At 49.4% G+C, this 57,671-nt stretch carries 50 protein-coding genes, 3 tRNA genes and 3 pseudogenes (1 of these 56 running past the window's edge); 18 read left to right on the top strand and 38 right to left on the bottom strand.

Going from position 1 to position 57,671, the window contains the following annotated elements; all coding sequences use genetic code 11:
- Together ACJHYR_RS20060 and mdtM are read right to left on the bottom strand one after the other, a co-directional pair.
- Positions 1–753: the 5' portion of a DUF445 domain-containing protein gene (locus ACJHYR_RS20060; protein WP_001037383.1), read on the bottom strand. Its footprint begins 528 nt before the window's first position; 753 of the gene's 1,281 nt are visible here — the first part of the coding sequence; it begins with the start codon at positions 751–753; the stop codon falls past the left edge of the window.
- A gap of 40 nt (positions 754–793) precedes the next feature.
- A complete protein-coding gene (mdtM, locus tag ACJHYR_RS20055; protein WP_001137017.1) occupies positions 794–2,026 on the bottom strand; it encodes a multidrug efflux MFS transporter MdtM in 1,233 nt (410 codons plus the stop codon).
- Positions 2,027–2,493: 467 nt separating this feature from the next.
- Here mdtM and ACJHYR_RS20050 point away from each other — a divergent pair, with 467 nt between their 5' ends.
- Entirely contained in the window at positions 2,494–3,450 is a 957-nt protein-coding gene (locus ACJHYR_RS20050) for an Rpn family recombination-promoting nuclease/putative transposase (RefSeq protein ID WP_000181184.1), read from the top strand.
- A 242-nt stretch (positions 3,451–3,692) separates the two neighbouring features.
- Here the strand turns inward: ACJHYR_RS20050 and ACJHYR_RS20045 are convergent, their stop codons facing one another.
- Positions 3,693–5,105, bottom strand: coding sequence for a PLP-dependent aminotransferase family protein (locus tag ACJHYR_RS20045; RefSeq protein WP_000199306.1), 1,413 nt, complete (start codon positions 5,103–5,105; stop codon positions 3,693–3,695).
- A gap of 176 nt (positions 5,106–5,281) precedes the next feature.
- Between ACJHYR_RS20045 and ACJHYR_RS20040 the strand changes: the two genes are divergently transcribed.
- Complete coding sequence (locus tag ACJHYR_RS20040) at positions 5,282–5,446, top strand: DUF1127 domain-containing protein (protein ID WP_000394274.1); 165 nt, start codon at positions 5,282–5,284, stop codon at positions 5,444–5,446.
- 75 nt (positions 5,447–5,521) lie between these two features.
- Here the strand turns inward: ACJHYR_RS20040 and ACJHYR_RS20035 are convergent, their stop codons facing one another.
- The 4 genes from ACJHYR_RS20035 to ACJHYR_RS20020 form a co-directional block, all read right to left on the bottom strand.
- Positions 5,522–6,235 carry a hypothetical protein gene (locus tag ACJHYR_RS20035; protein ID WP_000916450.1) on the bottom strand — a complete coding sequence of 238 codons (714 nt, stop codon included), beginning with the start codon at positions 6,233–6,235 and terminating at the stop codon, positions 5,522–5,524.
- Between the two features lie 65 nt (positions 6,236–6,300).
- On the bottom strand, positions 6,301–9,564 hold the full coding sequence (locus ACJHYR_RS20030) for a type I restriction endonuclease subunit R (RefSeq protein ID WP_001587759.1): 3,264 nt from the start codon (positions 9,562–9,564) through the stop codon (positions 6,301–6,303).
- Positions 9,561–10,964 (bottom strand): restriction endonuclease subunit S, encoded by a 1,404-nt coding sequence (locus ACJHYR_RS20025; RefSeq protein ID WP_000907912.1) that lies wholly within the window; start codon positions 10,962–10,964, stop codon positions 9,561–9,563. The genes ACJHYR_RS20030 and ACJHYR_RS20025 overlap by 4 nt, the downstream gene beginning before the upstream one ends.
- Entirely contained in the window at positions 10,964–13,309 is a 2,346-nt protein-coding gene (locus ACJHYR_RS20020) for a class I SAM-dependent DNA methyltransferase (protein ID WP_000099603.1), read from the bottom strand. Before ACJHYR_RS20020 ends, ACJHYR_RS20025 begins: the two co-directional genes overlap by 1 nt.
- Positions 13,310–13,593: 284 nt before the next feature.
- Here ACJHYR_RS20020 and ACJHYR_RS20015 point away from each other — a divergent pair, with 284 nt between their 5' ends.
- From ACJHYR_RS20015 to ACJHYR_RS20005, 3 genes are all read left to right on the top strand, one after another.
- Positions 13,594–15,693, top strand: a complete 2,100-nt coding sequence (locus ACJHYR_RS20015) for a DUF262 domain-containing protein (protein WP_072837554.1) — start codon at positions 13,594–13,596, stop codon at positions 15,691–15,693.
- Positions 15,694–15,736: 43 nt separating this feature from the next.
- A complete protein-coding gene (locus tag ACJHYR_RS20010; protein WP_000208602.1) occupies positions 15,737–16,471 on the top strand; it encodes a Fic family protein in 735 nt (244 codons plus the stop codon).
- A 138-nt stretch (positions 16,472–16,609) separates the two neighbouring features.
- Positions 16,610–16,912, top strand: coding sequence for a BrnA antitoxin family protein (locus ACJHYR_RS20005; protein ID WP_000063148.1), 303 nt, complete (start codon positions 16,610–16,612; stop codon positions 16,910–16,912).
- A gap of 32 nt (positions 16,913–16,944) precedes the next feature.
- Here ACJHYR_RS20005 and yjiA read toward each other — a convergent pair whose 3' ends face one another.
- From yjiA to hpaG, 14 genes are all read right to left on the bottom strand, one after another.
- Positions 16,945–17,901, bottom strand: coding sequence for a GTPase (gene yjiA, locus ACJHYR_RS20000; protein WP_001295525.1), 957 nt, complete (start codon positions 17,899–17,901; stop codon positions 16,945–16,947).
- Between the two features lie 10 nt (positions 17,902–17,911).
- The gene (locus tag ACJHYR_RS19995) at positions 17,912–18,115 is read right to left on the bottom strand and encodes a YbdD/YjiX family protein (protein WP_000467859.1); all 204 of its coding nucleotides are present in this window, start codon (positions 18,113–18,115) and stop codon (positions 17,912–17,914) included.
- A 49-nt stretch (positions 18,116–18,164) separates the two neighbouring features.
- The gene (gene btsT / locus ACJHYR_RS19990; RefSeq protein WP_001298933.1) at positions 18,165–20,315 is read right to left on the bottom strand and encodes a pyruvate/proton symporter BtsT; all 2,151 of its coding nucleotides are present in this window, start codon (positions 20,313–20,315) and stop codon (positions 18,165–18,167) included.
- Positions 20,316–20,707: 392 nt separating this feature from the next.
- Entirely contained in the window at positions 20,708–21,220 is a 513-nt protein-coding gene (locus ACJHYR_RS19985; protein ID WP_001175455.1) for a 4-hydroxyphenylacetate 3-monooxygenase reductase subunit, read from the bottom strand.
- Between the two features lie 17 nt (positions 21,221–21,237).
- Positions 21,238–22,800, bottom strand: coding sequence for a 4-hydroxyphenylacetate 3-monooxygenase, oxygenase component (hpaB, locus tag ACJHYR_RS19980; RefSeq protein ID WP_000801500.1), 1,563 nt, complete (start codon positions 22,798–22,800; stop codon positions 21,238–21,240).
- Positions 22,801–23,026: 226 nt separating this feature from the next.
- Positions 23,027–23,965, bottom strand: a complete 939-nt coding sequence (locus tag ACJHYR_RS19975; protein ID WP_001305623.1) for an MBL fold metallo-hydrolase — start codon at positions 23,963–23,965, stop codon at positions 23,027–23,029.
- Positions 23,966–23,991: 26 nt separating this feature from the next.
- On the bottom strand, positions 23,992–24,882 hold the full coding sequence (gene hpaA, locus ACJHYR_RS19970) for a 4-hydroxyphenylacetate catabolism regulatory protein HpaA (RefSeq protein WP_000093498.1): 891 nt from the start codon (positions 24,880–24,882) through the stop codon (positions 23,992–23,994).
- A gap of 9 nt (positions 24,883–24,891) precedes the next feature.
- Positions 24,892–26,247, bottom strand: a complete 1,356-nt coding sequence (gene hpaX, locus ACJHYR_RS19965; protein WP_000213782.1) for a 4-hydroxyphenylacetate permease — start codon at positions 26,245–26,247, stop codon at positions 24,892–24,894.
- Positions 26,248–26,268: 21 nt separating this feature from the next.
- The gene (gene hpaI / locus ACJHYR_RS19960) at positions 26,269–27,072 is read right to left on the bottom strand and encodes a 4-hydroxy-2-oxoheptanedioate aldolase (protein ID WP_000431693.1); all 804 of its coding nucleotides are present in this window, start codon (positions 27,070–27,072) and stop codon (positions 26,269–26,271) included.
- A 10-nt stretch (positions 27,073–27,082) separates the two neighbouring features.
- A complete protein-coding gene (gene hpaH / locus ACJHYR_RS19955) occupies positions 27,083–27,886 on the bottom strand; it encodes a 2-oxo-hept-4-ene-1,7-dioate hydratase (protein ID WP_000459750.1) in 804 nt (267 codons plus the stop codon).
- Between the two features lie 67 nt (positions 27,887–27,953).
- The gene (locus ACJHYR_RS19950) at positions 27,954–28,334 is read right to left on the bottom strand and encodes a 5-carboxymethyl-2-hydroxymuconate Delta-isomerase (RefSeq protein ID WP_001119872.1); all 381 of its coding nucleotides are present in this window, start codon (positions 28,332–28,334) and stop codon (positions 27,954–27,956) included.
- A gap of 9 nt (positions 28,335–28,343) precedes the next feature.
- Positions 28,344–29,195 (bottom strand): 3,4-dihydroxyphenylacetate 2,3-dioxygenase, encoded by an 852-nt coding sequence (gene hpaD, locus ACJHYR_RS19945; RefSeq protein WP_000516990.1) that lies wholly within the window; start codon positions 29,193–29,195, stop codon positions 28,344–28,346.
- A 1-nt stretch (position 29,196) separates the two neighbouring features.
- Positions 29,197–30,663: a 5-carboxymethyl-2-hydroxymuconate semialdehyde dehydrogenase gene (hpaE, locus tag ACJHYR_RS19940; RefSeq protein WP_072837553.1), complete on the bottom strand. Its 1,467-nt coding sequence runs from the start codon at positions 30,661–30,663 to the stop codon at positions 29,197–29,199.
- Entirely contained in the window at positions 30,660–31,949 is a 1,290-nt protein-coding gene (hpaG, locus tag ACJHYR_RS19935) for a 4-hydroxyphenylacetate degradation bifunctional isomerase/decarboxylase (RefSeq protein ID WP_000679091.1), read from the bottom strand. Before hpaG ends, hpaE begins: the two co-directional genes overlap by 4 nt.
- A 271-nt stretch (positions 31,950–32,220) precedes the next feature.
- Here hpaG and hpaR point away from each other — a divergent pair, with 271 nt between their 5' ends.
- Both hpaR and tsr read left to right on the top strand, forming a co-directional pair.
- Positions 32,221–32,667 carry a homoprotocatechuate degradation operon regulator HpaR gene (gene hpaR, locus ACJHYR_RS19930; RefSeq protein WP_000543916.1) on the top strand — a complete coding sequence of 149 codons (447 nt, stop codon included), beginning with the start codon at positions 32,221–32,223 and terminating at the stop codon, positions 32,665–32,667.
- Between the two features lie 118 nt (positions 32,668–32,785).
- Positions 32,786–34,450, top strand: a complete 1,665-nt coding sequence (gene tsr / locus ACJHYR_RS19925; protein ID WP_000919571.1) for a methyl-accepting chemotaxis protein — start codon at positions 32,786–32,788, stop codon at positions 34,448–34,450.
- Between the two features lie 48 nt (positions 34,451–34,498).
- Here tsr and ACJHYR_RS19920 read toward each other — a convergent pair.
- Together ACJHYR_RS19920 and ACJHYR_RS19915 are read right to left on the bottom strand one after the other, a co-directional pair.
- A pseudogene (locus tag ACJHYR_RS19920) lies at positions 34,499–35,860 on the bottom strand (MFS transporter).
- Positions 35,861–36,074: 214 nt separating this feature from the next.
- On the bottom strand, positions 36,075–36,989 hold the full coding sequence (locus tag ACJHYR_RS19915; RefSeq protein WP_000091572.1) for a GntR family transcriptional regulator: 915 nt from the start codon (positions 36,987–36,989) through the stop codon (positions 36,075–36,077).
- 138 nt (positions 36,990–37,127) lie between these two features.
- Here ACJHYR_RS19915 and lgoD point away from each other — a divergent pair, with 138 nt between their 5' ends.
- A complete protein-coding gene (gene lgoD, locus ACJHYR_RS19910; RefSeq protein ID WP_000106044.1) occupies positions 37,128–38,150 on the top strand; it encodes an L-galactonate oxidoreductase in 1,023 nt (340 codons plus the stop codon).
- Between the two features lie 137 nt (positions 38,151–38,287).
- On the opposite strand, the gene opgB is transcribed toward lgoD, so the two are convergent.
- From opgB to ACJHYR_RS19880, 6 genes are all read right to left on the bottom strand, one after another.
- Positions 38,288–40,579: a phosphatidylglycerol--membrane-oligosaccharide glycerophosphotransferase gene (opgB, locus tag ACJHYR_RS19905; protein ID WP_001292674.1), complete on the bottom strand. Its 2,292-nt coding sequence runs from the start codon at positions 40,577–40,579 to the stop codon at positions 38,288–38,290.
- Between the two features lie 253 nt (positions 40,580–40,832).
- Positions 40,833–41,327, bottom strand: a complete 495-nt coding sequence (gene yjjA / locus ACJHYR_RS19900) for a DUF2501 domain-containing protein YjjA (protein WP_001305619.1) — start codon at positions 41,325–41,327, stop codon at positions 40,833–40,835.
- A 48-nt stretch (positions 41,328–41,375) separates the two neighbouring features.
- The gene (gene dnaC / locus ACJHYR_RS19895) at positions 41,376–42,113 is read right to left on the bottom strand and encodes a DNA replication protein DnaC (protein ID WP_000799911.1); all 738 of its coding nucleotides are present in this window, start codon (positions 42,111–42,113) and stop codon (positions 41,376–41,378) included.
- 2 nt (positions 42,114–42,115) lie between these two features.
- A complete protein-coding gene (gene dnaT, locus ACJHYR_RS19890; RefSeq protein ID WP_000098815.1) occupies positions 42,116–42,655 on the bottom strand; it encodes a primosomal protein DnaT in 540 nt (179 codons plus the stop codon).
- A gap of 106 nt (positions 42,656–42,761) precedes the next feature.
- Positions 42,762–43,235: a threonine/serine exporter gene (locus ACJHYR_RS19885; RefSeq protein WP_000538191.1), complete on the bottom strand. Its 474-nt coding sequence runs from the start codon at positions 43,233–43,235 to the stop codon at positions 42,762–42,764.
- The gene (locus ACJHYR_RS19880; protein ID WP_001376704.1) at positions 43,226–43,996 is read right to left on the bottom strand and encodes a threonine/serine exporter ThrE family protein; all 771 of its coding nucleotides are present in this window, start codon (positions 43,994–43,996) and stop codon (positions 43,226–43,228) included. The genes ACJHYR_RS19885 and ACJHYR_RS19880 overlap by 10 nt, the downstream gene beginning before the upstream one ends.
- A 618-nt stretch (positions 43,997–44,614) precedes the next feature.
- Here ACJHYR_RS19880 and ACJHYR_RS19875 point away from each other — a divergent pair.
- Entirely contained in the window at positions 44,615–45,340 is a 726-nt protein-coding gene (locus tag ACJHYR_RS19875; protein WP_000936635.1) for a helix-turn-helix domain-containing protein, read from the top strand.
- Complete coding sequence (gene bglJ / locus ACJHYR_RS19870) at positions 45,298–45,975, top strand: DNA-binding transcriptional activator BglJ (RefSeq protein ID WP_001309201.1); 678 nt, start codon at positions 45,298–45,300, stop codon at positions 45,973–45,975. The genes ACJHYR_RS19875 and bglJ overlap by 43 nt, the downstream gene beginning before the upstream one ends.
- A gap of 37 nt (positions 45,976–46,012) precedes the next feature.
- Here bglJ and fhuF read toward each other — a convergent pair whose 3' ends face one another.
- Positions 46,013–46,801 carry a siderophore-iron reductase FhuF gene (fhuF, locus tag ACJHYR_RS19865; RefSeq protein WP_000331572.1) on the bottom strand — a complete coding sequence of 263 codons (789 nt, stop codon included), beginning with the start codon at positions 46,799–46,801 and terminating at the stop codon, positions 46,013–46,015.
- A 140-nt stretch (positions 46,802–46,941) separates the two neighbouring features.
- On the opposite strand from fhuF, the gene ACJHYR_RS19860 reads away from it, so the two are divergent.
- The gene (locus ACJHYR_RS19860) at positions 46,942–47,178 is read left to right on the top strand and encodes a DUF1435 domain-containing protein (protein WP_001422893.1); all 237 of its coding nucleotides are present in this window, start codon (positions 46,942–46,944) and stop codon (positions 47,176–47,178) included.
- Positions 47,179–47,216: 38 nt separating this feature from the next.
- Here ACJHYR_RS19860 and ACJHYR_RS19855 read toward each other — a convergent pair.
- The 4 genes from ACJHYR_RS19855 to rsmC all read right to left on the bottom strand — a co-directional run bounded on the left by ACJHYR_RS19855 (position 47,217) and on the right by rsmC (position 48,949).
- A tRNA-Leu gene (locus tag ACJHYR_RS19855) sits at positions 47,217–47,303 on the bottom strand.
- A 34-nt stretch (positions 47,304–47,337) separates the two neighbouring features.
- Positions 47,338–47,424, bottom strand: a tRNA-Leu gene (locus ACJHYR_RS19850).
- 28 nt (positions 47,425–47,452) lie between these two features.
- Positions 47,453–47,539: transfer RNA gene (locus tag ACJHYR_RS19845), tRNA-Leu, on the bottom strand.
- A 378-nt stretch (positions 47,540–47,917) separates the two neighbouring features.
- Complete coding sequence (rsmC, locus tag ACJHYR_RS19840; RefSeq protein ID WP_001272335.1) at positions 47,918–48,949, bottom strand: 16S rRNA (guanine(1207)-N(2))-methyltransferase RsmC; 1,032 nt, start codon at positions 48,947–48,949, stop codon at positions 47,918–47,920.
- Between the two features lie 102 nt (positions 48,950–49,051).
- On the opposite strand from rsmC, the gene holD reads away from it, so the two are divergent.
- The 7 genes and pseudogenes from holD to ACJHYR_RS19805 all read left to right on the top strand — a co-directional run bounded on the left by holD (position 49,052) and on the right by ACJHYR_RS19805 (position 55,044).
- Positions 49,052–49,465 (top strand): DNA polymerase III subunit psi, encoded by a 414-nt coding sequence (gene holD / locus ACJHYR_RS19835; protein ID WP_000204018.1) that lies wholly within the window; start codon positions 49,052–49,054, stop codon positions 49,463–49,465.
- Complete coding sequence (gene rimI, locus ACJHYR_RS19830) at positions 49,434–49,880, top strand: ribosomal protein S18-alanine N-acetyltransferase (protein WP_001092461.1); 447 nt, start codon at positions 49,434–49,436, stop codon at positions 49,878–49,880. The genes holD and rimI overlap by 32 nt, the downstream gene beginning before the upstream one ends.
- Positions 49,881–49,894: 14 nt before the next feature.
- On the top strand, positions 49,895–50,572 hold the full coding sequence (gene yjjG, locus ACJHYR_RS19825; protein WP_000870712.1) for a pyrimidine 5'-nucleotidase: 678 nt from the start codon (positions 49,895–49,897) through the stop codon (positions 50,570–50,572).
- 90 nt (positions 50,573–50,662) lie between these two features.
- Positions 50,663–50,731: pseudogene (locus tag ACJHYR_RS19820) on the top strand (hypothetical protein); the annotation flags it as partial.
- Between the two features lie 226 nt (positions 50,732–50,957).
- Positions 50,958–52,181, top strand: coding sequence for a tyrosine-type recombinase/integrase (locus ACJHYR_RS19815; RefSeq protein ID WP_072837552.1), 1,224 nt, complete (start codon positions 50,958–50,960; stop codon positions 52,179–52,181).
- A 263-nt stretch (positions 52,182–52,444) separates the two neighbouring features.
- Positions 52,445–54,199, top strand: a complete 1,755-nt coding sequence (locus tag ACJHYR_RS19810) for an ATP-binding protein (RefSeq protein WP_072837551.1) — start codon at positions 52,445–52,447, stop codon at positions 54,197–54,199.
- A complete protein-coding gene (locus ACJHYR_RS19805) occupies positions 54,193–55,044 on the top strand; it encodes a hypothetical protein (RefSeq protein WP_213057449.1) in 852 nt (283 codons plus the stop codon). Before ACJHYR_RS19810 ends, ACJHYR_RS19805 begins: the two co-directional genes overlap by 7 nt.
- 343 nt (positions 55,045–55,387) lie before the next feature.
- On the opposite strand, the gene ACJHYR_RS19800 is transcribed toward ACJHYR_RS19805, so the two are convergent.
- From ACJHYR_RS19800 to ACJHYR_RS19785, 4 genes and pseudogenes are all read right to left on the bottom strand, one after another.
- The gene (locus ACJHYR_RS19800; RefSeq protein ID WP_072837550.1) at positions 55,388–56,008 is read right to left on the bottom strand and encodes a DUF551 domain-containing protein; all 621 of its coding nucleotides are present in this window, start codon (positions 56,006–56,008) and stop codon (positions 55,388–55,390) included.
- Positions 56,008–56,370 (bottom strand): phage protein, encoded by a 363-nt coding sequence (locus tag ACJHYR_RS19795; RefSeq protein ID WP_001506963.1) that lies wholly within the window; start codon positions 56,368–56,370, stop codon positions 56,008–56,010. The genes ACJHYR_RS19800 and ACJHYR_RS19795 overlap by 1 nt, the downstream gene beginning before the upstream one ends.
- Positions 56,361–56,897, bottom strand: a pseudogene (gene yfdR, locus ACJHYR_RS19790) (5'-deoxynucleotidase). Before yfdR ends, ACJHYR_RS19795 begins: the two are co-directional and overlap by 10 nt.
- A 128-nt stretch (positions 56,898–57,025) precedes the next feature.
- Positions 57,026–57,671: YfdQ family protein (locus tag ACJHYR_RS19785; RefSeq protein ID WP_033812751.1), on the bottom strand; the 646-nt coding region annotated here is incomplete at its 5' end.

Genomic DNA, 57,671 nt, shown 5'->3' with positions numbered 1-57,671 from the left:
GCGACTAATATCATCAAGCAAAGAATTCACCGCGTCAGAAACTAACTCCGCGCTATGTTCGCCCAGCCATTCAGTGGGCAAAATTTTGGCTTTTAGCGGATGCTCGCTCTCCAGCCAGCGAACAATTTGCTGGGCGATAAACTTGCGCGATTTATCGCGCTGGAGCAGGGCGATCAACTGTGCGATCAGCGTATCGAGCAGCACCTGATGACGATCGTTTTTGGTCATACTCTCCAGCATCAACGCACTGGTGCCAGAAAGATCAACCTTATCAATCGCCCGGTGGACCGCGCGCTTAAGCAGGCGCTGAATACGCGCATCATCGGTCAGTTCAAGAAAACCACTCATGATCTGCAACAGATGCTGACCAACGCGGCGGGCGTTTTCTGGCTGACTAAACCAGTTGCCAATCAACAACGCCGGTTCGTGACGTCGAATCAATGCCACCAGCGATTGGGTATCGAGAAATTTTTCCTGCACGAACTGACCGAGATTTTCGCCAATCCGGTCTTTATTACGCGGGATAATCGCTGTATGACGAGAAATGATCGGAATCGGCACGCGGCGAAACAGCGCCACCACCGCAAACCAGTCCGCCAGCGCGCCGACCATCGCCGCTTCAGCAATCGCCTTCACGCCGCTCACCCAAAAATTGGGCGGCAAAAACAGCGTAACGACAAAGGTAGCAGCGGCGATAAGCAGTAAAGAGAGCGCCAACATTTTGGCGCGTCTGAGTTCAATGAGTTTATTCATAACGTTAAGAATAGAGCCTGACGGTAGGATCGCGCAAAAATCACCGCTCCTCCGCCAGCTCGGCAGCCTGATGTTGGCGCACGCGATTAAGCAATCCGGCCAGGGTGAAAACGACGATAACGCCTGCCACAACGGCTAACAGATGAAACTGCAAGCGACCGCCGTTAAACCACAGCCAGCGGCCGATTTCGACCGAGACAGACATCACCATCAGGATCACCATATTCAGCGATGCGGAGACGGTCCCTTTCGGTAAGTTATTGGAAAACAGCGTAAAGCGGAATAAGGTCGGGAAGATCAAACCAATCCCGAAAGCATACAGACTGGTGCCCAGCACCGACCACAGCCAGACGTGCGGTGACAGCAGATTGCCGATAATCAACAGCGCGAGGCCGACCAGTTGAATGGGTACGGCACGCCAGATAAAGCGCGGTTCGGTCGGATCTTTAACGAAACGCGCCACGATGGCATTCGCGACAATCACCGCGCCGAACACCGGAACCTGTGTCCAGGCGAACTGCGAAGTTGTTAAGCCGCCTGCGTCAATCAGGATCACCGGCGAGACAGCCACCCAACTCATCATTGGGATATAGCTTAAAGAGATGGTTGCTGCGCCAAAGAGGAACAGCCGATTGCAAAAGACATTACGAAAATCGCGCAAGACGCTTTTGGCGCTAAATGGAACCGCGCCGCGCTTCACCGTCTCTGGCATCGCCAGCAGTAAGCCAACAAATGAGATAAAACCCATAACCGCAATGATGGCAAAAAGGACTTTCCAGTGCACAAAGTGCATCAGAGCTGCGCCGGAAAGCGGGCCGATAATCGGCGCAATCAGTACGATGGAGGTGATAATCGCCATCAACTTGATCCCTTTTGTCTGTCCGAACGCCTCCTGCACCGTGACATAACCAACGGTGGCAATAAAACAGATACTGGTGCCCTGAATTGCACGCGCGATAAGAAATTGTGTCATTGACGTGGTGAACATTGTCGCGGCGCAGGCAAGGGTAAAAATTAACGCCCCGGTAATCAGCACCGGCCTGCGGCCAATTCTGTCGGAAAGCGGCCCCAGCAGCCACTGTAACGCCATACCGCCAGCAAGATAGAGACTGACGGCAGCAGGGGCCAGACTGACATCGGCATTAAAATCACGGACCACATTAATGATCCCTGGCTGGATCAGATCCGTCGACAGATACGCAGCAAAGTCATACAAAATCAACGCCATCGGGAAAAACAGCGTGGCGGCATGGCGGGCAAAAAAACGTGGCATAACAAACAACTCCTTGTCCGGAGAACCCCAATGGGGAAAACGAAATTCAATACCGTCGGTAATGACGAAAGGCAGGCGAGAAGGACAAATGTACTGAATTTCATGTAATCAACCACACTGCCTGTGAACACACAGACAGAGAAATACCTTCTGACTCCAGGTCAGAATGTATAACGATTACAAATAGTCATCAGCACATTACACCTCTTGAATTGATGGGTTGCATAGAAAATATACACCTTAAGTGTAATTAAAATTTGCGGTTAATCAAAAGAGCGCGGTGGAAAGGGGGAATATCTGCCGGGTACAGGAAATGTAAAATGCGAGCCTGTTTCCGGAAAAATGTATCGTTTGCAGAAGAATAAAAATAGCCTGGAAAGCACCTCGGGGAATGGGAAATTGCCGGGTGAGAATGGTTTTGTTAGTCGCTAAAGTCGGGCCATCTTATCAACAGGTGACGGATCGCCATGACAAACTTCACGACCAGTACGCCGCATGACGCATTATTTAAATCCTTTCTCACCCACCCTGACACCGCGCGGGATTTTATGGAGATCCATTTACCTAAAGATTTACGTGAACTGTGCGATCTCGACACTTTAAAACTGGAATCCGCCAGCTTCGTCGATGAAAAATTGCGGGCGCTACACTCCGATATTCTGTGGTCGGTAGAGACCCGTGAAGGTGATGGCTATATCTATGTGGTGATTGAACATCAGAGCCGTGAGGATATTCATATGGCCTTTCGCCTGATGCGCTATTCCATGGCGGTGATGCAGCGCCATATCGAGCATGATAAACGCCGGCCGCTACCGCTGGTCATCCCGATGCTGTTTTATCACGGTAGCCGTAGTCCTTATCCCTGGTCCCTGTGCTGGCTGGACGAATTTGCCGACCCGGCTACCGCACGGAAGCTTTATACCGCCGCGTTCCCGCTGGTGGATGTCACTGTCGTGCCAGACGACGAGATTGTGCAGCATCGCAGAGTCGCCCTGTTGGAGTTGATCCAAAAGCATATTCGCCAGCGCGATCTGATGGGGCTTATCGACCAACTGGTATTATTACTGGTTACAGAGTGTGCTAATGACAGCCAGATAACTGCGCTGTTAAATTACATTTTACTGACTGGCGATGAAGCGCGTTTTAAAGAGTTTATCAGCGAACTAACCAGTCGAATGCCACAACAAAGGGAGCGAATAATGACGATTGCAGAGCGAATTCATAATGATGGATGGCTGTTGGGAAGGGAGAGGGGGAGGAAAGAAGGGAAAGTAGAAGGGGAACGGAGCCTCCTCCGATTGTTGTTGCAGAATGGGGCAGATCCTGAATGGATACAAAAGATTACCGGACTCTCGGCAGAGCAAATGCAGGCATTAGATCAGCCCTTGCCTGAAAGCAAGCGCGATCCATGGATCGAGTACTAATCAGAGACTGATGGCAAACGCAAAGCTGCCTGATGCGCTACGCTTATCAGGTCTACATAACCCATTAAATATATTGAACTTTAAAAATTTTGTAGACCTGGTAAGGCGTTCACATGGCATCCGGCATGAACGAAGCGCATTTTGCCTAAGCCATGCTGGAACGTGGAGATGACCCTGCAAAGATAAAACGAGTCACACGCGATTCGTGAGAGGAAATCAGGGGGCTCACCACTATTTCGAATTCATTCCATTGCCCGATACACGGCTTCGCCAATTTGCTTCAGTGCTTCGCGATAGGTTTCGCTGAGCGGCAAAGCGCAGTTGATGCGCAGACAATTACGGTATTTGCCGGAAGCCGAGAAAATCGAGCCTGCCGCCACCTGGATTTTCATGCGGTATAGCTGCCGCGCAACGCAGACCATATCGACCTGTTCAGGCAATTCTATCCACAGTAAAAATCCGCCTTTCGGGCGCGTAATACAGATTTCGCAGGGAAAATATTCCCGTATCCAGCAGGTATAAAGCGCCATATTGCGCTGATAGTTCTGCCGCATCCGCCGGATATGGCGATGATAGTGACCTTCCAGCACAAACGTTGCCGCCGCCATTTGCGTGGACGGTACATTAAAGCTGCTGATGGCATATTTCATATGCAGCAGTTTATCGTGATAGCGCCCCGGTGCGACCCAACCCACGCGCAGGCCAGGTGCAATACTTTTACTGAACGAGCTGCACAGTAGCACTCGCCCGTCGATATCCCAGGAATGAATGGTCCGCGGGCGCGGATACTCCGTCGCCAGTTCGCCGTAGACATCATCTTCAAAAATCACAATATCATGACGCTGAGCGAGAGAGAGAACGGCCCGTTTGCGCGCGTCCGGCATAATAAATCCCAGCGGATTATTACAGTTTGGCACCAGAATGATGCCTTTAATCGGCCACTGTTCCAGCGCCAGTTCCAGCGCTTCAACGCTGATGCCTGTTTCTGGATCGGTTGGGATTTCAATCACTTTCACGCCCATGCCACGCAGCATCTGCATCGAACCGTAATAACAGGGGGATTCGACCGCGACAATATCGCCCGGTTTACACACCGCCATTAACGCCAGCGACATCGAGTTATGGCAGCCGCTGGTGATGATGATGTCATCGGCAGTGACCACCGAGCCGCTGTCGAGCATCAGGCGGGCAATCTGCTCTCGCAACACTCGCTGACCGGCTAACAAGTCATAACCGAGAACGGTTTGCAGATTATGCTGCACCACCCGGCTTAGCTCCCGCCACAGCGGTTTCAGGCTGGGCGTTTCGACATCCGGCGTGCTTTTACTTAACGGAACAATGGAACTGTCGCTATGCGCCTCCAGCATATCCAGCACCTGATCCCACTGGGTAATTTCCACCGGGCGCTGCACCGGACGCGTCATCGGCGGCACTGGCGGCTGGGCTTTACGTTGTGCGACAAAATAACCCGAACGCGGCTGTGGGGTGATGAGCTTCATCGTCTCCAGCGTCTGATACGCCTGCTGCACGGTGCTGATGCTGACGCCGTGCTCCTGACTTAAGCTGCGCACCGACGGCAATTTCTCCCCGTGACGATACAGCCCCTGCTCAATCCGCTCGGCAAGCAGAGTCGCCAGATGTTGATAACGCGTCATGCTGTATTCCTTATGTGGACCATACAGAGAGAAAAACCGGTACAGATGAGGCTAAAAAACCGGATGCAGATGCTGTTTTAACCTGTCTGTATGTTAAATAAAACTAATATTTGCATCTGTATTGTGAACTGCCAGAAGACGGATGATGAAGCCTCTGAAAGATGAGGAGGCAGCAGATGGAATTTCACGAAAACAAAGCCAAAACGCCGTTTATCAGACTTGTGCAACTCTGGCAGGCGGTGAGGCGTTGGCGGCGGCAAATGCAGGCCCGGCGGGTGTTACAGCAGATGAGTGATGAGCGGTTGAGGGATATTGGGTTACGCAGGGAGGATGTGGAGTGATAGAGGATGTTGAGAATAAATCAGGATATTAACTTTTTATATGTACCCAGGAAGAAACCAGGGTACATATAGATATTAGTTGAATTTAATATCAGCAATCAATTTTTTGATATAATCTTCTGGTTTCATCTTTGTTTTTTCTTTTATTTGCTGATAAGTTTCTTTCTTAATGTTGATTTCAATTGTTTTATTTTTATTGATAATGCACGCAATTGGTAATAGTAGCAATAATGTAATGATTATAATTATAAGAATTATTTTTGAATTTCCATGTGAGTCCGATTCCTTTATTTTTTGGAATATTCTTCTCATGACTGGATTAACTGCTGAAGAAAACAAAATCATAATGATAAAAACAGCCAAAAAATCTAATGTATATTTTGCGTAGTAACTTTCAGTATTCATCTCAAAAAACAGCAACCACGCCAGAGCACAAAACAATGTCATGCCAAAACATATAAATGAAATAATAAAGCCAATTTGTTGTGTTCTTTTATCAAGTTCAGAGAGAAATTTCTCACCAATTCTTTGAAATTTATAGGGTGAAATAAACTCATGGACGGCATTGAAAAATATATATGTGCAAATCAAAACAAAGAATATATTGATTGGCATAAATCCTATAAGTGTATCAAAAAAGAAGTCTTGTTGAAGATAGTACGGTAATCGGTCATCAACTTCCATTAACAATGTTAATATAAACCCGAAAGAAACATAAAAAAACAAACCTTCTTCACGTAATTTTTTAATGTATTTTTTGAATTTAAAATCTTTAATCATCTTCAGCATAGCTATTCCTTATTGCAAATAATATGGCCGGGGTAGAAAGTGCGACCCCGGCTATCAACGTATTTTTATGTTGGCAAAGCAATTTTCCCCGTTAGCATATCAAACATCAGATAAGCAAAGCCCTTTGCCCGAACTGGATCTGATAAATATTGCAACATAAATTCTTGTCGAGCGTCATTACTGTCCATTACAGCATTATCAACTGCCTGGAGGAAATCACCAAGAATAGCTTGTTCTGGCGGATTATTTTTAATTTGTGTCATAACATTTTCATTTTCAGTTATTTTGTTATACACCGAAAAAGCATTGCTGATCATATCTTTGTCGGTCAAATGGTCGCTAATGAATAATTCATTCATCCGAGAAAGCACCTGCGATAAAAACTCCTCTTTTTTATCTTTCGCTTTTGCCGTACCAATATCATTACTTGCATCCAGCGTATAGTCAGGCGTTTCTTCCTGTAAGCGTAAATCTTGTTCATGGATTTTCGATAAGCGATAGTGACTCATCTCCACGTTACTGAGATCAACCTCATCCTCTTCCAGACGTTGTTCATGCAGCAGCGGACGCAAATGGCGGGCAAACAGGCTCAGTTTTTCCAGATCTTTGTCATCGTACTCGACGATCTGCGACATAAATTCATAAAAGCGAACAAAGCTGCCGAGATCCTTTTTGAATATTTCCAGGCGATCTTTCTCCTGCTTACAGGCTTTAAAACTGTTTTCCGCATTAGTGATTAACACCGTATCGCCCGTTTTTTTGGTGCGCTCGAACATCTCTTTGGCGGTCAGATAAGCGTCTATCGCCATCAGATAACGCTTTTTCCAGCGTTCTACCGCCGGTTTGCATATATTACTGATCGCTGCATTCGATTTATTTTTGATGAAGAATGCCTCGCAGAACTGCTCGACTTCATGCCACTGAAAGATCTGCGTGGCGCGCAGTTTTTCAAACAGATCGAAAACCTGCTGCGGATCGCTGACATCGGTCAGTTCCGCCGTCTGGAAATAGGGCTGGAATGCGCCGAGGATCTCGTCCGGATCGTTATAAAAATCGAGAACAAAAGTGCCTGATTCCGCTTTGCCCGGATAGGTGCGATTCAGGCGGGAGAGCGTCTGCACGCACTCGACGCCGCCGAGGGCTTTATCCACGTACATCGCGCACAGTTTCGGCTGGTCAAAACCGGTCTGGAATTTATTGGCGACCAACATGACCTGATAATCATCGCTGTCGAAGGCTTTGCGCATATCCCGCCCTTTCAGGCCGGGGTTCATGTTTATTTCAGTAAATTTCTGGTTTAACAATGCCAGGCTGTTATGGTCGCCTTCCTGGAATTCAACTTCCCCGGAAAACGCCACCATCGCGCTGATTTTCTGGTAATTGTTCTCGCTAATGTATTTATCAAACGCCAGCTTGTAGCGTACAGCGGCTTTGCGTGAACTGGTGACCACCATCGCTTTAGCCTGGCCGCCAAGCAGGTGCATCACATGTTTGCGGAAGTGCTCCACAATCACCTTCACCTTCTGCGAGATATTGTGGTCGTGCAGTGTCACCCACTGGTTGAGCTTAATCTTCGCCCGTTTGCTATCGACTTCGCGGTCTTTGTCTTCCAGCTTTTGCAGCAACTGATACGCCACTTTGTAGTTGGTGTAGTTTTTCAGCACGTCGAGGATAAAGCCTTCTTCGATTGCCTGGCGCATGGAGTAGACGTGGAAGGCCTCAGGTTTATTGGTTTTTGACGCCGGTTCATCGGGACGTGGACGGCGACCAAAAAGTTCGAGGGTTTTGGATTTTGGCGTGGCGGTAAAGGCGTAGTAGTTCAGGTTACTGCTGCCTTTCCGGGCGGCAATGGTCGCATCCAGAATATCTTCTGACGACAGCACCACGTCATTATCCATTTCTTCGCTCATCAGCACTTCTTTAAGCTGACGGGCGGTGGAACCGCTCTGCGAGGAGTGCGCTTCATCGGCGATAACCGCGTATTTACGCTGCTTCAGGCTAACGCTGTTTTCGATAGCTTTCAGCACGAACGGGAACGTCTGGATGGTGACGATAATAATTGGCTGCGAGTTTTCCAGCGCGTTGGCCAGCTTTTCCGATTTAGAGCCATCGCCCTCTTTGTTATTGATGCGCCCGACCACGCCGTCGGCGTGTTCGAACTGCCAGATGGTGTCCTGAAGCTGGTCGTCCAGCACCGTGCGGTCCGTCACCACGATAACGGAGTGGAACTGTTTTTCCCCTTTCACGTCGTACAGACGAGAAAGCTGGTGGGCGGTCCAGGCAATAGAGTTCGACTTTCCGGAACCTGCGCTGTGCTGGATCAGGTATTTATAGCCGGTGCCTTCGACCGTCGCGGCCTCCAGCAGTTTGTTGACCACATCCCACTGATGATAACGCGGGAAAATCAGGCTCTCTTTCTTCGCTTTCAGCCCGTTCCACTCCTCTTTTTCTTCAATATGCAAATGGACAAAACTGGCGAGGATTTTTAATAAGTTGTCCGGCAGCAGCACTTCATTCCACAGATAATCTGTGGCGTAGCGGTGGGTATCTTCGGGGATCTCGTTGCCTGCGCCGCCGTCTTTGGTGCCTTTGTTAAACGGCAGGAAGAAGGTGCTGTCACCCGCGAGTTTGGTGGTCATAAAGACGTCATACTGGCTGACGGCAAAATGCACCAGCGCGCCGCGCTTAAAGGTCAGCAGCGGTTCCGGTTTATTGGTGGCGGGATCTTTCGGCAGGCGGGTCTTTTTGTACTGCGCAATGGCGTTCTGCACCGCCTGTTTGAATTCGGATTTCAGCTCCAGCGTGGCAATTGGCAGGCCGTTGATAAACAGCACCAGGTCGATGCGCCATTTTTTGGCTTTCACGCCCGTTTCTGCAAAGACGCTATTTGAGGCATACGGGCTGTAGACCAGTTCCGGCACGATACGGCAGATATTCTGCTGATAGCGCGCCAGCGTTTCCGGGTTGAGATTATGTTCCGGTTTAAACTGACACAGCGAAAAACGGGCATTGCGGATTTTCAGTCCGTGGCGAAGTACGCCGAGCGTACCCCAGGTGCGCGACTGGATGTCGGTGGCGTTGCTGTCGGCTTTTTTTAACTGCGCAACCAGCGCGTCGAGGAAATGGCGCTCGGTGTCGTTGGGGTAGACGCGGGCGAATTTCTCCCACTCCTGCGGTTGGGTGGTCTGAACGAAGTTTAAGGTATCCTGTGCGTATATTGCTCGTTCCCGGTCGTAGCCGTCACTTTTGCCGACAATCCAGCCTTTTTCCAACATCTGAGCGATGATGTCTTTTTGTAAGTTGACCTCTTTGGCGATGTCGTTGCTCATGCGCTGACCTCCGTGGGTGTTTCCGCTTCGGGGATGGGGGCGGTCCAGTTGCGTAGGTCGATTTTGCCGGTGACGGCGGCGGAGATAAGGGCGGTGCGGCGTTCCTGGATTAGCATTATTGCTTGATTGGTTTTAAATATTATGAGATCAATTTGTGCGCATTTTTCATTCAAGGCGTTGACGATTGATTGTGCTTCACCCAATGGGGGAAATATAAACTTGGTTGTTTTAAAGTCACCTAATGAAACTCTTTTTCTTGTTCCCTCAATACTAATGTTATTAATGGTTTGTCGCCCAAAATTTGAGTTCAATAGATATGCTATGAAATGTGCATTGAAGGTTTTTTTATTAACTCTTACTCTCATAACATCTTGCGTTATGACAGCATCTGGTTCATTTTTAGGATAAACGCACGCTTCTCCTGGGGGATCTCCGACTTTTGAAAAAATCACATCATTTGAGGATAATTTACATATTTCAAGCTGTTGGGCTTTTTGATGAGTAACATATACAGTACTTTTTCTGTTATAACCTGTCGCTTTTATATCTCGAATGTATACGACAGGTACCCCTTCTTCTTTCAATTCACTTGCTAGTAAATCACTTCCAAATGGCCCATTTACGAAGCATCCTTTAGTTTCATCACCAGTATTGGCTAATTTACTCTTAAACCAGTGGGAGGGTGCTTCGCCTAATCCTGTTAAACCAGAATCTTTCATCGGCACATCAGGATTTAGCCCTTTGGTCACCGCATGGCTAATCACTGCCTGACGTTTTTCTTTTAGTAGTTCAATGAGTTGTTGTTGTTTCTCGATCAGGTCATCGATTTTTGCTGTTTCATGATCAAGGAAAAGTGCAATCTTAGAAGATTCATCATTACGAGGTTTTGGGCATTGTATATCGCCTAAAAGTTCAAGGTTTAAACCGTCTCGTAAATCACCGCCAGCCATGTTACGTATATTCTGATAATTAGAAATGAGCCACCAAAATATATAGCGAGATTGATTCTTTTTATACAATACAATGGCCGCCATGGATTGGTTACAAGTGGTATTAATACCAAGTTGTGCAACCATACCTTTGGTTTTTCCCTGCCCAGCTAAAGCGACAACAAGTGCCCCTTTTGGTATCCACTTGGCACTACTATTTTCAAGTGCAGCGTTAGATATATATGTGGATGGCTCGACTATATAACCTTGATTTACTGCTCCAGAACTAATCCAGGGAACTGTACCATTCTCCCAATAATCAATAACATTTTTGGAGGGAGTTCCTCCTGCAAAAATATTGGATAGCCACCTCAGCTTAGTTTTTTTCCAGTTTAGTGGTAATTCATTACACCACTCCATCCCAGAATCCCTATACTCCGGATACGCCTGATATTTATTTAACCCCGCCATCAGGAATGTACCTCCTGCAACAGTTTCATAATCTCAGCGCTTACCGCATCCAAATCAGCATCAATCTCCTCCAACGGTCGCGGCGGTGTATAAACATAAAAATGACGATTAAACGGAATTTCATACCCCACAATCCCGATATCCCCATCTTTCGCATCGCGTTTATCGGCATTGATCCACGCATCCGCAACATGCGGCAATACTTCCGCTTTGAAGTAATCCTCGATCAACTCGTTGGTAGATACCGCCGGATTTAACGGCACATTCTCGTTATCACGCAGGTCGCCATCCGATTCAAACTCCACAACCTTTCCGTGGTACTCAAACGCGCCGTACAGCGGTTGGGGCGCTTCTTTCAGAACCTTGCTGATTACCGGCTCGGCGTCCGGGTTTTTGCGGGTGATAGCATCGATAAACTGCTTGTTCTCTTTCGCATCCAGCTTCACGCCTGCGGTTCTGAGCGCCTCTTTCAGCGTCAACTGGAACTGATTAAAGTCATTGCTAACAGTCTCTTTGCCACCCGCCAGCATCCTCATCGCTGCCTGAATACGCCGCGCTTTTTCCATTAACCCGCGCTGGGCCAGCCATAATTTGCTGTCGAGCAGATCTTTAATTTGCTTCTCTTTCAGCTCGCTAAAATCGGCTTTAAGAATGGCGCGGGCTTCACTTTCTACCGCTGTTAAGTCGCCGTAATTACCGTCCTGCCACTGGAAAGCAAAGGCGTCATACAGTTGCGCCATCGGCGCGTTAAACGGCTTCGGCGCAAAGCGCAATGTGGCAATGGCGTCATCACTTATCTGAGCCGACAGGCGTAACGGGCGCTCAACGGTGATGCGACGATAGCCAAACTCGGTGCTGTGAAAGACTTTGCTGGCAAAGGTTTTTGCCGCCTCGGTTTTGGTTGTTGCGGGCTGGCGTCCCCGGCTGGATTTTTGTTCGGGTGCTTTCTCCAGGCCTAACGCCGCAAGCGTAGTGGTGGCAACGGGTTCGAAATCGCCAAACGTGCGGGTGATTAAACCAATATCCTCCTCCCCGAGAATATTACGTTTTGATCCCAGCGATTTACGCATCTTTCCGCACAGGTTGCTGCCGTCGATTAGCTGGACTTTACCTTTGCGTTCTGGCGCTTTTTTGTTAGACAGCACCCAAACATAGGTAGCGATACCGGTGTTGTAAAACATATCGGTGGGCAGGGCGATAATGCCTTCCAGCAAATCCGCTTCCAGAATGTAGCGGCGGATCTCGCTTTCACCGCTGCCTGCGCCGCCGGTGAATAACGGCGAACCATTAAGAATGATGCCGATCCGTCCGCCACCGCTTTTGGCATCGCGCATTTTGCTGATCAGATGCAGCAGAAACAGCAACGAACCGTCGGAGACTCGGGGCAGGCCGGGGCCAAAGCGACCATCAGCACCTTTGAGTTTGTGCTCGTTGTTGATGTCGGTTTCTATCTTTTTCCAGTCCACGCCGAAAGGTGGATTAGAAAGCATGTAATCGAATTTTTCTGCGGGGAGTTGATCGTTGGAAAGGGTGTTGCCGAGTTTAATAAGGCTGACGTCCTGGCCCTTAATCAGCATATCGGCTTTACAGATGGCGTAGGATTCCGGATTTAACTCCTGACCAAACGCGCGCATCACGGCATTGGGGTTTTGTTTATGGACGTACTCCATGCCGGAGGAGAGAAAGCCGCCGGTTCCTGCCGTTGGATCGTAAATGGTGCGGATGATGCCGTCTTTATTGAGCGCATCATCATCATCGAAAAACACCAGCGAGGTGGTCAGATTGACGATATCACGCGGGGTAAAGTGCTCCCCGGCGGTTTCGTTAGAACTCTCGGCAAAACGTCGGATCAGCTCCTCAAATACCAGCCCCATATCGTGGTTGGTGACGTGCTCCGGGTATAAATCTGCTTTAGCGAATATTTGCACCACTTTGAACAGTAAGTTTGCATCCGCCAGCTGTCCGACAAACTCGCTGAACTTGAAGTGTTCGAAAATTTCGCGGGCATCCGAAGAGAACGACTGGATGTAGTTTTCCAGGTTGTCCTGTATGCCATTTTGCCCCATTTTGCTGAGATCCATCGCTGAGGCATTAAAGAACGTGAGGCCATTAGTCGCCCGCAGGATCATTTTCTCCTGGGCTTCCTCTGGCAGTTTCATGGCTTTTACTTTTTGTGCCTCGGCAATGACCGCGTCTTTACTTGTTTCGAGTACACATTCCAGACGACGAAGAAGAGTGAAAGGGAGAATAATTCGTCCATATTGTGATTGTTTAAAATCGCCGCGTAACAGGTCGGCGACAGACCACAGGAAGGCTGCAATCTGGCTGAAATTAGTTGATGACATAAAAAGCATTCCTTGCCCTGAAAAAGAGGGGGATATTCAATGTGAAGTGAATGCTTTGTTATATCAAACTATCGTTGTGATGATCAAAAACATGATCATTTTCAATGCGTTATAAATATTGGTTGGAAGTATTAATTGTTCTAATGAATGCGTTTTGAGGTGTTTCTTAATATATTTTGATTTATCCTGGAATGGTATTTTTGCAGAAACAAAGACGCTAACTTTTATTTTTTATTCGCAGCATAATGACGCCGTTTGCCAGCGCAATTTGACAGGAGTCATTCATGAAAGCCACCGAAGCCCGATTACTCGATTTTCTAAAACGCTCTCAGCAATTCGTTATTCCCATTTATCAGCGTACTTATTCATGGTCAGAGGAACAGTGCCGCCAGCTCTGGGACGATGTAATACGTGCCGGGCAGCGTGATGATGTCCCGGCGCATTTCATCGGCTCGGTGGTGTATATCGAACAGGGCCTATATCAGGTTTCGGGGATCTCGCCATTACTGGTGATTGACGGTCAGCAACGCCTGACAACGGCGATGTTATTGCTGGAAGCGTTGTCCAGACATCTTGGTGATGACGAGGTGATGGATGGTTTCTCCGCCATGAAATTACGAAACTATTATCTGCTCAATCCGTATGAATCGGGCGAGCGTGGTTTTAAGTTACTTCTTACGCAAACGGACAGAGCGAGCCTGCTGGCATTGATTAGACAAAAACCGCTGGCAGAAAATTGCTCTCTACGCGTGAAAGAGAATTTTGAGTTTTTCCATGAGCAAATAGGCAAACTCCACGGCAATTTCACCGCGTTATGTCAGGGCCTTTCCAAACTGCTGATTGTGGATGTCGCCTTGAATCGCGGTCAGGATAATCCGCAACTAATCTTCGAAAGCATGAACTCAACAGGAAAAGCGCTGAGTCAGGCGGATCTAGTACGCAACTATGTTCTGATGGGGCTGGAGCCAGAACATCAAAGCCAACTGTACGACGATTACTGGCGGCCCATGGAGCTGGCGTTTGGTCAGAAGGGATACACTGACTATTTCGACAGTTTTATGCGTAATTACCTTACGGTAAAAACAGGTGAGATTCCGCGAATTGGTGATGTCTATGAAGCCTTTAAACGCTATGCGCGAAAACCTGGCGTAATAGATAGCGGGATGGAGGCGCTGGTTGCGGATATTCGTACGTTTGCTGACTATTTTTGTGCGATGGCGCTGGATAGCGAAAAGGATAAAACCTTAAAGATGGCGTTTCAGGATCTGCGGGAACTGAAAGTTGATGCTGCATGGCCGTTCCTGTTGGTGCTTTATCACGACTATAAACAGGGGATCCTTTCTGCCGCGGATTTTTTAGGTGCCACGCGTTTAATTGAGTCGTATATCTTCCGGCGCGCAGTCTGTGCCATTCCCACCAACTCATTTACTAAAACCTTCGCTACGTTTTACAAAGTGCTGGATAAAGAGCGTTATCTGGAGAGCATTGCGGCGCATTTGCTGGATCTGCCTTCCTACCGTCGTTTCCCGGATGATGATGAATTTCAACGTGAACTGAAAACTCGCGATCTCTACAACTTCCGTAATCGCAGCTATTGGCTACGCAGATTTGAAAACCACGATCGTAAAGAACGGGTCTATGTTGACACTTATACGATTGAACATATCATGCCGCAGAACCCTAATTTATCGGTGAAGTGGCGCGATGACCTTGGTCCGGAATGGAAGCGTATCCATAAAAAATGGCTCCATACGTTGGGTAATTTAACGTTAACTGGCTATAACTCAAGCTACAGCGACCGTCCATTTGCGAAGAAACGAGATATAAAAGGTGGCTTTAAGGAAAGTCCATTACGCCTGAACACGGGGTTAGGGCAATGTGAAATATGGGATCGTGCAGCGATACAAAAGAGAGCGGAACGTCTGTCCGAGCTGGCAATAGACGTCTGGGCGATCCCCAAACTTTCGGAAGACGTGTTGGCTCGTTATCGCACTGTCGTTGAACGAGAAACGGGATATGTCCTTGCTGATTTCCCGCAACTTGAAGAAGGTACGCACATCCGCGTACTTTTTGACAGCCTTTCTTATGCCGTTATGACGCTGGACGCTGGGGTTACGCGAGAAATATTGAAGCTCTATGTTGCCTTCAAAGCGGAGACGAATTTTGTTGATGTGGTGCCGCAAAAAAGTCGCTTACGTTTATCACTAAATATGCCATTCCATGAACTGGTTGACCCAAAATGTATGGCTAAAGATGTCACAGATATAGGCCGTTGGGGCAATGGCGATGTTGAAATAGGTTTCAGCGATCTTTCTGAGCTTCCTTATGTGATGGGATTAATTCGTCAGGCATTTAAAAAGCAGATGGATAACGCGATGGTTTAATATGGAATAATATCCTCTTTACCATGCAATCAAGGATCCTCTAATGACAACCAAACTACTGGACCTGAGCTGGAATGCAAATGCCATCCCGGCGATGCAAATTGTCGGTACGCGCGCGGCCTTGTTTACCTTCAAAACGCATATGGCAGGGTTTGTCTGGGATGCCGCGCAACTGGAAAATAACCCCTATACCTTTGTTGAAGTTAAAACGCTGCTCGATGGCGTCACCGTTGGCGGGCATAAGGTCAGTGATACTGAGCAGGTGTTGAACCTGGCAGATAGCGCAAAAAAACTGATTGAACTTGTGCAATCCGGGCGTTTCGATCTTGATAAGAAAACGTTCACGTTGCTTAACGGCATTATTGCGCGTAATGAGGCGCTGGAGTGGGGCGTTTTTCGCGGCGAAGGTGATGAGTTACATTACAATGCGCGCGTTCACCTCGGCGAGTTGGGCACCCATTTCCCACCAGCCACAGAAGCAGGTGCACCTGAACTGAATCGAATATTCGCCGCAGGTGTGGCACAAATAAAAGAGATGCCACCGTTCGAAGGGGCGCTGGCAATGTTTTTATTTGGTGCTTATTTTCAGTTTTTCTTTGATGGCAACAAGCGTACCAGTCGCCATATGATGAACGGCTGGTTAATGCGCCACGGTTACAATCCCATTAGTGTACCCGCAGCTCGTGCGCTGGAGTTCAACAGCAAAATGGTGCGCTTTTATCACAGCAAAGATGCCAGTGAAATGATGGCATTTTTGGTGGATTGCTATCAGGTTTGAATAAGTGCTGGATGGTGTCCCAATGCTGCCATCCAGCCCCTTCATATCAACTTCCCTATCTTTTCCTAAAACGTGATGCTATTTCCAACATTCGAATCATCAGTGCACGAAAAGCAGATCGTAAAGAGAGGAGTCGCTATGAGCATGGTTAAACATAAACGAGGGACCCCCTCTACACTCGATGTGCAGCATGAGGCCGAACTGAAGGCACTGGCGAATAAATTCGACGAAGATATTGATTACAGTGATATCCCGCCTTCCAGCGATGAGCAATGGTCTAACGCAGAACGCGGTAAGTTTTATCGGCCATTGAAAACCCAGGCTTCGGTGCGTATTGATGCTGATGTGATGGAATGGCTGAAGCGACCTGGTAAAGGCTATCAAACTCGCCTGAACGCAATTTTACGTGAAGCGATGCTGCGCGATCAGAACAAAAAATAATTCAGGCCGCACATGGCGGCCATCATCCAAAATTACTTCCTCAACCCCGCAAACGCCGCCCGAATCTCATCCTCCGGCAGCTGAATCCCGATAAACACCATCGTGCTATGCGGTTTTTCATCGCCCCACGGCCTGTCCCAGTCGGCGCTGTAGAGGCGCTGGACGCCCTGGAACAGCAGGCGGTTAGGTTCGCCGTCAATCCACAGCATCCCTTTGTAACGCAGCAGTTTATCTGCCGATTCCAGCAGCAGGTTTTCCATCACGCGGGAAACTTCGCTGATATCTACCGGGTAATCCAGTTCCACCACAATCGACGAAATATCGTTTTGTTTATCCGCGATAAAGTGGAAACGCGGTTTGGTGCTGACGACGTTTTCTTCCAGCATAAAACCGTTGGTGTTGAACAACAGGCCCAGGTCGATGTCGCCGTGGGTGACGGTGTAGACCGGCGCGCGGGCGTTGATGCGTGCCAGACGTTCACGCAGTTTCTCTGCTTCGCCTGCGACGTCGGTTTTAGTCAGCAGAATACGGTCGGCGTAGCCAACCTGGGACTGGGCGATGGTGAACTGGTTCATCTGCTCATCGGCATGTACCGCATCCACCAGCGCAATCACGCCGTCCAGCAGGTAGCGCTGGCATAAAATCTCATGGGAGAAAAAGGTCTGAATAATCGGGCCAGGATCGGCCATGCCGGTGCATTCAATGACCAGACGGTCGAACTGAATATTGCCCTTGTCGAGATTGTCCAGCAGGTCGAGTAGCGCGTCCTCCAGCTCGTTGGAGCGCGAACAGCAGATGCAGCCGTTGGTCAGCGTTTTGATCTGCGTGGCGCGGTCGCCAATCAGTTGATCATCAACGGAGACTTCGCCGAATTCGTTTTCAATCACGGCAATCTTGTAGCCGTGTTGTTCGTTAAGAATATGGCGCAGCAGGGTAGTTTTGCCCGCGCCTAAAAAACCGGTGAGTAGGGTCACTGCAATCGGGTTCATGCTCTCTCCATTAACAACAGCGCATACCGCCTTTACCATCGCCGCCGTAGCGCGCGTTCTGGCGTTCGCGGAAGAATTCTTCATAGCTCATGTACGGCTTGTCGGGATGGTTGGTCTTCATATGCTCGACGTAGTTGTCGTAGTCTGGAATGCCAATCAACATCTTCGCCGCCTGGCCGAGATATTTTTTTGCCTGTCCTAAGTTACCAAACATAGTTCACTCTGATAAGAACAAAGCCCCGCCGAAGCGGGGCTAAACACGGTTAGTGGTGCGAAGAGATCTTCACGCCGCCTTCCGGGATTGGAACGTACGGTGTTTCTTTGTCAGTACGTTTGTCGCTGTTACGCACCGCAAGCCAGGTTTTGAAACCATAGAAGATGATGCTGTACACCACGATCAGGAACAGAATACTCAGACCTGCGTTGGTGTAGTTATTCACAACGATGTGGTTCATGTTGGCAATCTGCTGCGCCGTCAGGTCAGTACCGTTAGCAATCTTCTCTTTGTACTGGCTTGCCATGTAGAAGAAGCCTTCCATCTGCGGGTTGGTACTGAACAGTTTCAGGCCCAGCGCCCAGGTGGTGCAGATAAGCAGCCATACAGCCGGAACAACAGTTACCCAGATGTATTGGGTGCGCTTCATCTTAATCAGCACAACGGTACCCAGTACCAGCGCCACGGCGGCCAGCATCTGGTTGGAGATACCGAACAGCGGCCACAGGCTCTTAACGCCGCCCAGCGGATCGACCACGCCCTGATACAGCAGGTAGCCCCACAGACCCACACAGCCCGCAGTACCGATGATACCAGCAACCAGAGAGTCGGTTTTTTTCAGGAACGGGATGAAGTTACCCAGCAGGTCTTGCAGCATAAAGCGGCCAGAACGGGTACCCGCATCCAGCGCGGTCAGGATGAACAGGGCTTCGAACAGAATACCGAAGTGATACCAGAAGCCCATGTCAGCCATCGGCAGTACTTTGTGGAACACGTGCGCGATACCTACCGCCAGCGTCGGCGCACCACCTGCACGGTTCAGGACAGAAGGCTCACCAATGTCTTTCGCGGTTTGCAGGATCTGCTCTGGCGAAATCACGAAGCCCCAGGAGCTGACGGTCGCTGCCGCGTGTGCGGTAACGTCTTTCAGCTGCGCCATGATGATCGGCGCGTTCTCGCCACCCATTTCATGCAGGTTAGGCATGGTGATGCCAAGGCCAGCAGGCGGGGTGTTCATCGCGAAGTAAAGACCCGGTTCGATGATGGACGCTGCAACCAGCGCCATAATCGCCACGAAGGACTCCATCAGCATTGCGCCGTAGCCAATGAAACGCGCGTCGGTTTCGTTAGCCAGCAGTTTCGGCGTCGTACCGGAAGAGATCAGTGCGTGGAAGCCAGATACCGCACCACAGGCGATGGTGATGAACAGGAACGGGAACAGAGCGCCTTTCCACAGCGGGCCAGTACCGTCAATGTACTGGGTCATCGCAGGCATTTTCAGTTCCGGGTTCAGCACCACGATACCCAGCGCCAGGCCGACGATAACACCGATTTTCAGGAAGGTTGCCAGATAGTCGCGCGGTGCAAGGATCAGCCACACCGGCAGCAGTGCGGAAACAAACGCATAGCCAATCAGCGCGAAGGTAATGGTGGTGTCTTTAAAGGTCAGTGCCGGACCCCAGTACGGATCGTGAGCAATCACGCCACCGAAGTAGATAGAGGCAACCAGCAGCACGATACCAATGACAGAAACTTCACCCACACGCCCCGGACGGATAAAGCGCATGTAGATACCCATAAACAGCGCAATCGGTACGGTTGAGCAAACGGTGAAGACACCCCACGGACTTTCGGCCAGGGCTTTAACCACAATCAGCGCCAGGACGGCGAGGATGATGATCATGATTAAGAAACAGCCAAACAGCGCGATAGTCCCCGGTACTGGTCCCATCTCTTCTTTGATCATCTCACCGAGAGATGCGCCGTTACGGCGAGAGGAGATAAACAGCACCATAAAGTCCTGTACCGCACCGGCCAGCACTACCCCCGCCAGCAGCCACAGCGTGCCAGGCAGGTAGCCCATCTGCGCGGCGAGAACCGGACCCACCAGCGGACCAGCACCGGCGATAGCGGCGAAGTGGTGACCAAACAACACGTAACGGTTGGTCGGAACATAGTTCAGACCGTCGTTGTTAATAACCGCAGGCGTCGCTCGCGTGGGGTCGAGTTTCATTACCTTCTGGGCGATGTACAGACTGTAGTAGCGATAAGCCACCAGATACACCGACACAGAGGCGACCACGATCCACAGGGCACTGACGTGCTCCCCCCGACGTAATGCAACTACCGCGAGGCAGAATGCACCGATGATTCCGAGAATCACCCAGGGTATGTGCTTGAATAGTTTTTTCGTATCCATAGTAAAACCTGGCATTTTACTCGTCGTCTTTTGGCTTACAGGTGCGGCAGCTGCGTTCGTTCACCCCTGTCACTTACTGTTGTAAGCTCCCGGGGATTCACTCACTTGCTGCCTTCCTGCAAACCAAAATCCATAGAGTAATTTGTTAATCATAGGCCGAAGCCGTTCTAGGTTTGCGTTGCGTTTGAGGAGGTAAATTGACCGCTATCCTGCAGTGATGTTGCCAGAGATACGCGCGCGTAAAGTAAGGTAAATAACTGAGTGGTTATTTTAGGGATGTAAGCGGTCAGGAATGGCGGTGAGCGGTTGGGCAAGAATTATTCATCGGGTGGATATGTGATTGAGATCACAATAAAAATGCCCCTTCGACGAATGCGTGAAGGGGCTGGAGCTTAAATCGCAGCTTCCATTTCCAGCATCACCGGATGGAAACGGCGTTTAAAGTAGATAAGTCCGTGACCTTCTGCACTGAGGATGATGTTTTTAATCTCCACCAGATACACCAGATGTGTGCCAATTGCCTGCACATCGCGGATCTCACCTTCAAGACTGGCCAGCGAACCTTTTAGCACCGGCTGCGCCAGCGGACCTTTTTGCCAGCATGAGAGGCTAAAACGCTCTTCCATCGCCATGCCTGTCATGCCCGCGAAGTGGCGTGCCATCAGTTCCTGCTCATGGTTGAGGACGTTGACGCACAACTTGCCGTTGCCCTGAAAAACCGGGTTCATCGCACTGTTGGCGTTAATGCACACCATCAGCGACGGTGGTGTATCCGTGACCGAGCAGACAGCCGTTGCCGTAATCCCGCATTGTCCGGCGTCGCCCTCGGTGGTGATAATATTTACCGCTGCCGACAGGCTGGCCATTGCGTCACGAAAGCGCAGGCGTTGTTCATCTAATTGCATCTTAACCTCCTGCTGCGTTATTTCAGCAGCTTATCCAGCATGTTGATATCGTCGTTGTTGTGCAGGTGAGGCACAGTCCAGCCGTTCTGGTCGTATTCCGACAGGCAGCGATCAACCATCGCCATCATCTTGTCCATATTGCCGGAGCTTTGTGCCTGGCGCAGACACTGCAGGCGAATCTCATCCTGGCTACCGGAGTAGTTGATTTCATACAGTTCGTGACGACCACCAAACTCGCTGCCAATGGCGTCCCACATCAGTTTGAGGATCTTGATGCGCTGGACGTGATCCATACCATTCGAACCGCGCACATACTTCGCCAGATACTGGTCGATCTGCGGATTATTCAGGTCACGGGCACTGGAAGGGAGATAGATCAGGCCACTGGTAACGTTGCGTTCGATAATGTTTTTGATCTTCGCGTAGGCCATTGGTGCCAGTACGCGATAGGTTTGCAGTGCGGCATGATCCGGTAAATAAGCACCGTTGACCCATGGTGTCGCTTCTGAACACATCGAGTCACTCAATGCCCAGAAGGTGTTGCGCCACGCCACCACTTCACCGAGATCGGCCTGCACACCACGGAACTCCAGGGTGCCGGTACATTCGAGAGATTTTTTCAGCAGTGCCGTGATGAAGTCGAGTTTCACTGCCAGGCGCACACAGGCTTGCAGCGGATACATACGGGCGAAACCGCCTTCCATCGTCCAGCGACGGCAGCGATCAAAATCGCGGTAGATCAGCACGTTTTCCCATGGGATCAGCACGTTATCCATCACCAGAATCGCATCGTTCTCATCGAAGCGGCTGGAGAGCGGGTAGTCGTACGGCGAGCCGGTAGCACCCGCGACCATCTCATAAGAGGCGCGGGAGATTAATTTCACGCCATCGGCATCCATTGGCGCAACGAACATCAGTGCGAAGTCCGGGTTTTCGCCCATCACTTGTGCCGAGCCGAAGCCAATCATGTTGTAGTGAGTCAGCGCCGAGTTGGTGGCAACCACTTTCGCACCGCTGACGATAATCCCGGCGTCAATCTCTTTTTCCAGCTTGATGTAAACGTCTTTCACTTTATCGGTCGGCAAATGACGATCAATCGGTGGGTTAACAATCGCGTGGTTAAAGTAGAGGCCAGTTTCCTGAATACGGGTGTACCAGTTACGGGCGTTCTGCTCGAACTGACCGTAAAAGCCCGGATTCGCGCCCAGTGCGCAACCGAAAGCAGCCTTGTAGTCTGGGGTACGGCCCATCCAGCCATAGCTCAGGCGTGACCACTCAGCGATGGCGTCGCGTTGCTGGCGCAGGTCGTCGGCACTTTTCGCCACGCGGAAGAATTTATGGGTATAGCCGCCGCTGCCGGTGTCGGTGTTCCAACACAGAGAGTCCTGCATCTCCGGTTTGTGCAGCGCGTCGTACAGTTGGGCAACAGACGCTGCCGCATTACGAAATGCCGGATGAGTGGTGACGTCTTTCACTCGCTCGCCATAGATATAGATCTCGCGACCATCCTGCAGGCTTTTCAGATACTCTTCCCCGGTGAACGGACGTTGGGTACTGACGCGGAAATCTTCTGGTTTCATGTCGACCTCTACAGTATTAATCGGAATACGATTGTTAATTTTGTGTGTTGTTTTTGTTATTCAATTGAATCGTTGAACGCGGTTGTCGGGAAGAGACGTTTCAGGCGAACGTTGGTACTTTTCGCCAGCAAGGTGGAGTTAAATAGTAAACTGCGATCGTGATCAACTTACAGTAAGGCAAATCATAATATTCCCCGCTAACAAGGGCTAACGGGGACGGAATTGTTTATGGGGCGAATGGAATGGTAATCGTCATATTTTCATGACCAACGACGATAGGGCCTGAATAGTTTTTCTGTGCTTCTTGCTTCCATGTTTCATCCGGAACGGTGATTGGTACCAGGTGGCTAAGGATGAGTTTTTTCACTTTTGCTTCATTGGCAATTTTGCCTACATCCTCAATAGTCGTATGGTGAGAAGCAATGGCTTTTGCCAGTGTTTTACCATTGCCAATACTGTCTGCCAGCTTAGCGACGGAGGGCTCATGTACGGCCTCATGCACAAGTATATCAGCGCCTTCTGAGAAAGTTGCCAGTGGGGGAAAGTACGAGGTATCTCCTGAGAAGACAATTCGCTTGCCTTGTGTGTCGAAGCGATAAGCAAAAGCCTCACCGTCAGGGAAAGGAGAATGAGGAACCTTTAATGCAGTCACGGTCACGGTATCATCTTTATAAACTACGCCTTCACCAACATCTTGAGCTGTAACGAGCTTGCGAGGATCGGGTTTTCCTTCTTCTTCCATACGCAGTGTGATGTCCCGATCGAAGACCTGCCAACTGGCAGCGGTCATGGCTCGGGTACCTGGCGGACCGAACACATGAATATTTTTGTCCTGCAGACCGCTAGCCCATGCATTCATTAAGACTGAGGGATAGTCCAGAATATGATCACTGTGTAAATGGGTGAGTAAAATATTATCAATCTGGCGCAGTGGAATATTATTTTTTACCAGTTGTAAGCTGGCCCCGTAACCAGCATCAATTAACCATGTTTTATTGCCAATAATAAGTGCCGTTGCCATCGGCAAACGGTCAGCTTTTAATAAAGAAGGGCCACCTTTCGTTCCAAGTAGTACAATTTTCATTTCTTGCAGTTCGGAGGCGTAGGTGAATGCCACTGGCGCAATCAGGCACGCCACAAATAGTGAGCGTAAAGATATTTTCATGTCGAGTCTCTCAGGTTGATAAATGGTCAGCGACCACGGAATTGTGTTGGTGAGCAACCCATCATTCGGTTGAAAAAACGGGCGAAATAGGCGGGATCTTTGTAGCCAAGATCAAGGGCAATCTGGTTGATGCTTTGCTCGCTATAGAGCAGAAGCCGTCTGGCTTCCCGGCTCACTCGTTCGAAAATCAATCTCTTCGGCGATTGATTGGCAAAACGTCGGCATAGCTCGGTAAGCCGTGATTCACTCATACCGAGCATTGCTGCATATTCAGGGACCATTAAATGTTGGCGATAATTTTCGTCAATCAGCCGATTAAACTTCTGGAATAAACACATCTCGCCGCGCACGCTGCATGTTGAAATATCATTTGGTGGTGCTTCACGCAGTAGGATTGTAAAAATACTTTGCGCCAGTGATTGCAATAGAATTTCCCGTCCTGGCTTATTTTGTTGAAACTCCAGGGATATTATCGGCCAATAATGATTTAATGCCGCCAGTGTATGTTCCATTCCCTCCAGCGACAGACAGATACCTTGTAGCATTGCGGCATCTCCACTACCAGGCCAGAGCTTTTCTACCAGGGGCCAAATTAACTCCTGACGTACGGTCAGAACATGCCCGTCGCTATCAGGCTCAGTAAAGAAAGTATGTGGCACCGATGGTGGTGTTAGTACAAAAAGCGGTGCGCGCACAGAATAGAAGTGCTCATCCAGCTGTAAAGTAATGCGTCCAGTGACCAGATAATGGAGTTGAAAATATCTATCGTGCCAGTGAGGGCGCATATCGCGTCCAAAGAAATTCGCTAACCTGGCAAATGTTTCATAATGCACATCTTCACCAGCGTAGCGGGCATCATATTCCCGGACCAAATCAATATTTTCATAACCATGTTCAAAGATAGCTTCACTGGACATCATGACTCCTTATTGCGGTTTTGGTGCGATAAGTTCAGATGAAAGAGAGTGTTCCCGACTCCCCATAGGAATTCGGGTCATGACTAACGCGCCCAGTACCAGTAATCCTGCTACAAACCACAAACCTGAGCTAAAACTGCCGGTTGCATCTTTCAAAATACCGATAAGTAATGGACTGACTGCTGAACCTACATTACCGACAGCATTGATGACAGCCATCGCAACGGCACGCGATTGCAAGCTTATTACTTGATCCGGTGTCGTCCAAAAGATAGCCATTGCGGTAAATGATCCCATTGAGGCCATAATGATGCCGCTCAGTTGAATGAGGCTGTGATCAGTCGCAGAAGCGAGTAACCATCCGGCAGCGGCAAACAGGTAGGGAAGAATCGTATGCTTTTTGCGTTCTTTAAGACGGTCGGAACGACGACTCCACCAGATCATGCCAAAAATTGTGCAGAATTGGGGGATGGCCGCCAGCAAACCAATCATGATGTTGCTACTGCCAGTATTGAAACTCTGTAGGATTTGCGGCGTCCAGATATTAATCGCACTCAGAGTATTGGTCAGGCAAAAATAAGCAAGTGTATATAGCATGATGGCTGGGGTCAGGACTTCACGTAAGGTTGAGCGTGGAACAGATGCATGGGCAAATGCACTCTCTTGTTCACGGAGAATCATCGTTTTTAAAGCCTGTTTTTCGTTTTCATCAAGCCAGGTCGCCTGGTCTGGTGTATCGTTGAGATAAAACCAGGTGACGACACCAAGAATGACCGATGGCAGACCTTCCAGCAAAAAGAGCCATTGCCAGCCTTTTAGATTCCACAGTCCATCCAAGGCCAGAATGTAGCCTGAAAGGATCGATCCCAGCATCATAGTGACTGGCATCGCTATCATAAATAAGGCATTGGCTCTGGCCCGATGATATGCCGGGAACCACCAGGTCAGATAAACCAAAATACCAGGTAAAAAACCCGCCTCAGCAATACCAACCAGCATACGCAGTAGATAGAGTGTTTCGGGGCTTGTTGCAAACATTGTGCAGGTGGAAGCAACTCCCCAGACCACCATGATCCCAGCGATCCATCGACGAGCGCCAATTTTCGCTAACATCATATTACTGGGGATCCCGCACATGACGTACGTGACATAAAAGAGTGTCGCGGCGAGGCCAAACATTGTGGACGTCAGGCCAAGATCCTTGCCCATTGTCAGTCCGGCAAATCCTATATTGATGCGATCAAGAAACGAAAAAACAAACAGAATAAAAAGAAAAATGATTAGGCGACGAAATAATTTATTAATGACACGATGTTCAATTTCAACAGTTTTATTATCTTTATATTGCAGGGTAGAGGTCGTCATGATGCGCTCCACATCGTACGTTTAGTAGACAGAGTTGTTGTTTTGCTTCGCCATCGAAATAGAAGAACTATTACCAAACCGTGCTGCCAGCGCTTCGGCGGCGCGGGCGAGCAGGGTGGTGTCAACGCCGACGGCGACAAATAGCGCGCCCAGTTCCAGGTAGCGTTTTGCCAGTTGCTCATTGGCGATCAGGATACCCGGCGCCTTACCCGCTTCGCGGATCTGCACGATCGCCTGCTCAATCGCGGCCTGCACTTCCGGGTGTTGCGGATTACCGGCATAACCCATATCGGCGCTCAGATCCGCCGGGCCGATAAACACGCCGTCGACGCCTTCCACGTCCAGAATCTGCGGTAAGTTCTTCATTGCCTCACGCGTTTCGATCTGCACCAGTACGCACATTTGATCGTTGGCTTTTTGCAGGTAATCCGGAATACGGTTCCAGCGCGAGGCGCGTGCCAGCGCACTGCCCACACCGCGAATACCGGCGGGGGGATAACGGGTGGCGCGTACCGCTTCACGGGCTTCGTCGGCGTTTTGTACCATCGGCACCAGTAAGGTTTGTGTGCCGACGTCCAGCAGTTGTTTGATTTGCACCGGATCGTTCCACGATGGGCGTATCACCGGCTGGCTGGGGTAGGGCGCAATCGCCTGTAGCTGGGTGAGCACGGTTTGCACGTTATTCGGCGCGTGCTCACCGTCGATCAATAACCAGTCGAATCCTGCTCCGGCCAGTAACTCTGCGCTGTAGCTGCTACTCAGCCCCAGCCATAATCCGATCTGCGGGCGGCCTGCTTTCAGCGCCGCTTTAAAACTGTTTTCCATCGTTCTCTCCTTAAACAAAGCGGCAGCTAATGGAGCCCATGTTGCCGTAATCGACGTGGAAGGTGTCGCCCTTACGCGCCGGAACCGGGCGGGTGAACGAACCGCCGAGAATGATTTGCCCGGCTTCCAGTTGTACGTCATACGGTGCGAGTTTGTTCGCCAGCCAGGCTACGCCGTTTGCCGGATGATTCAGCACACCAGCGGCGACGCCGGTTTCTTCAATCACGCCATTGCGATACATCAGGGCGGAGATCCAGCGCAGATCCAACTCATCGGGCTTAATGGGACGACCGCCGAGGATCACCCCGGCGTTGGCGGCGTTATCGGAAATGGTGTCGAACACTTTGCGCGGGCGCTGGGTTTCCGGATCGATGTTGTGGCAGCGAGCGTCGATCAGCTCCAGCGCCGGGATCACATAATCCGTGGCGTTGTAGACGTCGAACAGCGTGCAGTTTGGTCCACGCAGCGGTTTTGCCAGCACGAAAGCCAGCTCCACTTCAATGCGCGGCACGATAAAGCGATCGGTCGGGATATCGCTGCCATCGTGGAAGAACATGTCATCCAGCAGGGCACCGTAATCCGGTTCGCTGATTTGCGAGCTGGCCTGCATCGCTTTCGAGGTCAGGCCGATTTTGTGGCCTTTCAGCGTACGGCCTTCGGCAATTTTCAGGCGGACCCATTCGCGCTGCACCGCGTAAGCGTCTTCGATGGTGATCTCCGGGTAATCCAGCGAGATCGCGCGGATCTGTTCGCGCTGTTTTTCTGCCTGATCCAGACGCTGGGCGATCAGGGTGTGGGTGTGTTTATCGAACATGGCGATATCCTGTGGCATTGCCGGATGCGGCTGCGCCTTATCATCCGGCCTGGAAGCTGGTACAAATTTATTTAAACAACGCGTGTACGTTGTTCTGTTTGAAATTCAACGTCGGGTGCAGCTCTGCAATCTCAAATGAAAGCGCCAGGTAACGGCTCTCCATCAGTGAGGCGAAGTGCGTTTTAATCAGATCAAACAGCATTTCGCCTACTTCCTGACGGCTTTCCAGACTGCGCCCGCTGCCGATTTTTAGCGTCATATGCACAAAGGCGTAATCGTGCTTGCCATCAGCCATTTGCCAGGTATCGATCCAGTGCGCCCGGCTACGTATTCCCCCAAGCGGAAAAATCCCCGTCGCCGCCAGTGCAGTGTTAACACTGGCAAACAGCTCAGGTAAGCGGGCTTCTTGACGAATATTTTCAGTACATTCCACGATAAAGTGCGGCATGGTGGTTCCTTACGCGGGAAGCGGGAAAACAGCGTTAACCTGACCGGTGCCAGAGCTTGGGAACAGCTCGGTGATAAACTCTACCTTGCCGTCGTATTTATCCCAGCCGAGCATCCCCAGCAGCATCACCGTGTCGTGCATATTGCCTTCGCCGTAGCAGTAGTCAGCGTACTCCGGCAGCATATTGCAGAACTCTTTGAACTGGCCTTCGCGCCACAACTTCACCACGCGCTCGTCCATCTGGCGGTCGAACTCGCGGGTGTAGCTGTTCATCCCTTCTTCCGCACGCTGATCGTCAATAAAGCGGTGCGATAATGAACCGCTGGCAAGGACCGCCACGGTGCCGTCGTACTGTTCGATCGCTTTCAAAATCGCTTCGCCCAGCTTGCGGCTGTCGGCAAAATCATGAACGGTACAGAATGCGGAGATGGAGACCACTTTGAAGTGCTTGTCTTCATTCATGTAGCGCATTGGCACCAGCGTGCCGTATTCCAGTTTCAGGCTGGGAATGTTGTGCGCTTTTGCCCGCACGCCGAGCTTTAAGGCTTCATCGGCAATTAGCTGCCCCAACTCCGGGTTGCCCTCGTAGTTGTAGGTCATGTCACGAATAAAATGCGGCAGCTCGTTACTGGTGTAGACGCCTTCAAAATGGTCTGCACAGTTGATGTGATAAGCACTGTTGACCAGCCAGTGAGTATCGAAAACGATAATGGTATCGACGCCCATTTCCCGGCAACGCTTGCTGATCTCTTTATGCCCGTCGATCGCGCCCTGGCGGCAACCGTGGTTTTTCCCTGGCAGTTCAGAGAGATACATCGACGGTACGTGCGTGATCTTGGCGGCTAACGCTAACTTACCCATATCAGACTCCCCATTTCGGAATTGGATGGTCGCCCATGGAAATGCAGACGTTCTTCATTTCCGCGAACACTTCGAAGCTGTACTCACCGCCTTCACGCCCGGTGCCGGAGGCTTTTACGCCGCCAAATGGCTGGCGCAGGTCACGCACGTTCTGGGTGTTGACGAACACCATGCCTGCTTCAATGCCACGCGCCAGGCGTAACACTTTGCTGACATCCTGTGTCCAGATGTATGATGCGAGGCCGTACTCCACGTCGTTTGCCAGGCGCAGACCTTCGGCTTCGTCTTTAAACGGCAGCAGGCAGGCGACCGGCCCGAAAATCTCTTCCTGGGCGACGCGCATACGGTTATCTACGTCTGCCAGCACCGTTGGGCGCAGGAAGTTGCCGCCTTTCAGATGTGCAGGCAGGTCAGACGGTTTATCCGGGCCGCCCGCCAGCAGGGTTGCGCCTTCTTCAATGCCGAGACGGATATAGCCAGAGACTTTTTCCCAGTGCTGCTGGCTGATAAGCGCCCCAACCTGGGTATTTGGATCGTTCGGATCGCCCACGCGCAGACGGTTGGCGCGTTCGGCAAAACGTTTTACGAATTCCGGGTAGATGCTTTGCTGAATAAAGATGCGCGAACCGGCGGTGCAGCGTTCGCCGTTGATCGAGAAGATGGTGAACAGGGCGGCGTCCAGCGCGCGTTCAATATCGGCATCTTCAAAAATCAGCACCGGCGATTTACCGCCCAGTTCCATGGAGTATTTTTTCAGCCCGGCGTTTTTCATGATGTTGCGCCCGGTGGCCGTACCGCCGGTGAACGACACGGCACGTACGTCATGATGACGAACCAGCGCATCGCCTGCGGTTGCGCCGTAGCCCTGTACCACGTTCAGCACGCCCGCCGGAATACCGGCTTCCAGCGCCAGCTCACCCAGGCGGTCGGCGGTCAGTGGGGAGAGTTCCGACATCTTCAGCACCGCGGTATTGCCCAGCGCCAGACACGGCGCGACCTTCCAGGTGGCGGTCATAAACGGCACGTTCCACGGCGATACCAGCGCACAAACGCCCACCGGCTGCACCAGCGTGTAGTTGAGCATCTTGTCATCAACCGGATAGGTGTTGCCGTTCATCTGCTGGCAGACTTCCGCGAAAAATTCAAAGTTGTGAGAAGCGCGTGGGATCAACACATTTTTGGTCTGATGGATCGGCAGGCCCGTGTCCGCGGTTTCCATCGCGGCGATCTCAGGCACGTTCTGGTCGATCAGATCGCCCAGACGGCGCATCAGGCGCGCACGCTCTTTCATCGGCAGATTGGCCCATTTCGGGAACGCCTCTTTCGCTGCCGCTACCGCCTGATTGATCTCCGCTTCACCGCCAGAGGCCACATCCGCCAGCACTTCACCCGTTGCCGGATTGGTGGTCTGGAAGTAGTCGTTACCTGCAACATTTTTGCCGTTGATCCAATGGTTTATTTTTTTCATTTCGCTGTATCCTCACTCACAATTCGGTTCACCAGGCGGCCCACGCCTTCTACTTCCACCACAACTTCATCGCCAGGCACCACGTCAGATAAGCCTTTTGGTGTGCCGGTGGCGATCATGTCGCCCGGATTCAGGGTCATAAATTCGCTTAAGTAGGCGATCAGGAAGGGCACGCTGAAGATCAGATCGGCGGTGGTGCCTTGCTGGCGCAGTTCGCCGTTGACGAAGGTGCGAAGGGTCAGATTATGCGGGTCCGGGATCGCCTCTTTCGGCACGATGGTTGAAAGCATCGGCGTCAGTCCGTCGCGGCTTTTTACCCGCAGGTTAGGGCGGTAGTAGTTTTCCAGATAGTCGCGAATGGCGTAGTCGTTACACACGGTGTAGCCCGCGACATAATCCATAGCATCGGCTTCGCTGACGTTACGCGCCTGCTTGCCAATCACCACCACCAGCTCCGCTTCGTAGTGCATATATTCAATATTGTTCGGGCGCACGGAGGTCTGGTTATCGCCAGTGAGGGTATTCGGCGCTTTCAGGAACACCAGCGGTTCTTCCGGTGGCTTAAATTCCAGTTCGCTGGCGTGGTCGGCGTAGTTCAGGCCGAGGGCAAACAGCGTGCCGTGCGGGTGTGGCTGCGTTGGGAAGCTCTTGCGCGTGGTCACTTCACGTTCGTCCACTACCGGATTTTCCAGCGGCGGGAAACCTTCTGCGAGAACACGCACGCGATCGCCTGGCTGTATTTCCACGCGCGCCTGTGGCGTGCCGAGCAGAATGGCATCGCCTGGATTCAGCGTGGCAAATTCGCTCAGAGCGCTCAGCAACTGCGCGGCGTTACGTTGTAAATCGGCGGTGTTCCAATGATCGGCAGGACGCCCGTTGATCTCGGTATAGATAGTCAGATTATCGACATTGCTGAGAGCCACGGTTTCGCCAATGGGGCAGAATCCATCACGACATTTTGCTTTGATTGCCGGGCGGTAAAAGCTCTCTTCCGGCAGGCTGACGTCGTTAGCCAGCGCATATCCGGCGATGTACTCTGCCGCATCTTCTTCACGTACTTTCGTCGCCGTTTTCCCCACAATCAGCGCAACAGTCGCACCGCTCAGTACTTTTTCACCCTGTGGAAAGGGAATCGGTTCACCGCAACCAATCACCGTATTGCGCGGTTTAATAAACCAGACCGCAGTTTTAGGCGGGGCTTTGTAGGGGGATTGCTGGAACGCTTCCTGCCATGCATCAAGTTGGCTGCGATGGTTCAACGCTACGGCGAAGATAGTGCCTTTCATTACCACTCCTCGGATTCGATCATCTTAATCATTAATATGTTAATGATTACTTTTATTCCCGATTGCGTAGTTTGGCAAAAGTAAGTGATGTAAATGTGATCTAATTAACAAACTATTTACATTTGCAGGTAATAAAATACTAAATATTAGTAAGTTAATAAAGTATGCTCAATTTTGATAAAATGAGGAATTGCGGGGATAGCTCAGTCCCGGTAACGTGATGATTAACTGTTTCTATATTAATGATTTTGAATTTTTCAGGGGAAAGATAATGCACGACTCACTAACCATTGCGTTGCTCCAGGCGCGAGAAGCGGCGATGAGTTATTTTCGCCCAATCGTTAAACGGCATAATTTGACTGAGCAACAGTGGCGCATCGTGCGTATTCTGGCGGAAAGCCCATCAATGGATTTTCACGATCTGGCGTATCGCGCCTGCATTTTGCGCCCAAGCCTGACCGGGATCCTCACGCGGATGGAACGCGACGGTTTAGTGTTGCGATTAAAGCCGATCAATGATCAGCGGAAGCTCTATATCTCGCTGACCAAAGAGGGGCAGGCGCTGTATAACCGCGCTCAGACACAGATTGAAGAGGCCTATCGGCAGATTGAAGCTCAGTTTACTGCCGAGAAAATGCAACAGTTAACCCATCTGTTAGAGGAATTTATTGCTCTGGGTAATTCCCGACAAGAAGACATCCCGGGCGATAATGAATAACTTTTTAATATCTGATAACCAGCGCCTGGTTTTTCCATGGATGGCGGGTTACACCTTTTCATAAAGTTTTTCCTTTCCAGGCCGAAAATCTTGCATCGGTCCACAGGAAAGAGAAACCATGTTAAAACGTATCAAAATTGTGACCAGCTTACTGCTGGTTTTGGCCGTTTTTGGCCTTTTACAACTGACATCAGGCGGTCTGTTCTTTAATGCCTTAAAGAATGACAAAGAAAATTTCACTGTTTTACAAACCATTCGCCAGCAGCAATCCACGCTGAATGGCAGCTGGGTCGCGTTGTTGCAGACGCGTAACACCCTCAACCGCGCGGGTATCCGCTACATGATGGATCAGAATAATATTGGTAGCGGTTCAACCGTTGCTGAGCTGATGCAGAGTGCCAGTATTTCGCTGAAACAGGCGGAAAAAAACTGGGCGGATTACGAAGCGTTGCCGCGTGACCCGCGTCAGAGCACCGCCGCAGCGGCAGAGATCAAACGTAATTACGATATTTATCACAATGCGCTGGCGGAGCTGATCCAACTGTTAGGTGCAGGCAAAATCAACGAGTTCTTTGATCAGCCAACCCAGGGATATCAGGACGGTTTCGAGAAACAGTATGTGGCTTACATGGAGCAAAACGATCGGCTCTATGATATCGCCGTCAGCGATAATAATGCCTCCTACAGCCAGGCGATGTGGATCCTGGTGGGCGTGATGATCGTCGTACTGGCAGTCATCTTCGCCGTCTGGTTCGGTATTAAAGCCTCGTTGGTAGCGCCAATGAATCGCCTGATTGACAGCATTCGTCATATTGCAGGCGGCGATCTGGTGAAACCGATTGAGGTGGATGGCTCTAATGAGATGGGGCAATTGGCAGAGAGTTTGCGCCATATGCAGGGAGAGCTGATGCGAACCGTCGGTGATGTGCGCAACGGGGCCAATGCCATCTATAGCGGTGCCAGCGAAATCGCCACCGGCAATAACGATCTCTCTTCGCGCACCGAGCAACAGGCCGCTTCGCTGGAAGAGACGGCAGCCAGCATGGAGCAACTGACCGCAACGGTGAAACAGAACGCCGAGAATGCGCGTCAGGCCAGCCATCTGGCGTTAAGTGCTTCTGAAACGGCGCAACGCGGCGGCAAAGTGGTGGATAACGTAGTACAGACCATGCGCGATATCTCCACCAGTTCGCAGAAAATCGCCGATATTATCAGCGTAATTGACGGCATTGCCTTCCAGACCAATATTCTGGCTTTGAACGCGGCGGTTGAGGCTGCGCGTGCGGGTGAGCAAGGGCGCGGTTTTGCGGTGGTCGCGGGAGAAGTGCGTAATCTGGCCCAGCGCAGCGCCCAGGCGGCTCGTGAAATTAAAAGCCTGATTGAAGACTCGGTGGGGAAAGTGGATGTTGGCTCTACGCTGGTCGAAAGCGCCGGGGAAACAATGGCGGAGATTGTCAGTGCCGTGACCCGCGTGACGGACATTATGGGCGAAATTGCTTCTGCTTCTGATGAGCAGAGCCGTGGTATCGATCAGGTTGGATTAGCGGTTGCTGAGATGGACCGGGTAACTCAACAGAACGCCGCGCTGGTGGAAGAATCTGCCGCCGCCGCTGCCGCGCTGGAAGAGCAGGCCAGTCGCCTGACCGAAGCTGTGGCAGTGTTCCGGATTCAGCAACAGCAGCAACAGCAGCGTGAAACATCGGCTGTAGTAAAAACCGTGACGCCAGCTACGCCGCGTAAAATGGCCGTGGCAGATAGCGGCGAGAACTGGGAAACGTTTTAATCGCCATAAAAATGCCCGATAAGCAAAATGTTATCGGGCATAGGGAGTTTAATCTTTACGCGGGTCGTTGATCGGCTGACGAACCAGGAAGATGTACGCCAGTGCCCCCGCTGCGGTGACGCAACCGCAGATGATTAGTGCCAGACGGAATGAGTGGGTGGTATCAACAATAAAACCAGTAATGATCGGCGCGAAAGAGGCGCAGATGAAGCTGGCAAAGTTCTGGATACTGCCCACCGACGCCGTCATGCGAGAAGCAACTGCGACGTGGATCAAGCCCCAGCAGGATGTTCCGGCAAAGTGAATACAAAACAGTGCCATGCCAATCAGCAGAACCGCTGTCATGGATGTTGTCGCTTGCGGTACGACCAGCGTAAAGGCGGCAGAACAGAACATCCCGGCAATAATGCAGATCTTACGGCTTTTAATCGGAGCCATTCCCCCTTTGACCAGCCAGTCGGTAACGTAACCGTTGACCAGCATCCCGGCAGCCCCAAACAGGAAAGGGATAGCCGCCATCAATCCTGTGCTTTTTAAATCCAGGTTATAGGCTGTTTGCAGGTAACCAGGAAGCTAGGCCAGATACAGCCACGCAGTGTAGTTGATGCCACTGAATCCGAGCATCATTCCCCACATTGTGCGGTTACGGAACAGGCTGCGCCATTCGGCAAAACTGAGCGGATCTCGGCGGGCATTGACGCTACCTGCATTGAGATAAGCTTGTTCAACGGCAGTCAGTTCTACGTGCTCGCGGTTGCGATAGAGCATATACCAGCCGATGGCGAGAAAAATCCCCAGTACACCAATGGTAATAAACATCCCGCGCCAGCCCATCACCAGCATCATCGCCGCCAGAATCGGTGGGCTTACGGCAACGCCAATGGTAGAAGCTGCGTTGAAGAAGCCCATCGGGCGTCCGCGCTCTTTGATGTTGAACCAGTCGTTAATGACTTTTACACCGCATGGGTTCATCGGCGCTTCACCAATCCCCATACCGATACGCACCAACACGAACTGCGTAAAGCTGTGCACCATGCCAGACATGGCCTGGAACAGTGACCAGAAGAACATCCCCAGTCCCAGCATCAGGCGTGGGCCTTTACGATCCAATAGTGGGCCGCAAGGAAGTTGCGCAATCCCGTAAGCGAGTGAAAACACGGAGAGCAAAGCGCCGATTTCGGTGGCACTTAATCCCAATTCTTCACGAATCGTTAAATTTGCTACCGACAGCGAACTGCGGTCGAGATAATTGATTACCGCCGCAAAAAATAATAACAACATGGCGGTGGTTTGAATGCGTTTAATTCGGGTACTGCGTTGAACTAATCCATCTGGTGGCACGGGAATATCTGCCGACGAAGATGGAGTAAATGAAGAACGCGGATCGAGGGTGATATTTTCTTTTTCCACGCCGGACTCCTGTATTTATAATTTTAATTGTTTACGTAATTGTGCATTACGCAAGGTTGACATTAACGGCAGGTTAAAGTTTTAGGACTTTACTACCGCTCACAAAAACATTTTTAGTCGACTGATTGTGAGCATAGGTAAGCGGGAATTTCCCGGTATTTATCTTTTGATAAAACCGTGCACCCGCTAATAGTTTGCTGTTTTTAATCCGTACTTAATGAGCATAACGCGTGTTCTCATTAATGGATCGAATCATTGATTGTTTAGCTGAATTCAAATGGTTACGGAGCGCAAGGGTGGCATCAAGGTCACTGCGGCAAATCAGAGCGCTGAGAATGGTCATATGCTCATCGACGGCAATGATATTGCGCTGTTTAAGATCGCTTTCGTCCCATTGATAGTGAAAATGAAAGATGACTGAGATGATCTCAAGCGATTGATCAAAAAAGATATTGTCGGCAGCTGAAAGCAGTAAGGAGTGAAAATCTCTGTCAAGTTGCGAGAACATGCGAAAGCTATTGCCGATGTTGTCACGCAGTAGCCGATGACGTTCGAGCATGGTTTTCGCCTGCAGCCAGCGGGGATCATGATCAGGCAGGTTGAGAAAGTGCTGAAGTGAATGAGTTTCGAGCATTTCGCGTAGCTCAAACAGCTGCTCAGCGTAGGATTGATCGAATTGCTTCATGCTCCACTGGCCGCGCTTTTCGCTTTGAATAAGATTATAACGGCCGAATTTTAAAAGATATTCTCTTACTACAACCGGGCTGACACCCGCGGCGCGAGCCAGTTGCAGTTCAGAAAAAGTTTCCCCAGGGCGTAACTGACGCTGGTTTATCATCGTGAAAAAAGCCTGCTCAAACACTTTGTTTTGTTCACTCATTGAAGCGGTAGTACAGGCGAAACCGTCATCATGGTCAGGTTTACGCGCAATAACATAGTCGTTTCCAACCTGCGTTAAGACGCCGCATTCGCGTAAGTGGCTGAGAATATGACGCACTGTAGTGCGGCTGATGTTGTACATTTCCGCCAACGCACTTTGCGATGGAAGTGGGGAAGGGATATGACCCCGCGCCATATCATCAATGACCTGGTTAATCACATTGTGGCGTAAATTTTGTGAACGACTCATATTTTCCTCCTTGTGAGTCCATTAAAACCCGATTTAAAACATTTTTATGCGTGTGTTTTCACAAAACAGATTTTCCGTTCCGCTGCCATTTTTCATTTTCATTGATATCTAAGGCAACAAAAAATGGAGAGCCGAATCATGTCTACGATGAATGTTTTAATTTGCCAGCAGCCGAAAGAATTAGTCTGGAAACAACGCGAGATACCTATTCCGGGTGACAATGAAGCATTAATAAAAATTAAGTCTGTCGGGATTTGCGGTACCGATATTCATGCCTGGGGTGGAAATCAACCATTTTTTAGTTATCCACGGGTTTTAGGCCATGAAATATGTGGGGAGATTGTTGGGCTGGGTAAAAATATTGCAAATCTTAAAAATGGACAGCAAGTAGCGGTGATCCCTTATGTTGCCTGTCAGCAATGCCCGGCGTGTAAAAGCGGGCGTACCAATTGCTGTGAAAAAATTTCAGTCATTGGCGTGCATCAGGATGGCGGTTTTAGTGAGTATTTGAGCGTGCCGGTGGCGAACATTTTGCCCGCAGACGGTATTGACCCGCAGGCTGCAGCATTGATTGAACCTTTCGCTATTAGCGCTCATGCGGTGCGTCGCGCAGCCATGGCTCCCGGCGAGCAGGTGCTGGTGGTCGGGGCGGGGCCAATCGGTCTGGGCGCGGCGGCAATCGCTAAAGCCGATGGCGCACAGGTAGTGGTGGCGGATACCAGTCCGGCGCGCCGTGAACATGTGGCAACGCGTCTGGAGTTGCCCGTGCTGGACCCGTCAGCCGAAGATTTTGACGCGCAGCTGCGGGCGCAGTTTGGTGGTTCGCTGGCGCAGAAAGTGATCGACGCGACAGGTAATCAACATGCGATGAATAACACCGTGAATCTGATTCGTCACGGCGGCACGGTGGTATTTGTCGGTCTGTTTAAAGGTGAGTTGCAGTTCTCCGATCCAGAATTCCATAAAAAAGAAACGACGATGATGGGTAGCCGCAACGCCACGCCGGAAGATTTCGCTAAAGTCGGTCGACTGATGGCGGAAGGGAAAATCACTGCCGACATGATGTTAACCCATCGCTACCCGTTCGCCACGCTGGCAGAAACCTACGAGCGTGATGTGATTAACAATCGTGAGTTGATTAAGGGTGTAATTACTTTCTGATAAGGCGAGATTATTAAAGTTGCCATGCAGCGTCCGGGGAAGTGTTGGGCGCTGTTTTTTTTGTTTCTTAATAGTGTGTTGTAAGCCGGAGAAGGCGTGTAGGTCGCACCTTATGCGACCTACACATCAGTCAGGAATTAACCTTCACGTTCTACCACTTTAATTTCCACCATGCCGATCCCGAGCTTACGCGGCGAGTGTCCGAGGATATTCCCTTCGTTGGTTGAGACAGGTTCCGGCGGCACAATTACCAGCGTGTCGGCATCGGTTGGGTTATCGAAATGCAGCGTGGTGGTGGTCACTTCATTGCCCAGCACAAGAGTTTGTTCTTCATTGCCTACGCGTACCGGAATAGGACGGCTGGCGTTATTGCCGTATGCTTTGGCGGTAATCACCAGGTCAAATTTCTTCGGCAGCGGATGCTTGTACTCGATTTTTACTTCGTCGCCCAGTTGCGCGTTGGACCAGCGGCCCCACGACTCCGGACGGGAAATCCCGCTAAACTGTTTCACCTCTTCTGGCGCACCGGCGACGTTAAAGATGAAACTGTCGGCTTTGTAGCGAATATCGTTATCAACAATCTTCAGCGTATCGACATTGCCTTTGTAACGCGCCATGTCGATGACCGTATCTTTAAATGCCGTTTTGCCCTTCCATGTTGTTTTATCAACATGCTGGACAATTTGCTGACCGCCAAGCTGCCCTTGCGAGACACACCAGTCGGTGGAAAGTGCCAGTTCCGGAGCCCAGAGTTGTGCCATCTTATAGCAACGGTCAACCCAGACGAAATTGTCGCGTGGAGCGAAATCGGCCAGCTGGAAACGCAGCGGTGCTGAGTATTCACTTTCCGGCAGCGGTTCTACGCGCTTGTCTGAAACCCGCAACAGCAGCGGCAAACGGAAATGGCTACCCGAGAAGGCAATCATGTTTTTCTGCTGGTCGATGGTGAACTCTTTCATCTCTTTAGGGAATTTCCACAGGCGGATGATATCCGGCTTCCACGCCAATGTTTTCTCTTTGATATTGAGGAAGATTTCCGACATCGACTGCCCGGATAAACTGCTACGACCAAGTCCGAGATAGTTATCGCCACCGAGAATGTCCAGCACCGTCGCGCCGTTATCCATCGTGTTACGCTTCACTGCCAGCGTCTCTTGCTGCGGCTTGTCGCCACGGATGACAAAAAACAGGTTATTGCGATCCTGTTTATTAAGGTATTTCCACGCCGTGTTGTTCATCGCTAAATGGTCAGAAGAGACGACGATGACGGTATCTTTAAACCACGGTGACGCTTTGATTTTGTTGATAAACGTCGCGATATTCTCCTGGCTGCAACTTACCGCGCTGAATGACTGATTCGGCTTACCGTCAAAATCATATTTTTTGCGGTTACAGGTACGCGAGATAAAACCATCCGGGTGATGGGTATCGACTGTCAGGGTAAACAGTGAGAATCGCTGACCTGAGCGGGAAAGCTCTTCAAACTTTTTCCACGCTTCATCGAGAACGGTATCGTCGTAGAATCCCCAGTCGTTGCGATAGTGCGGGTCGGCTACCACGCTTTTCAGCTCTTCTGAGCCGTATAAGTGGTCGAAGCCATGCGACTTCAGGAACACATCTTTACCGGCAAAACGCAGATTCGCGCCCTGCACGAAATAGTTCTGATAACCCGAGTTTTTCAGGATATCGCCCAGACAGATGTTCTGCGGGAAGAAGCTGGAAACAGAAGCGGAGGCGTTACCTTCAAATGGGGCAAAAAGCGGAATGCCGCACTGAGAAGCCACCATACCCGCAATCGTGTAATCCGTTCCCGGCAGCTGCTGCGTGTGGCTGAAATCCAGGCCTTCATTTTTCAACGCGCCCAGTTCAGGCGTGAGATCCGGGAAAGCTTCGTTATCAAAATAGGTCCGCTCGAGACTTTCGCCGTAGATATAAACCAGGTTGAGTTTCGGGTCAGGGATAGTTTTCGACGGCTCTTTATAATAAGCCGCAAAGTCCGGGTCGCCGTCGCGTGACTGGGACTTCACCAGTTCCGTTATCTGACGAAATGCCGGGCTGGCATCCACTGAACCCAACGCCAGTAAGAGTGCCAGCAGGCTGTAACCAAAATGGTGCGGATGATGACGACGACGGCGCAGGATCCAGCCCAGCGCACCGAACACCGCCGTCAGCCCCAGCACAATGCCGATACCCGGAAGAATGTATTTGCTGACACCAGCACCGGTCAGGCTGTTGGTTAAGGTATAGAGAACCGCGTCGTTAATACCATCACCAGTAAAATAGTCGCTGGCAAACAGGGTGATATTTAAAACGACAAATAGCCCCAGCACCGTTAACGTGGCTGCAAACCACCAGGTGTTACGTCCCGCTTTCCATGCGTAAATCAGCACAGAGGCGAGAAAAAGGGCGAAAGAGAGTAGTTCTGACAACGGGCGATCCTCACTAAACCGGGCCGTTTAGCCAACGTTTAAGCTTTTTGAGAAGCACAATGTAATGGCGTGGCCATATTGCTGCAATTCTAGTGTCAAAAAAATGCGATGTTGTTAGGAATTAGTTTATAAACAGACTTTTTTGATTACGGTCGCTTCCCGTGTAACAGGGGGAAAACCGTCCAGGAGCAGGGAAAAGGGCAGGAGAGAGCCGCGTCAGCCGGGTAACAGCTAAAACGCGGCGTTTCGCGGTTCAGGAAATGAAGTTCAGCCCCTGCTTTAACACCAGATCGCAGGCTTTGGTTTTCACCTTTTCTGCCAGCGGAGTCGTTCCGATATTATCCAGATTGAGTTGCTGACCATCTTTAGTTTTCAGCAAACCCTGAATGCCATCCAGATAGTTGGTGTCTTCTTTTTGCTCTTCACTGTTCAGGCCCAGTTTTTCCAGTACCTGATTCTTGATGTTTTCGGCATCGGTTACCGAAGCCAGCTTTTGCTTCGCGCAGTATTGCAGAATGCCTGCGGCATTGTTCATGTTATCTGCGCTTAAGGCCTGGTTCCCGCTGCTAAGCAAGTTAGTTAATGACGCGAGCGACCAACCGCCTTCCTGTGTCGTATTGTTTTGGTTGCCAAGTTCGCTGGCGGCGCTGGAGAGCGCATCTTTCCATGACGCAGCATGTGCCCCGGTGGAAATTAATGCGCTGGCGGCAATGGCACAGCACAGAAGATGTTTAACAGTTTTCATCATCATTACTCAAGGTGGAATTGTGTCGCAGTATACCGCCAGAAACGGGGATTAATACTCTTTACCCGTTACCCGGCTACGGTAGCTATCCCAGTTGAAGATCACCCACAAACTGTTACCCAGGCGCATACGGTCCATCACGCGTTCGCCCAGCAACTTGGTCATCTCTTCCATATTACTGTTGGTCAGCATCCCGGTTGGGCGTTTGGAAGAAGAGCGGCGATCGACGATCTGGTTGATGATCACTTTTTCGTATTTCGATTCGGTTTGCACGCCGATCTCATCGATCACCAGCAGATCAACATTGCTCAGATCGTTAAGCAGTTGTTCTTCGCTGGTACCGCTATTCCTGAAGGTATCTTTCATCGCCGACATAATATCGGCCACGGTGATGATCAATACGGATTTACCGCGTAGCAGCAGCTCGTTGCAGATTGCCGCCGCCAGATGGTTTTTGCCGGTTCCTGGCTTACCAGAAAAGATGAAGCTGGCGATGTTGCCGTCAAACTCTTCGACATACTGGCGCGCTTTGCTTAACGCATTCATCTGCCCTTCACACTCAACGCGATAGTTCTCAAAGGAGCAGTTCTGATGCAGTGGACGAATACCGGAGCGGTTAAAGGTGCGCTGCATTTTCATCGCCCGATTTTCACGTTCGAGAGCGGCGGAGCGGATCGCCCCTTGTTCTTTCTGCCAGGCCAGTAGTTCTTCACCCGTTTTGAAAGCAGGTTTGATATGGGCAGGCATCATTTTTTGCAGGCGTTGCATCAGGTCGCCAACGTTTTTCATCGTTACCCTCTGAATCCTGGTGGAATTTGGCTGTCAGGTTCACTGACCGTATTCACATCTCGTTTAGGCAGTCCGCCGTTGCTGGCACGACCGATTTGCAGGCTGCGCGCCAGTTTTTGTTGCCACTGCACATGGTGAAAGACTTTACCTTCCGCCTGCCAGTAGGCAATGAATGAGGCCAGTTCTTCGGTGGTCACCGGCGCTCTTAGTGCCACGCCCCATAGCGCCGCCAGGCGGATAAAGTCGGCATCGGGTTGCCAGTCCGGATACATGGCGAATTTCCCCATGGGTACAGCAACGGGAGCAGCTTGCGGTTCCTGATAGAGTTGATCGTCCAGAGCGACATCGCTTCCCGGACGCGCCAGCTTTTCTTCCAGCGCTAGCAGTTCAGCCAGGCGTGCAGGCGTGACGGCATAAAACGCCGGGGCATTGTTAGCAAATACGGCAACCACACCGCCTTCAGCTTTTGCCAGAACGGTTTGGTGATCGTGTACCAGGGCGTCAATACCAACGACGTCCGGGGTCAAAACTCTGGAAGACATACTGTTTCTCAAATATGGAACGATGAACGAGAAGGGAGATAACTTTTATAGTAACACACGGAGGAGAGGAGGCTGTCTCTCATCCGTGTGCTTAAGCGAGGCAATTTTATACGCGAGGGCGCTTGCGGTACAACCATAATCCAGGAATGGAAAGACCGATGGATAACGCACCAACAATTGATGAAGCTGTAAGAAAGTTGGTTAACAGGGTAATCATCAACGGTTCGCTGTAACCTAGCTGGCTGATTTTTACCGCCGAAATCATTGCGGTATAAGCCGATATGCCAGGGAACATAGGAATAACAGCCGCCACGGTAAACACTTTCGGATGCGCCAGATACCAGCGCGACCATTGAATACCAATGGTGCCGACCAGCATAGAAGCCATAAAAGTTGACCACTCAATATTCAGCCCGCTGGTCATTAAGATCATTCGGGAACCATGACCTATCGAGCCAAGCAGCGCACACCAGCGTAACGCCCGCACGGGAACGTTGAACACCATCGCAAAGCCGACCGCAGGAATGGCGGCGAGGATCATATCCTGCGCCAACGCTAACAGAAATTCGATCACACCCATCCGCGTAGCCCCCAAATCGTCAGTGCCATTACTACGCCGACGCAGGTAGCCAGTGTCAGCAGACTGGCGATCGCCCAGCGTGCCAGTCCGGTATTGATGTGGCCTTTAAACATATCGGCGACGGCATTAATCAACGGAAAACCCGGCACCAGCAGCAGAACGCTGGCGGCCATCGCGATAGTGGGTGTATTGCTGAAAGTGGGAAGTTGCAAAAGCAAACCGGAAATGGTGGTGGCGGCGAAAGCGGTGAGGCAAAAGTTGATCTGTGGATGAAGATGACGTTGTGCCAGCAGCTGGCGGATATACATCGCGACCGTACTGGCAAAGAAGGTGATGACGGCACCATCCCAGCCACCTTTATTGAGTTTACAGAAACAGGCGCAAGAAAGGCCGACCATTAAGGCTACCAGCCATCTCGGGTAACGTAATGGCTGAATTTGGCTAAATCGTTTCTCTACACCTTTGTAATCCAGCAGATGATGCTCCGCCAGAATCACAATGTGCTGGACTTCAGTCACCACATGCATATTAATGCCGCGATCTTGATTTTTTCGTGTCGATGTCAGGCATTGCCCATCTTTAATAGTTGTCAGCACTATGGCGTTCGAAGAGATAGAACTTTCGACGCTGTCCATTCCCAGCGCCCGACCCAGTCGTGAGGAAAGCTCATCAACCAACGCGCTTTCCGCACCATGTTGCAAAAGAAATAATCCACACTGGATACAAAGCCGTGTTACGGCTCGCTGTTGCTCAGTTTGCATAACTCGCCCTTTGTCATAGACGTGCTGCGTATTGTTCAGATAATGAGAATCCATTTGTATCATGAAGCACGGTTGTTTTGCGGTAGGTTAAGATCAAAATTGCGCTGATTAATCCTGGTTATCGGGAGAAGCTCGGTGATAAAAAGCGAATTATCTCTCGTCGCAAATAAATTATCACATGAATATTATCACTATAATGAATTTATTGTTTAGCCTTTACGAATCAGGATAAAAGATAACTGGGCGCGTTTTTTAATTTTTACAAGTTAAAACTATCAGATTTTATTGAATAAATATTGATTGTGTGATTTTGCATTCTACTGGAAGGGATATCAGTTAATTATAAATTAAATGAATGAGAATTCTGTTTTTCATTAAGTATTTCTAACAACTTAATGTAGATATTTTAAATGTCTCCAGGCTATTTCACCAGGTTATCATTTGATGCTAACCTTCTGACACATGCAGTGGAGTTGTTGTGCAGCAGGAGTATGCTGATATGAAAGTGAATGCTAAGGATAATTTATTCGCTTAATCTATTAATTTGCTGGAAACATTTAAGGAATGAATATCCTGAATAAACCATCATAATTTTTAGACAGTGGATGTGGAGGAAATATGTTGCCAGGATGCTGCAAAAATGGAATTGTTATCAGTAAAATACCTGTTATGCAAGCAGGGTTAAAAGAGGTCATGAGGACTCACTTCCCTGAATATGAAATAATATCCAGCGCCTCTGCGGAGGACCTTACCTTATTACAATTACGTCGTTCCGGATTAGTCATTGCTGATTTAGCCGGTGAAAGTGAAGATCCACGTTCTGTTTGTGAACATTATTATTCTTTAATCTCACAATATCGGGAAATTCACTGGGTTTTCATGGTGTCACGCTCCTGGTATTCCCAGGCAGTAGAACTGCTTATGTGCCCTACGGCGACGTTATTGTCTGATGTTGAACCCATTGAGAATCTGGTCAAGACCGTACGTTCCGGCAATACGCACGCAGAGCGTATCAGCGCCATGCTGACCTCTCCGGCAATGACTGAAACTCATGATTTTAGCTATCGCTCCGTCATTCTCACTCTTTCAGAGCGCAAGGTACTGCGGCTATTAGGTAAAGGATGGGGCATCAACCAGATAGCTTCATTGCTTAAGAAAAGTAATAAAACTATCAGCGCCCAAAAAAACAGTGCGATGCGTCGACTGGCAATTCACAGCAACGCTGAAATGTATGCATGGATAAATAGCGCACAGGGTGCAAGAGAACTTAACTTGCCTTCTGTTTATGGAGATGCCGCAGAATGGAACACAGCCGAATTAAGAAGAGAAATGTCGCACTCATAGAAAAATGCGTCATGAGTAGTATCGGTATTGAGAGTTTATTCAGAAAGTTTGCGGGTAACCCTTATAAGCTCCATACCTATACCAGTCAGGAGTCATTTCAGGATGCCATGTCGCGGATCTCGTTTGCGGCGGTCATTTTTTCTTTTTCTGCCATGAGAGGTGAGCGTAGAGAGGGATTATCTTGCCTGACTGAACTGGCGATTAAGTTTCCGCGTACCCGGCGTTTAGTTATTGCGGATGATGATATTGAAGCTCGGCTGATCGGCTCATTGTCGCCATCACCGCTGGACGGTGTATTAAGTAAAGCGTCAACGCTGGAGATTTTTCATCAGGAACTCTTTTTGTCATTAAATGGTGTACGTCAGGCGACCGACCGACTGAACAATCAGTGGTACATTAATCAAAGCCGAACGCTAAGCCCGACGGAGAGAGAAATATTGCGCTTTATGTCGCGTGGCTACTCAATGACACAAATTGCCGAGCAGCTTAAACGCAATATCAAAACGATCCGTGCACATAAATTTAATGTGATGTCGAAACTGGGCGTAAGTTCTGATGCAGGGTTGTTGGAGGCCGCAGATATTCTGTTATGTATGCGGCATTGCGAAGCAAGTAATGTGTTGCATCCCTATTAATCCGCATGATGCCGGGTTTACTTCCCCGGCAGTGCTTTCATTTCAGCATACAATCGCCACATTGCTGCACATCCGGTAAGCGATAACGCTGGCAGCAAGTGCGGCGCACCAGCAGGCCGTCGCGCAGTACCACGGTACGCCAGAGTGGATTATCTTCACCGTTCGTGAGCATTTTCTCAAAAAAGAGGGCATGGCGCAGCGATTCAACCGTCGCCTCGCCAAGCAGCTGTTTCATCTCAGTCAGATACCAGTTGATCAAATAACCGGTATTGCTCCAGATAAGTTTGCCGTTGATCTCTCCCGTTGCTTCTAATGCCTGCACTACCGGAACCAGCGCCTGACTGATTAACGTTTCCATTCGCTGCTGCGGCGAATGTAGTGTTGCGTTTTTATCTTCACACACATCGACCCAGAAACAGGCGGCGCGTCCGGTTTCGTGAAACTCAACGTGGAAATGTTCCGGCGACACATCTAATGCTTTTTCCTGCGTCAGCAGCGCCAACATTAATGGTGGCACCATCAGGCCGATATACCATTGCGCCCATAGTGAGATCAGCGGTTTGTTCTCGCGGATCATCGTTGGTTGGTTGCGATAGATATGATCGGAATAGACCGCCAGTAGAGAACTTAGCGCATTCGTTGATGACCATTGCGCCAGCGTCATGGCGTTAAGCGGAGCGGGTTCATCCAGGCGGATAAACTCGAGCAAATGTTCACGATGTTCGGCGATCGTCGCCCGTATGGCTTGTGCAAGCCCAGCATCCTGCGGCTGGAGATGCGTTCGCCAGATAACATCTTCATAGAGCGGTGCGGAACGATAGGCCATAATCGGGATAGTAATCTAAATGATAATGATTGCTAATCCTAGCGATAGGTTTACCCGATAGCAAGGGATTTCTCTGGCTTGCAAATGATAAAAATTATCATATGATATTAGTTATCATTATCAATGAAAGAGATGAAACCATGTTGCAACGTACGCTGGGCAGTGGCTGGGGAGTGTTGCTGCCGGGATTGCTGATTGCAGGGCTGATGTATGCGGATTTATCGCCGGATCAGTGGCGGATTGTCATTCTGATGGGATTAATATTGACGCCGGTGATGCTGTATCACAAACAGTTGCGGCATTACGTTTTGCTGCCATCGTGCCTGGCGCTTATTGCTGGCATCATGCTGATGATAATGAATTTGAATCAGGGATGAAAAATCAGGGAAGAAACAAGAAAGGAAGTAAAGATAATTGGTGCGAGGGGGGGGACTTGAACCCCCACGTCCGTAAGGACACTAACACCTGAAGCTAGCGCGTCTACCAATTCCGCCACCTTCGCACAGTCATCTTACTTTTTTTGATATCGCCTCGTTTGGTGCGAGGGGGGGGACTTGAACCCCCACGTCCGTAAGAACACTAACACCTGAAGCTAGCGCGTCTACCAATTCCGCCACCTTCGCCCAGTGCGAGCAATATCAACGTGGTTTTTGGTGCGAGGGGGGGGACTTGAACCCCCACGTCCGTAAGGACACTAACACCTGAAGCTAGCGCGTCTACCAATTCCGCCACCTTCGCATACCATCAATTCTTAAAAAGAATTGCTACCACGGAGGCGCATTCTAGTGGTTTTCAGCTTTTCGTCAATAGTTAATTATCGCCGGAGGTGTAATTGCTGGAAAAATGGCCATCAGGAAACTAACGTGCAGGTTTTGTAGGTCGGATAAGGCGTTCACGCCGCATCCGACACGGTATTTGGGTGCAGATGCCAGATGCGACGCGGGCGCGCCTTATCTGGCCTACGAAGGGCTAACGTGCAGGTTTGGTAGGTCGGATAAGGCGTTCACGCCGCATCCGACACGGCATACGGGGGCAGATGCCAGATGCGACGCTAGCGCGTCTTATCTGGCCTACGGGGTAACGTGCAGGTTTGGTAGGTCGGATAAGGCGGGATACTTAACCTTTCTTCGCCTGGCGGGTCATAATGGCGCGATACACCTTGAAGCGCCCGGTTTGCGCGATCACTTCGTGGAAGCCAAATGTCTCATCCAGCACGTCCGGGTAAGGCAGGAAGGCGTTCGCTACAATTCGCAGCTCGCCGCCGCTATTAAGATGACGCACCGCGCCGCGAATCAGCGTTTGCGCCGCATCGAGGCTGGTTTGCATCCCATCGTGGAACGGCGGGTTGGAGATGATCATATCAAAACGACCTTTCACCTCGGAAAAGACGTTACTGGCAAAGACTTCACCTTCAACACCGTTGGCCGCAAGTGTTGCGCGGCTGGCTTCTACCGCTGGCGCAGAGACATCGCACAGAGTGAGACGAATTTTCGGTGAATGGCGCGCAAAGGCAACAGAAAGCACGCCCGCGCCACAGCCGACATCCAGTACTTTACCTTTCGTGTGCGGAGTTAACGTCGAGAGCAGTAACTGGCTACCGACATCCAGACCGTCGCGGCTAAACACGCCAGGCAGCGTTTTGACTGTCAGGCCATCGACGCTGTATTCGCCCCAGAATTTATCGGCATCAAATTCCGGCTGTTTTTCCAGACGACCAAAATAGAGGCCACAGCGACGGGCGCTGTCGACTTTATTCAACGGCGCATAATCTGCCAGCATCTGTTCGGCGCTGCGCACGCCGCTGCGGTTCTCGCCAACGACAAAAATATCCGTGCCCACCGGCAGTAGAGAAAGTAAATTCATCAACTGGAACTGGGCTTCCGGTTTGTTCTTCGGCCAGTAGTAAATCAGCGTATTGCAATCTGCGACATCATCCGCCGTGGCGACCAGACTGAAACGGGCGTTATCCCCCATCTGGCGGCTTAACACCTGCCAATGGTGGAATTGCTGGGTATGAGCACGGCTGGCCGCGGTATCTAAACGCGCGGGCAGGTCATCCTGTAAGTCTCCGGCAAAAAGAATACGGCTTTGTTCGAAATCATCACTGTGACGCAGCAAGACTTCACTTGCCGGGGTAAATGCAGACATGGAATGCTCCTCAATTGATACTGGCGGCGATTATAGCCATATGTTGGCGCGGTATCGACGAATTTGCTATATTTGCGCCCCTGACAACAGGAGCGATTCGCTATGACATCCCGACGAGACTGGCAGTTACAGCAACTGGGCATTACCCAGTGGTCGCTGCGTCGCCCTGGCGCGTTGCAGGGGGAGATTGCGATTGCGATCCCGGCACACGTCCGTCTGGTGATGGTGGCAAACGATCTTCCCGCCCTGACCGATCCTCTGGTGAGCGATGTTCTGCGCGCATTAACCGTCAGCCCCGATCAAGTGCTGCAACTGACGCCAGAAAAAATCGCGATGCTGCCGCAAGGCAGTCGCTGCAACAGCTGGCGGTTGGGTACTGACGAACCGCTATCACTGGAAGGCGCTCAGGTGGCATCACCGGCGCTCACCGAATTACGGGCAAACCCAACGGCACGCGCCGCGTTATGGCAACAAATTTGCACATATGAACACGATTTCTTCCCTCGAAACGACTGATTTACCAGCGGCTTACCACATTGAACAACGCGCCCACGCCTTTCCGTGGAGTGAAAAAACCTTTGCCAGCAACCAGGGCGAGCGTTATCTCAACTTTCAGTTAACGCAAAACGGCAAAATGGCGGCGTTTGCGATTACGCAAGTGGTGCTGGATGAAGCTACATTGTTCAATATTGCGGTCGATCCTGACTATCAGCGTCAGGGATTGGGAAGGGCGCTGCTGGAACATCTGATCGACGAACTGGAAAAACGCGGCGTGGCGACGCTATGGCTGGAAGTCCGTGCCTCAAACGCTGCCGCCATTGCACTGTACGAAAGTTTAGGCTTTAACGAGGCGACGATTCGCCGCAATTACTACCCCACCACGGACGGTCGCGAAGACGCCATCATCATGGCGTTGCCAATCAGTATGTAAGACAAGGTGGAATAATGAAGTGGGACTGGATTTTCTTTGATGCCGATGAAACGCTGTTTACCTTTGACTCATTCACCGGCCTGCAGCGGATGTTTCTTGATTACAGCGTCACCTTTACCGCTGAAGATTTTCAGGACTATCAGGCCGTTAACAAGCCACTGTGGGTGGATTATCAAAACGGCGCGATCACTTCATTACAGCTTCAGCACGGGCGGTTTGAGAGCTGGGCCGAACGACTGAACGTCGAGCCGGGTAAACTCAACGAAGCCTTTATTAATGCGATGGCGGAAATCTGTACGCCGCTGCCGGGCGCGGTTTCTCTGCTTAACGCCATTCGTGGCAACGCCAAAATCGGCATCATCACCAACGGCTTTAGCGCCTTGCAGCAAGTGCGTCTGGAACGCACGGGCCTGCGTGATTATTTCGATTTGTTGGTGATTTCCGAAGAAGTTGGCGTAGCCAAACCGAATAAGAAAATTTTCGATTATGCGCTGGAACAGGCGGGCAATCCTGACCGTTCACGCGTGCTGATGGTTGGCGACACTGCCGAGTCCGATATTCTCGGTGGCATCAACGCCGGGCTTGCGACCTGCTGGCTGAATGCGCACAATCGCGAGCAACCAGAAGGCATCGCGCCTACCTGGACCGTTTCTTCGTTGCACGAACTGGAGCAGCTCCTGTGTAAACACTGATTGCCTCCCCCCCGTTGATGGGTAAAATAGCCGCAATTTTTCGTTTTCAACAAGCGCGGCGCGATGCCGCTTACTCAAGAAGAAAGAATTATGACGTTGTCTCCTTATTTGCAAGAGGTGGCGAAGCGCCGCACTTTTGCCATTATTTCTCACCCCAATAATTAAGCCCAAATTAAAGCTCTTTTACTCTTTCAAAATCCTTTCAGTTAATTGAGGTTGAGCTATATAACTCATTTAAATACATTTGGTTATGTGGCTTCTTTAATTGAAAATTCTTTCATGTAACTTTAAATCGATCAGCTTGCTTTCATCAAAAATCTGTACATATGCTTGTACATAATGTACAAAGCAGCAGAGGTGTTTTACGATTTGTACAAGGTGAGTAATGGCGCTGTCTGATGCGTGGTTGCGTTCAGTCGTTGGAAAGGAACGTGATAAGGTTTTGGTTAAATCTGATCGTGATGGTCTGTCTGTCAGAGTATCACCGAAAGGTCGCGTAGTGTTCCAATATCGTTATCAATGGGCAGGGAAAGGTGAGCGTCTTGATATCGGAACTTACCCGGCAACTGGATTAAAAGAGGCCAGAGAAGAAGTTATCCGTCTTCGTGGTGAACTCGAGTCAAACCGCAATCCACGATTGGTCAAGCAGGCAGAAAAACGCAAAGCTACTGAATCCATGACGGTAGAGTCTGTGATCCGTGCCTGGTATGAAGCATATTGTGTAAAAAATAAAAAAGGTTCTGAGCAGATACTCCGCTCATTTGAACTGCACCTGTTCTCTAAAATCGGGAGTATCCCTCACGATGCAGCTACATTGCATGATTGGTTAGAGGTCCTGGAGCCTCTTAGCACTAAGACTCCAGCAATAGCAGACCGATTGCTAATTAACGCAAAGCAGGCCCATGTCTGGGCGTATAAGAGAAAGCTTATTGAAACTCGCCCGCTGTCGGATATCACGGGTAAAGATATGGATATCCGTAAAGGTCAGAAGAAACGGTTTCTGACACACGATGAAATTAAAATTCTTTATGCTGCGATCGATGGTTCTCGAATGGTTCCCAAATACCGGGCCTTTATTAAACTATTGCTGCATTTCGGCTGTCGTAGTTCAGAGCTGATTACTGCCAGAGTGGACGATTTTGATTTCATTAATAAGGTATGGACTGTACCACCAGAGCGGCATAAGACAGGGGACATAACAGGCGAACCGCTAAAGCGGCCCATTATTGAACCTGTTGAAGAGCTTATAAAATATGTTATCTCTATGAACAACGGTTCCGATATGCTTTTTACTAAGGAAGGAAGCAGGGAGCCAGTTGGTCGGACATCATTGCAGTCGCTGCCTTACAATTTAATGCAATACGCATGGCGGCGTTTAGGATATCAATTCCCTCATTGGTCTCTTCATGATTTGAGGCGAACAGCACGAACGAACTTTTCTGATCTTACTGCGCCTCATATTGCAGAAATAATGCTAGGTCATAAACTGCCTGGGGTATGGCAAGTTTATGACAAGAGCGATTATCTAGAAGAACAGCGTAAAGCCTACCAGGCATGGTGGGAGAGAGTTGAATCGATTGTTACTTGTACTAGCTCAAAATCCAATTGATATTTCGCTTTAAGTGAAAGTGGGTATACCGAATTTTGAACACACTATTATAGCAAATACATTACTAACAATTTTGTGTCAATCCATATGGTATTGGAGTACAGCTTCTCAAAGGATTTTTTATTACACCATATGTTAAGACAATCCATTAGTCATTTACAATGGTTCTGTGAGCTCTATAAGCTTATGGCGACTAAGAATTCGACACGAACGATTCTAAATGATAGAAAGAGTCAACGATGGTTGATTAGAAAGAGGGGAATATGGACGTAATTTATGTGGGGAAGGATAACGTAAAACGTGACGCTATTCTTAAATCTCATGATACTGTTATCTTGTTATTATTTGATCGATGGGATGACTTCGATTATAAAACATCCTTCCCAACATACTGCCAGATTAACGGTAGAGAGGTTGAACTTCCGGCACTTAAGATTTTGATTAAGGATCAAATGACGTCTTTCAGTTATTTTGATGAGCTTGTTTCAAAAGGCTGGGATGGTGTATTTCCTATTAAAGATTTGTCCTATATTTCCAATCCTGAAGATATTACTTTTTACGAACTTATTGATGGACATCTTGGTTCAGATGCAGCTATTAAAGTTGCAGAGGTTCTCTGTGATGCGAGTTATATGGTGCATATTCTTGAAGATTCCAATAGTATGGAATTAGTTAGCTCAAACGGGTTTAAGAAGTCGCTCCAACGTGAACGTGGATCTATAAAATCATTTCTCGATGGATGGCGCGCTCTGAACGGAGAGGGTATTAGCATAGGAAATATGATCTTTCGCTTCCGAACATTTGGTGGAGACATCCAGCCCTTGAGTCTAAACTTCTCTACAGTTTCACCACTACCACATGATATTAATGTTCTGATTGGTCCTAATGGTATTGGTAAATCACAAGCTTTAATTCAGATTGTTGACGACTGGCTTAGATTGAATCCGAACGAAAAGAACGAAACTGGCTTTGAAAAAGAGCCCAATATTAATCAAATTGTTGTTGTTTCTTACAGCCCATTTGAATTGTTCCCAATTGATAGTGAAGTTGTCGATAGAGAGAGTGGTAATGAGCGGAAAGATCATGATGTTTATCGATATTTTGGTCTACGCACTTATGAAACACAAACGCACCCTGACGGTAAAGAGATAAAAAAAATCCGTTTATCTCGACAATGGCCTCATCTTAATGCAGCATATTCCTTAATATTATGCTTGGAGGATGATCGTAAATACGGTGCGATTAAAAATTGGTCTAATAAGGTTGCCACCCTTTATTCCGTATTAAAAAACGCAATTGATTTTGACGATATCGCTATTGGTGTTTCTGGTTTTGAAGATAAATCTCAACTATTTGAAAGTGGCCCATGGCTAGTGGATGATTCATTCATCCCGGCCGATGCCATAATTGATGGTAATGGACAACCTGAGGCATATATTCCAATTCGCTCCGACCGTATAGATGAACCAAATACAAAAAGATTACGCGAATTTCTTCACGTTCGCACAGGGATTATTTTCCTAAAGGACGGTTCGCCGATTAAATTGAGTTCGGGACAGAGACTGTTTTCCTACATGGTTACAAATATTTTAGGAGCAATACGTAGAAACAGTCTTATCTTAATCGATGAACCAGAACTATTCCTGCATCCTACGCTCGAAATTGCCTTTATACAAATGTTGAAGAAAATTCTTAGAAACTATGCCTCCAAGGCTTTGTTGGCAACACATTCATTGGTCACTGTACGTGAATTACCACGACATTGTGTTCATGTTTTTGAACGTACTAATGATAGTCTATTTATAAATCATCCGCCTTTTGAGACATTTGGTGGAGATATACAGCGGATTTCGTCTTATGTTTTTGGCGATAAATCTGTTTCTAAACCATTTGAGGCGTGGCTACGTGAAAAATTGGAAGAATATGGATCTGCTAAAGAGCTTATTGAAGCTTTAGGGGACAATATCAACGAGGAAATGTTGATTCAGATCCATGCAATGGCGGAGGATAAATGGTGATTCGTCTTGACTCTCCTTGTTTTGAGCTGAATGATATTGAATTAATTGAATGTATTGTTGAAGAGCGTCAGGGAGGCAAACACAAAGATTATTTTATCAGGATTAAAGAAGCATGGAAGAATCGAGTTTATCAATATATTGAGTTTGGTGGGAATCCTGAGTCTATTGAAATTTGGGAAGAAATGAATGACCCATTAGTTCATGGGCGATTCAAAAATTTATATATCTCTCCAGGTGTGGAATCTGTTCAGAAACCCCTTCTGGATAAATTGCGAAGTCGTGTATTGGATTATTGTCCGTCATGCGGTGAAGATGGAACTCCTAACACGCTTGATCATTATTTACCAAAAAACTTTTTTCCTGAGTTTTCTGTAACCTTAGTAAATCTTTTCCCTATGTGTGATATATGTCAAGGAGCCAAGGGAGTTAAGATTAGTGATGATAATGGTAAGCGACTTTTTATTCACCCTTACTATGATAGTTTTATTGAAAGACAAGTCTTAATATTAGATATTCATGAACCATTTAATGCGCCTACTTCAATTGGGCTTCACCCTCATCCTGAACTTGACAAAGAGTTTCAAGAATTAATTTCGAGACATATTACAGAGTTAAATATACCAGCACGCTACTATCGATATTTTCAAAGTAATTATTTGCGGTTACTGCGCCTTGTGGGAAAAATGCGCCATAAGGGGTTGAATGTAAGGGAGCAACTTGAGACTTTTCGATATATGGCTCTTGAAAAGTCGATTAATTCTTGGGGGCATATTTTCTATGACAGCGTGCTACGTAATGAACATCTAATGGAATATTTGTCCAATGAGATGCTGCCTATGATGTGAGCCATGCTATGTTTCATATACTAAAGTTGAAGATATTAATTACGGTTAAATAGTTCAGTTACTGAAACGTCTATGGCACAGAGCAGGTAATCAGATTAGATTTAGCTCTGTGCTATAGATGGGGCTGCTAACATCGGAACTAAGAAACGTTACTCTATAACGCCCGCAAACCTGTATATCTTGCGTGATGCCCATTTATTTGGGCAGGATTTGATATCAGGATCTGGAAAATCAGGCCTGTATTTCTGGCCAGTTCTCCTGTTTACGCTGTTCCAGCGAAGAACAGTCGATACTGAAACGCCACAGAAGTCGGCGACTTGTTTAGTTGTCATTAAGTTGTTCATTACTTCACCTCCTGCGGCGGCTCCGGTAGCGGCATCCAGTGGGTTACTTTCGATGCCGGTTCTTCCCCATCGTCAGTAACTGCCCACCATTTGTTTCTCGACCAATCGTAATACCCTTCGAAGGTATCGCACTCAGTCCAGCCGTAAGGCTTCCCCCAACACCAAACATACTGTTTATCGTTCGGCATTCGCTCACTACAGCTTATCCAACCATCCGGAGTTACCGGAGAGTTGCCCGACAGCTTGTTCAACTTGTAAGTCTGGCTTACAGGTTCGGCACCATGAAGCATGGCGGCGCGGCAGGCGTTCCAGCCTTCATCAAAGCCGACTATGCCATTATTTAAAGACGGACGAGCATCTGGCACCACCGGCACTGGCTTGGCTATATATAGCGGCTGAACATACCAGCTCTTTGATAACCAACTGTCAGCAATGTTTTTACTCCTCGTTATTGTCGGAATACCTAAGCCATTGTCTGAATGCAGCCATGCCACCGGATCCTCTACCAGCGATGCCAGAGCAATTTCATAGGCACGGCGCTCAATATCGTCTCGAACCTCTAGGTTGCTGATTCGTTCTTTGATTTCTTTAATCAGTTCTTTATTGGTAAATGTAGTCATTATGCTCCAGCCTCCGGTGCTTTTGGCATTACTGCCCAGTGAGTGATATTGACGTTTTCAAGGTCCCCGACCTGAAATGTCCACTGCCATTCTCCTGTTTCTTTTTGTCCCCAGGTGTACCAGAGAGAACGCCAGCCAATCAGCCAGCCTTCTCCGTTAGCATCAAATAACAGAACACTTTCATTTGCTGGTGGCAGTTCAGTTGACACTGGTATTACTTTGTTTTCCAGTGCTGCACATTTAGCTTCAAGCGCATCGAATTTACGTACCAGGTATTCAGCATCCGTTTCATTAACTTTCAGGTCTCGTGGTACACATCTCCCGCGAAGAAACCCTTCCATTTCGAAAACATTCATGCGCATTTGCGTAACTCCGATAACTCGTTAAAACGTACCATAAACATCCAGTAGGCATGGCCTGGAGCCAGTGGAATAACTTTGAACATCTCTGTTGCCGGGATACCTTCCAGTACTGGCCAGAAAGAGCCATCATCAAGCCCGAGATCGCGGCGTTAAGTTGCCAGCATGATGAGATCGGCATATTTCACAGGCGTGCTCATAACCGGGGGTAACCCGTATTTCTCACGGATTACGGCGTCTATTTTTTCTTCCATCCGTTTATAGTCAGGAAGAAGGTGTTTCAGTGGAGCCGGGATGTCCTGGCAATACGCTTCTGTTGCATCATGCATTAACGCTTCAAAAGCAAATTCCTGCGGTACCAGCTGGCTGCAAAGCACCGCATGTTGGGCGACGCTATAGAAGTGTGAAAGATGGCCGGCAAAGCGACAGATATTTGAAAGGGAAACCGCGATATCGTTAATATCGATGTTGTCTTTATTTATCCTGTCATAATAAAAATGCTTCCCGGAAAAAGTTTTAATAAATGACATTTTGTTCTCCACGTTATATGCACTGCACCGCGCTGAATTTTGGTTAAAGAAACCCCCCGCCTTCAGGCGATTATTGAGTCAATTACGTTCCCATAAATGCCCCCGCAGGGGCATTTGCAGTAATGAAATCAGGCGGTGAAAGTACCAATAAAGGTTTCTACTTTGCTGTCTTTGAATTTCTCAACAAGCAGATCACGAAATTCGTTAGCCATTTCTTCCTGCACCGCTTCCAGCTGAATAATGCGCAGAACCAGTACAGGACGATCGCCAGTGATAATGCTGAGGCGTAATTTAAATGGACGTTCTTTCAGGCCTTCAAACGGAACGCATTTAAATTCAAATGCCACTGGCATAATGTCTTTGGTCTTCGCTTCGACAGACTCCATCAGGGAGCGTTTGCCGCTGAAGTCATTATCTTCAAAATCCGCGGTCTGGTTTGCTTCAATCGTGATTTTACGGACCGCCGCAGCCGCTTTTGTTGCCTGAATGGTGTCACCATTAGCATCAAAGCCCACAAGGTAGTCGGCCCAGTCTTCAATCCATTCTGCCAGTGATTTCTGGGAGTTACGCTCGCCATTAACAGACAACAGAGCAGAGAACGGTGCTGTCTTTTTCAGTTTGAGAGTGGCGGTGTTATCTGCGTGACCTGGTTCATCAATAGTTCCCAGGTTAAGCACACTGACGGCACGCATATTATCAGCATCGATAAAGCAGCGGGTGCCTTCATCTGCAAGATCTTTAGAATAACGGGTAAAGTCATCGATGCTGGCAGTG

This window comes from Escherichia sp. WS1450, assembly GCF_046487395.1.
GTDB lineage: Bacteria > Pseudomonadota > Gammaproteobacteria > Enterobacterales > Enterobacteriaceae > Escherichia > Escherichia coli.
The sequence above is the reverse complement of the archived record's forward strand: the minus strand, read 5'-3'. Positions and strand labels throughout refer to the sequence as shown.

Excerpts from the sequence above, each read along its gene's own strand:
- yjjG (WP_000870712.1), top strand. The coding sequence starts at position 49,895 with ATGAAGTGGGACTGGATTTTCTTTGATGCCGATGAAACGCTGTTTACC.
- rsmC (WP_001272335.1), bottom strand. The coding sequence starts at position 48,949 with ATGTCTGCATTTACCCCGGCAAGTGAAGTCTTGCTGCGTCACAGTGAT.
- hpaH (WP_000459750.1), bottom strand. The coding sequence starts at position 27,886 with ATGTTCGATAAACACACCCACACCCTGATCGCCCAGCGTCTGGATCAG.
- ACJHYR_RS20045 (WP_000199306.1), bottom strand. The coding sequence starts at position 5,105 with ATGACGCGTTATCAACATCTGGCGACTCTGCTTGCCGAGCGGATTGAG.
- hpaG (WP_000679091.1), bottom strand. The coding sequence starts at position 31,949 with ATGAAAGGCACTATCTTCGCCGTAGCGTTGAACCATCGCAGCCAACTT.
- ACJHYR_RS20030 (WP_001587759.1), bottom strand. The coding sequence starts at position 9,564 with ATGAGCAACGACATCGCCAAAGAGGTCAACTTACAAAAAGACATCATC.
- bglJ (WP_001309201.1), top strand. The coding sequence starts at position 45,298 with ATGGAACACAGCCGAATTAAGAAGAGAAATGTCGCACTCATAGAAAAA.
- holD (WP_000204018.1), top strand. The coding sequence starts at position 49,052 with ATGACATCCCGACGAGACTGGCAGTTACAGCAACTGGGCATTACCCAG.
- ACJHYR_RS19880 (WP_001376704.1), bottom strand. The coding sequence starts at position 43,996 with ATGCAAACTGAGCAACAGCGAGCCGTAACACGGCTTTGTATCCAGTGT.
- ACJHYR_RS20020 (WP_000099603.1), bottom strand. The coding sequence starts at position 13,309 with ATGTCATCAACTAATTTCAGCCAGATTGCAGCCTTCCTGTGGTCTGTC.
- hpaR (WP_000543916.1), top strand. The coding sequence starts at position 32,221 with ATGCACGACTCACTAACCATTGCGTTGCTCCAGGCGCGAGAAGCGGCG.
- hpaI (WP_000431693.1), bottom strand. The coding sequence starts at position 27,072 with ATGGAAAACAGTTTTAAAGCGGCGCTGAAAGCAGGCCGCCCGCAGATC.
- hpaE (WP_072837553.1), bottom strand. The coding sequence starts at position 30,663 with ATGAAAAAAATAAACCATTGGATCAACGGCAAAAATGTTGCAGGTAAC.
- ACJHYR_RS19860 (WP_001422893.1), top strand. The coding sequence starts at position 46,942 with ATGTTGCAACGTACGCTGGGCAGTGGCTGGGGAGTGTTGCTGCCGGGA.
- dnaT (WP_000098815.1), bottom strand. The coding sequence starts at position 42,655 with ATGTCTTCCAGAGTTTTGACCCCGGACGTCGTTGGTATTGACGCCCTG.
- dnaC (WP_000799911.1), bottom strand. The coding sequence starts at position 42,113 with ATGAAAAACGTTGGCGACCTGATGCAACGCCTGCAAAAAATGATGCCT.
- ACJHYR_RS20035 (WP_000916450.1), bottom strand. The coding sequence starts at position 6,235 with ATGCTGAAGATGATTAAAGATTTTAAATTCAAAAAATACATTAAAAAA.
- ACJHYR_RS19995 (WP_000467859.1), bottom strand. The coding sequence starts at position 18,115 with ATGTTTGGTAACTTAGGACAGGCAAAAAAATATCTCGGCCAGGCGGCG.
- ACJHYR_RS20015 (WP_072837554.1), top strand. The coding sequence starts at position 13,594 with ATGAAAGCCACCGAAGCCCGATTACTCGATTTTCTAAAACGCTCTCAG.
- yjiA (WP_001295525.1), bottom strand. The coding sequence starts at position 17,901 with ATGAACCCGATTGCAGTGACCCTACTCACCGGTTTTTTAGGCGCGGGC.
- hpaB (WP_000801500.1), bottom strand. The coding sequence starts at position 22,800 with ATGAAACCAGAAGATTTCCGCGTCAGTACCCAACGTCCGTTCACCGGG.
- ACJHYR_RS19915 (WP_000091572.1), bottom strand. The coding sequence starts at position 36,989 with ATGAGTCGTTCACAAAATTTACGCCACAATGTGATTAACCAGGTCATT.
- yjjA (WP_001305619.1), bottom strand. The coding sequence starts at position 41,327 with ATGATGAAAACTGTTAAACATCTTCTGTGCTGTGCCATTGCCGCCAGC.
- mdtM (WP_001137017.1), bottom strand. The coding sequence starts at position 2,026 with ATGCCACGTTTTTTTGCCCGCCATGCCGCCACGCTGTTTTTCCCGATG.
- ACJHYR_RS20005 (WP_000063148.1), top strand. The coding sequence starts at position 16,610 with ATGAGCATGGTTAAACATAAACGAGGGACCCCCTCTACACTCGATGTG.
- fhuF (WP_000331572.1), bottom strand. The coding sequence starts at position 46,801 with ATGGCCTATCGTTCCGCACCGCTCTATGAAGATGTTATCTGGCGAACG.
- tsr (WP_000919571.1), top strand. The coding sequence starts at position 32,786 with ATGTTAAAACGTATCAAAATTGTGACCAGCTTACTGCTGGTTTTGGCC.
- ACJHYR_RS20010 (WP_000208602.1), top strand. The coding sequence starts at position 15,737 with ATGACAACCAAACTACTGGACCTGAGCTGGAATGCAAATGCCATCCCG.
- ACJHYR_RS19800 (WP_072837550.1), bottom strand. The coding sequence starts at position 56,008 with ATGACTACATTTACCAATAAAGAACTGATTAAAGAAATCAAAGAACGA.
- lgoD (WP_000106044.1), top strand. The coding sequence starts at position 37,128 with ATGTCTACGATGAATGTTTTAATTTGCCAGCAGCCGAAAGAATTAGTC.
- hpaA (WP_000093498.1), bottom strand. The coding sequence starts at position 24,882 with ATGTCCAGTGAAGCTATCTTTGAACATGGTTATGAAAATATTGATTTG.
- rimI (WP_001092461.1), top strand. The coding sequence starts at position 49,434 with ATGAACACGATTTCTTCCCTCGAAACGACTGATTTACCAGCGGCTTAC.
- ACJHYR_RS19975 (WP_001305623.1), bottom strand. The coding sequence starts at position 23,965 with ATGAAAATATCTTTACGCTCACTATTTGTGGCGTGCCTGATTGCGCCA.
- ACJHYR_RS19810 (WP_072837551.1), top strand. The coding sequence starts at position 52,445 with ATGGACGTAATTTATGTGGGGAAGGATAACGTAAAACGTGACGCTATT.
- ACJHYR_RS19795 (WP_001506963.1), bottom strand. The coding sequence starts at position 56,370 with ATGCGCATGAATGTTTTCGAAATGGAAGGGTTTCTTCGCGGGAGATGT.
- ACJHYR_RS19805 (WP_213057449.1), top strand. The coding sequence starts at position 54,193 with ATGGTGATTCGTCTTGACTCTCCTTGTTTTGAGCTGAATGATATTGAA.
- ACJHYR_RS19875 (WP_000936635.1), top strand. The coding sequence starts at position 44,615 with ATGTTGCCAGGATGCTGCAAAAATGGAATTGTTATCAGTAAAATACCT.
- ACJHYR_RS20050 (WP_000181184.1), top strand. The coding sequence starts at position 2,494 with ATGACAAACTTCACGACCAGTACGCCGCATGACGCATTATTTAAATCC.
- hpaD (WP_000516990.1), bottom strand. The coding sequence starts at position 29,195 with ATGGGTAAGTTAGCGTTAGCCGCCAAGATCACGCACGTACCGTCGATG.
- hpaX (WP_000213782.1), bottom strand. The coding sequence starts at position 26,247 with ATGACGACCTCTACCCTGCAATATAAAGATAATAAAACTGTTGAAATT.
- ACJHYR_RS20025 (WP_000907912.1), bottom strand. The coding sequence starts at position 10,964 with ATGGCGGGGTTAAATAAATATCAGGCGTATCCGGAGTATAGGGATTCT.
- ACJHYR_RS19985 (WP_001175455.1), bottom strand. The coding sequence starts at position 21,220 with ATGCAATTAGATGAACAACGCCTGCGCTTTCGTGACGCAATGGCCAGC.
- btsT (WP_001298933.1), bottom strand. The coding sequence starts at position 20,315 with ATGGATACGAAAAAACTATTCAAGCACATACCCTGGGTGATTCTCGGA.
- ACJHYR_RS19815 (WP_072837552.1), top strand. The coding sequence starts at position 50,958 with ATGGCGCTGTCTGATGCGTGGTTGCGTTCAGTCGTTGGAAAGGAACGT.
- ACJHYR_RS19885 (WP_000538191.1), bottom strand. The coding sequence starts at position 43,235 with ATGGGTGTGATCGAATTTCTGTTAGCGTTGGCGCAGGATATGATCCTC.
- ACJHYR_RS19950 (WP_001119872.1), bottom strand. The coding sequence starts at position 28,334 with ATGCCGCACTTTATCGTGGAATGTACTGAAAATATTCGTCAAGAAGCC.
- ACJHYR_RS20040 (WP_000394274.1), top strand. The coding sequence starts at position 5,282 with ATGGAATTTCACGAAAACAAAGCCAAAACGCCGTTTATCAGACTTGTG.